Below are 57,671 nucleotides of genomic sequence, written 5' to 3'. Positions count from 1 at the left end.
TTTTTTAGGGACATGATGGGTCAAAAAGTCTGCTCCCATCACCTCAAAGACCCAGTCCAAGTACTTGCTATTATTGACATGTCCGTTCATATCCAAGTCGTAAAAACGAACCCGATATTCCTGTTCCACGCCCCCTTCTAATTCTTTAAAACGGGGACCACGGAGCATGGTTTTTGAAAACTCTGAGTCAAAGGCATCCGTAATCTCAGACATGACAGGATGAACCTTGCGTGTATCACGATCCATCAAGACAAAGGTCGCGACCATCTCAATGATGGTATTTCCCGCTTCGTCCTTGATATTAAAGGCCCGGTAGCAGAACAGACGATTATGACTCATGGCATAGGTTTCGATAGTGATCTTCTCATCAAAAACTGGGAGACGATCGATCTTCATATTGTAATCCGTGATAATCCAGACCAGATTGTAATTCTCTAGAATGTACATATCACTCATGCCCAGCTCAATCGATTGCATGCCTGATACCTGCAAAGACAGCAAGATCAATTGGGGAATTTTTATAAATCCATTGACATCGCTCATATCAAAAGGAATTTTCATGCTGTATTCAAATGTTTTTGCCATCTTCTACTCCAAAATAAACTTCTCTGCTACAGTGTCTCCTAAAAAGAGACCTTTCTTGGTCATGCGAACAATATCCTTGTCAGGCACCAAGAGTCCCTGCTGGGTCAATTCCTCAACCACTGGTCCATATTGTTGGTCAAAATTCACACCAAACTTTTCTTCGAAACGCTTCTTAGAAACACCTGTTTTCTTACGGAGACCTAGAAACATCTCTTCTTCCATCATTTCAGTCTGACTCAGATGTTCTTCTTGGACACGCGCATTTCCCTCTTCGACCGCCTGCATATAGTGACGAATAGGGCCATGATTCTTGTAGCGAACACCATTGACATAGCCGGATGCACCAGCTCCTAAGCCATAATACTCCGCATTATCCCAATACATGAGGTTGTGGCGACTTTCAAAACCAGGCTTGGAGAAATTGGAAATTTCGTAATGCTCAAAGCCCGCACGCTCCAACTCCTGAATGATGTATTCAAACATCTCCGCTTCCAACTCCTCCTTTGGTAGAGGAAGCTTGCCCCGTCGCATGCGATTCATAAAGACGGTGTGATTCTCCAGAATCAAGCTATAGAGGCTCATATGGGGAATTTCGAGGGCAAGAGCCTTAGCGACATTTTCCTGGACCTGTTCCATAGTTTGCGTCGGAAGCGCATAGATGAGGTCGATCGAAATATTATCAAAACCTGCCAGCTTCAGACGATCGATATTGTCATAGATATCCTGCTCCTGATGGCTCCGACCAATCTTTTTGAGCAAGCGATTATCAAAGGTCTGTACGCCCAAAGAAACCCGATTGACCGGTGAATTCTTCAAGACAGCAATCTTATCAGGATCCAAATCACCAGGATTGGCCTCGATGGTTAACTCCTCCATCTGAGAGAGATCAAGCGACTTGGTCAGCTCCTTGAGCAGATACTCTAGCTGATCCGCAGTTAAGGATGTCGGTGTCCCACCCCCGATATAGAGAGTCCGTAAGTTTGTAATTTCTTCCCGACGAAATTCTTGGATCAAATGATCCAAATAAGCATCGACCGGTTGGTTCTTAATAAAGACCTTCGAAAAATCACAATAAAAACAAATCTGGGTACAAAATGGGATGTGGACATAAGCGGACGTTGGTTTTGTATGCATACCTTTAATTATACCATAAAATCCCCCTAAGTCCGAGAAGAAAAGGGTAGATGAAGCAAGGATTTCCTTGACAAGAAGGAATGAAAAGAATAGAATAAAGCTGATCACATTCGGAGGTAAGGAGATATGAACAACTAAGTTTCGTTAAATAAGATACTTTATTTAGTGGACTGCTTGTTCTATCTCTTTTTGTGTGCCCTCTCGCCTATTCTCCAACTTTTTGTTGGCTTAATAAGGTCTTTTTCTGTTTGGGTCCACTTGAATACAGCTCTACTAAATAGGTAGAGCTGTTTTTTTGTCCCAGTAGAAAGGAATCTTATGCTAAAACTATCCCACCTCACCATCCGCCATACAAAAGATTTACGCGATCTGGTTCGTGATCTGTCCCTAACCATTCATGAAGGAGAAAAAGTTGCCATTATTGGCGAAGAAGGAAATGGAAAGTCTTCTTTGCTTCATGTCCTCATGTCCCCAAAATCACTACCAGATTATCTGACAATAGAAGGCGAAATCACCACTTCCTTTCACTCCTATGCCTATATTCCCCAGTCTTTGCCGGAAGCATTGAAGGGAAAAACATTGGAAGAATATTTTTTTGGAGAAGACGAGCTAGACTATGCCATCCTCTACAGACTGGCTGATCAATTGCAATTTGATAGCGACCGCTTTTCAAGCGACCAAATTATTGGAAGTCTATCTGGAGGAGAAGCCCTCAAAGTCCAACTGCTTCACGAACTTTGCCGTCCTCATGAATTACTATTTTTAGATGAACCTTCAAACGATCTGGATTTAGAAACCCTGGACTGGCTCCAGCAGATGATCCAAACTAGCCCCCAAACCATTTTATTTATTTCCCATCATGAGGATTTTTTGACTCAGACGGCGGATACGATCATCCATCTAAGACAGATCAAACACCGCAAGGAGGCTGAAACCATTGTAGAGCACATAGGCTATCAGGACTACAGTAGCCAAAGGGAGCAACAATTCAAGCAGCAGTCCCAACAAGCTGCCAACGATCAACGAACCTACAAGAAAACAATGGAGAAGCATCGCCGCGTCCGTCAGCAAGTTGAAACATCCTTACGAAACACTAAGGATAGCACTGCTGGACGTCTCCTGGCAAAGAAAATGAAGTCCCTCCTCTCACAAGAAAAGCGCTACGAGCGAGAATTCCAATCCATGACTCCCCAACCCTATGATGAGGAAGTCATCAATCTGCATTTCCCTCCCCTCACTCCCTTGTCTCCTCAAAAACGAGTCCTTCTATTAGATCAGGAAGAACTCGCAATTGGTGACCGGGTCCTGGTCAAGGATCTCTCCCTTACTCTTCAAGGGCAGGACAAGATAGGAATTATCGGTTCCAACGGTGTGGGGAAATCCACTTTCCTAAAAATGATATGGAAAAGTCTACAGAAGAATGAAAGTATCCGCACTGCCTATATGCCTCAAGATTACACTGAACACCTCCCTCTGACTCAGACACCAGTTCAATTCTTACAGCATTCAGGCGATCGTGAAGAAATCAACACCATTCAATTGCATTTAGCCTCCCTCAACTTTACCTATTCTGAAATGCACCATCCGATCTATGAACTTTCTGGTGGCCAGCAAGGAAAACTCTATCTCCTTCAACTAGTGCTCACAAGTCCCCAATTTCTACTCTTGGACGAGCCTACTCGCAATTTTTCCCCCACTTCCCAACCAGAAATTCGACGCCTATTCGCAGACTACCCAGGCGGACTAGTCACGGTCTCTCACGACCGGACCTTCCTCAAAGAAGTCTGCCAAAAAATCTATCGCCTGACCGAAAATGGTTTGGTAGAGATAGAGGCTCTCTAACGTAAAAAAGATTGGCGAAAACCAATCTTTTTTTCTATTCCTTCGCTGCCTCTTGTGCCATTTCTTGGGTGCGTTTGTAGGCTGCTTCCACTCCTGCAATGATGTCGCCCCGTAGGCCGACTTGTTCTAAGCGGTTGACACCTGCGATGGTAGAGCCACCCGGGCTACAAACTGCATCTCGCAAGCGGGCTGGGTGCTCACCTGTCTCTAGGACCATTTGACTAGCGCCTTGGAAGGTCTGTGCAGCCATCTGCAAGGCTTGCTCTCGTTTAAGTCCTAATCCTACTCCTGCATCTGCCATGGCTTCAATCATCTGATAGACAAAGGCTGGACCACAGCCTGCGACAGCCGTTGCAGGATCCATCAATTTTTCTTCAATTTCATAGAGAGCCCCTGCTCCTGCTAAGAGCTGGTTTACTTTAGCTACTTGCTGGTCTGTCACTGCTTGAGAGCGGGCTAGACTGATAACACCTTGACCAATGGCCACAGGCGTATTGGGCATGATGCGAATGAGCCCTAGCTGGTCGTTCTGGATCACGTCAGCCATCTTTTCTAGTTCCAAGCCTGCAGCCATGGAAACCAGTAAGAGATTGGAGCGTTGGGCTAAGATGCCCTGATACTCCTCTAGGAGAGGGCAAATCTGATAGGGTTTGACCCCTAAAAAAATCACTTCAGCCTCTTGAAAGACTTGTTCAAGATCAGACGCCGTTCCCCCATACTGGCTGATAAACTCTTGCACCTTTTGAGGAGAACGATTGACCAAGAGCAGGTCTTGCGCATCCACTTCTTTTGCGACTGCTTTGGCTAAACTAGCTCCCATGTTTCCTAGTCCAATAAATGCTACTTTCATTTTTTACCTCACTTGACCATTTCCACTGACGATATACTTGTAACTGGTCATTTCCCGGAGTCCCATTGGTCCACGCGCATGGAGTTTTTGGGTCGAGATCCCCATTTCACAACCTAGACCAAATTGACCTCCATCTGTAAAGCGTGTAGAAGCATTGACATAAACCGCTGCTGAATCTACTTGCTTGGTGAAATAAGCGGCTGTCTCAGGATTTTCAGTCACAATAGCATCCGAATGATGGGTGCTATGAGCTTCAATATGGTCCGTCGCTTCCTCAACTCCATCAACGACCTTGACTGCTAAAATATAATCTAAAAATTCGGTATCAAAATCCTGTTCCTGTGCGGCTGTTCCAGAAATAATAGCCTGTGCTTGCTCATCTAGGCGCAACTCAACGGATCTTTCCCGATCATCCACTAAACGCGATTGACCAAAGGCAAGAAGTCAGACGCGATCGCTCGATCCACCAACAAGACCTCCAGGGCATTGCAGACGGATGGGCGGCTTGTCTTGGCATTTTCAATAATGGCGAGGGCTTTCTGGAAGTCAGCCTCCTTATCCACATAGACATGGACGATCCCAGTTCCTGTCTCGATAACGGGGACAATGGCATTTTCAACCACCGCTTGGATCAATCCAGCACCACCACGTGGAATGAGCAAGTCCAGATAGCCCTTAGCCTTCATCATAGCAAGGCTAGAAGCTCGACTCGTATCTTGGATCAGTTGAAGAAGATCTGGATTCAGTCCGGCTTCTTCCAATCCAGCCTTGAGGGCTGTCACGATCGCTTGGGCAGAATGAAAGGCATCCTTTCCAGTACGAAGAACCACTGCATTTCCACTCTTGATGGCAAGCGCTGCAGCATCCGATGTCACATTTGGCCGGCTTTCATAAATGATGCCAATAACACCCATGGCAACGCGAACTTTCTGGATTTCAAGACCATTTTCCAAGACTTCCGTATCCAGCACTTCCCCAATTGGATCTGACAAGTCTATTAAAGCACGAATTCCTTGTGCCATACCGGCAATCCGCTCTTGATCAAGAAAGAGGCGATCCAGCATGACTTCAGAAATCTTGCCGCGTGCTGCTTCCATATCGATTTGATTGGCTACTAAAATGGCTTCAGTCGCTTTCAAAAGCTGGCTAGCCATGGCCTCCAAAGCCTGATTTTTAAGAGCTGTACTGGCTGTATTGATGCTTTTCTTAGCTGATCTCGCTATGGCTAATTGTTCTTGTGTTGTTCCCATACGTTTTCCTCTAGAATTCTGTAAAGAGTAGGTCAATCTCAGGAGTTACCGAGATCCAATCATCCCGGTGGATAAGGATTCCCTTAGCTTTTTTAGATTGGAGTAGATCGCGCACAGCTGATTGGCCGAGACGGACCTTGCCTTTTCCTAGTAATTGACCAGTCTCTTGATGATAGACGCTGACGATGTCGTGATAAGAGAAATCCCCTTCTGCCTTGGTCACACCAGAAATCAATAGACTCTTTCCATGATCCAACAGAGCTTGCGCTGCTCCAGCATCCACCCAAACGGCACCTTTGCTTTCTGCATAAAAGGCTAGCCATTGCTTCTGGGTTTTTAAACCCTTATCCTCTGCAAGGAAGTAACTGCCATTTGCTTGCTCTTCTGCTGCTTCGATCAAGGCATCCGGCTTGAGAGACGAGCAAATATAGACAGGTACCCCTGACTCGGTCGCAAGGGTCGCTGCCTTGAGTTTGGTCAGCATGCCGCCAGTTCCGTTGCTACTGCCAGCACCACCAGCCATCTCGATCATCTCACGGGAAATGTGTTCGATTCGATCCAAGCGCTTAGCGGTTGGATCCTGAGAAGGATTGGCTGTATAGAGGCCATCTACATCTGTTAAAAGCACCAAAAGATCCGCTTGAACCATGGCTGCAACCTGCGCACTCAAGGTATCATTGTCACCAACTTTTAACTCGGCAATCGAGACCGTATCGTTTTCATTGATGATTGGAATGGCCCCACGATTGAGCAGAACAGAAAGGGCCTGGTGGGCATTCTTATAACGGCGCTGATCCGCAAAGTCATCCTGGGTCAACAAAATCTGCGCAGAAACAATGTTGCGTAAGAGCAGGTTGGCTGTATATTCTTCCATCAGTAAGCCTTGCCCAACTGCCGCAGAAGCTTGCTTGTCTGCCACCTTGGTCGGCCGTTTCTTAAAACCAAGGGCACCAAATCCAGCAGCAACCGCCCCTGATGAGACCAAGATCAACTCATGGCCCGATTCGTGTAAGAGAGCCAACTGCTGGGTAATGATCTTGACCTTCTGTCTAGAGAGACTCCCATCGGGATTGGTCAAAGACGAGGTCCCTACTTTAAAGACGATTCGTTTTGCTTTCATCGCTATGATTCTTTCTAATACTATTTATTTCGTATGTAATGAAAGTGACTGAATCTCCATTCAGCCATCTTCACTATCCTTTTCGAAGGTCTTCCAGCGTTTTCTCAAAGATCGCTGGCACTTCTGCTGTAAATTCCAAGGTCTCGCCTGTACGGGGGTGGGTAAAACCTAGTGTCCGCGCATGAAGAAACTGTCCTTGTCCTTTAAGTGTCTTCTTAGGACCATAAGCAGGATCTCCAGCCACTGGATGGCCAATATAGGCCATGTGAACCCGAATTTGGTGGGTTCGACCAGTCTCCAGTTGCAACTCTACCAAGGTGTAATTTCCAAAGCGTTCCAAGACTTGAAAACGGGTCACTGCAGGTTTTCCTTTAGCTGTCACCGCCTGTTTTTTTCGGTCCTTTTCACTGCGACCAATGGGTGCTTCAATCATCCCTCGATCATTAGGAAGATTGCCATGAACAATGGCCCAATACTTCCGTAGAGATTTTTTGTCTTTTAGTTCCTCTGCTAAGGCGACGTGGGCTTGGTCATTTTTTGCGACCATCAGGAGGCCTGACGTGTCTTTATCGATCCGATGAACGATCCCTGGACGCAATTCTCCATTGATTCCTGAAAGGTCCTTGACATGGTATAAGAGCGCATTGACCAAGGTCCCACTGGTATGACCCGCACTAGGGTGAACGACCATGCCCTGTGGCTTATTGACCACTACAACATCCTGGTCCTCAAAGACGATGTCTAAGGGTAGATCTTCTGCTTCATAGCTGACCTCTTCCACTTCTGGGACTTCATACTGGATGATGTCCCCTTCTTTAACCGTGTACTTGGCTTTTTTCACAGCCCCATTGACCAGAACTTTTCCTTCTTTGATCTGCTCATTAGCCACAGCTCGTGACAAGGGGGTCAAATCCGCCAAAGCTTTATCCAGTCGCGCGCCGGCTACTTCGATTTTAATTTCCATGCGTTTCCTCTTTCAACATCAGGATCAGGAGCAAGAAAACTCCAACTGTCAAATAACTATCTGCTACATTAAAAATGGCAAAATTCATAAAGTCCAAGTGGAACATATCGACCACAAAGCCCTGACGCAGGCGATCGATAAAATTCCCCAAGCCGCCTGCAATAACCAAGGTCAAACCGGTCACCATCCAAAGCGACCCCTTGAGATGCTTATAGAGATAGTAAAAGGCCCCTACCATCACGACTAGAGTGATGAGGGTAAAGAACCATTGCTGATTTTCAAGAAGCGAAAAAGCTGCACCTGTGTTTTGAAGATAGGTCAGGCTGACCACATGGGGAATAAAAGACTTGACGACACCCAGTGGAATGTTCTTCACCACATACCATTTGACCAGCTGATCCAGTAGGACCAAAAGGACAATCGCTACCGGGACCATTGTTTTTCTCTTCATTTCTTACCTCTTTTGATCAAAATATTCTACCATGACCTCGACAAACTTCTCTGCTACAGGAGAGAGATCCATCTCTTCGCGTTTGACATAGACCATTTTATTGTCTAAATTATCTTCTAAAGGAATCACGGTAATGCCATTCACGGACTGGCTATCCAAAAAGCCTGATCCTGTCGCATAAGCATCTGTCCGCTCCAAGATCCCATTCAAGGTGGCCCGGTCGGTTACATTGAACATTTGGGAGCTCGAACTGGTATCGACAAAATTCTCTGAATAATAGAGGTACTCATCTTTTTCTTGGGTAAAGCGAACAGTTGGCAATTGAGCTAGATCTTCCATGACCAGTTTTTTCTTCTTAGCCAGAGGGTGTCCCTTGCGAAGGTAAATATGAGTCTGAAAAGGAATCAAATCCACCACTTCAAGTCCTAATTTATCAACCCGTTGCATAATTCCCTTGGTATTTTGACGGTTGAGATAAATAATCCCCAACTCACTATGCCCTTGAGCCACTTCATCCAAAATTTGGACCGTCGTTGACTCAAAGATGCGGAAATTTTTATTTTCCGGATAGCGGATTGAGAATTCCGTCATCAAAGGTGGTAAGAAGTCATAGTGTTGACTAGAAATAGAGAATTCTTTCTTCTCTTCTTCGGGACTGGCATATTGATTTTGAAAAACATCAAACCCTTTGACCACATCTTGCGCTTTTTCATAAAATTCCATTCCCCGACGGGTCAAAAAAGTCCCAGAACTGGTCCGACGAAAAATCTTAAAACCCAGTTCTTTTTCTAAATCTCTGACAAAGATAGACAAGCTGGGCTGACTCACATACATTTTTTCAGCAGCCTCACGAAAAGTACCACTATTGGCAATCGCCACTACATATCGTAATTGTTGTATATTCATTCTATTTTCCTTATTACAGTATCAATCTATTATACCATAAATTAGGGGCTGAAAGAAGAGATGCGTTTAAGAGACCCTCTTCTAGTAAAATAAAAAAGAGAGTGGGACAGAATGAACTGCACCCTAAAAGTTAGACAGAAAAATCTAATTTTTGGGGTGCTTTTATTATGAAATTAACTTTTGAAGATAAAGTTCAAATATATGAATCAAGAAAGCAAGGAGAGAGTTTTAGGCGACTTTCAAATCAATTTGGGATAAAGATTTCTAATCTTCAGTACATGATTAAATTGATTGATCGTTATGGAATAGAAATCGTAAAAAAAGGAAAGAATTGTTACTATTCTCCTGAACTAAAACGAGAAATCATTGATAAAGTCTTACTTGAAGGTCGTTCACAAAGAAGTGTAAGCCTTGATTATGCTCTCCCAAACCAAGGAATGCTTCCAAATTGGCTGGCACAATACAAGAAAAATGGGTATACTATTGTTGAGAAAACAAGAGGAAGGATACCTAAAATGGGACGTAAGCCAAAGAAGAAACCTGAAGAGATGACTGAGTTAGAGCGTCTTCAAGCAGAAAATGAATACCTGAGAGCGGAGAATGCTGTTCTAAAAAAGTTGAGAGAACTCCGATTGAAGGAGGAAAAAGAGAAAGAAGAAAGACAGAAATTGTTCAAGAATTAATCACTGAGTTTTCGTTAGATATTCTTCTAAAGGCCATTAAACTCGCTCGTTCGACCTACTATTATCATTTGAAACAGCTAGACAAACCAGATAAGGATCAAGGGCTTAAAGCTGAAATCCAATCTATTTTTACTGAACACAAGGGAAATTATGGTTATCGTCGGATACATTTAGAATTAAGAAATCGTGGCTTTTTGGTCAATCATAAGAGGGTTCAGCGGTTGATGAATGTCCTCAATTTACAAGCTAGAATCCGGCAGAAGCGAAAGTATTCTTCTCACAAAGGAGATATTGGTAAGAAAGCCGACAACCTTATTCAACGCCAGTTTGAAGCTTCAAAACCAATGGAAAAGTGCTACACAGATGTGACAGAATTTGCCATTCCAGCAAGCACTCAAAAACTCTACTTATCACCAGTATTAGATGGTTTTAACAGTGAAATCGTCGCTTATAATCTTTCGACGTCGCCAAATTTAGAACAAGTGAAAGCTATGTTAGACCAGGCCTTTACTGAGAATCATTACACAAATACAATTCTCCATAGTGATCAAGGATGGCAGTATCAACACCAGTATTATCATCGTTTTTTAGAGGATAAAGGAATTCAACCGTCCATGTCACGTAAGGGTAACAGCCCAGACAACGGCATGATGGAATCCTTCTTTGGCATTCTTAAGTCCGAAATGTTTTATGGGTATGAGAAGACGTTTCAGTCACTTGAGCAATTAGAACAAGCTATTGTAGACTACATTGATTATTACAACAATAAACGAATTAAGGTCAAACTAAAAGGACTCAGTCCTGTGCAATACAGAACTAAATCCTTTGTGTAAATTCATTGTCTAACTTTTTGGGGTCAGTACAGAAATCGGTAATTCGTTAGAATTCGATTTCGTCGTCCCACCTCCGCACAGTTGAGTAGGGCTGTAAAAGCTGATGAAATCAGCGTAGTAGAGACCACTCAACCATTGCGTCTTGCTCGACAATCCAAAAATAATTGAGAGGCTAGGACTTTTGTCCCAGCCTCTTATACTTATTCAATCACTTGACTTTCGGCTACTTTCTTGTACCAATGAGCCGATTTCTTAGGATAGCGCTCTTGGGTTTCAAAGTCCACATAAAAGAGACCATAGCGTTTTTCGTAACCATTTGACCAAGAGAAGACGTCCATGAGAGACCAGATGAAGTATCCTTTGACGTTTGCACCATCTGCAATCGCATCAGACAAGACCTCCAAGTGTTGCTTCACATAATCAATCCGGCCATCATCATAAACTGTATTGTCCACAAATTCATCTTTGTATCCCAGTCCGTTTTCGGTGATATAGATCTTCTTGTAGTTTGGATATTCTTTTTTGACGCGCATGATTTGATCATACAACCCCTGCGGATAGATGATCCAATCCCAGTCAGTACGAGGTACATAGTCAGGAGCTACACGACGTCCAACACCTTTGATTTGGTATTTAGAGCTTCCTTTTTCCCCTTTACCGTTATGTATGATTTCTGTTTCGCCGTCAAAAGCTTCCATCCAGTCACTCATGTAGTAGTTGATTCCAAGGAAGTCGTTCAAATCTTTTGCAGCTTCAAGTGCCGCAAAGTCTTCGTCCCGAAGATCCAGACTACCACCATTGACAGATAAGATATGATTGACCCCTTCCATGGTTTCATCGGAATAGTGACCAAGGTAGGTTGCATCTAAAATAAACTTGTTATGAATAATATCTTCCAACTCAGCCGCCCGAACGTCTGCTGGATTTTCTGGATCCAAAGGATACTTAGTAGGAAGGGCATGGACCACTCCGATTTCACCTGCATAACCTTTATCTTTGTACAATTTCACAGCACGTGCATGAGAAACCATCATATTGTGGTGTGATTGGAAGACTTTGGCAAGGTCATACTGAATTCCTGGTGGGAATTTTCCGACTAAGTATTGACCATCTCCGATTGGGCCTATTTCATTGAAGGTTGTCCAGTAGTTGACTTCTGGGAATTCTTCAAAACAGAAGGCCGCATAATCTACAAAATGTTCGATGTTTTCACGGTTCAAGAAGTCTCCATTTGAGTGAAGAGCTTCAGGTGTATCAAAGTGGTGAAGAGTTACGAATGGTTCTACATGACGTTTATGACATTCTGCAAATAAGTTATGGTAGAACTCCACCCCTTTTGGATTGACTTCACCATAGCCAGTTGGGAAAATACGTGACCAAGCAATGGAAATCCGTATACCATTGACACCGTATTCTTCAGCTAATTGAAGGTCTACTGGGTATTTGTGGTAGAAATCACTAGCAGGTTCTGCTGTATACCAATAGTTATCAGCTAAGTATTTGTCCCATGCAACAGGGCCTTTCCCATCTGTATGAGTAGCCCCTTCTGCTTGATAGGCGGCTGTAGCGCCACCAAAAATAAAATCTTTAGGAAGTGTTTTTGTCATTTTTTCACCTTTTTCTTGATTGGATCAAAGGAAAAGTGAGAGGAGAGGAGTTAGTGAGCCATCCATCTCCATCTCACTTATTCGTTCTTATTCTTCAAACTGCGCTTGAACAAATGCAAGGGCACCTTGTCCATCGCGGGTCAATTTTATGTATTGAGCTCCTTCTGTCTTAGCCAATTTGATTCCAAGTTTATCTGTTTCAGCCTTCATATCTTCATAGTTTGAAGCTACTTGAGGAGCAAGGATAACAAGGTCAAATTCTGGCAACATTTCACGGTGAGCACCGTAACCACCAGCAGCGGCCTTTACAGGAACATTGTATTCTTTAGCAGCTTTATTCAAAGCATTTGCAAGAAGACCACTTGTACCACCACCTGCACAAAGAACCAATACGTTTGTTTCTTTTGTGATATTGTTTTGAGCTGGTTCATTTTCAACACCAGCTTTTTCAAGAACAGCATCAGCTTTCGCTGTATTGAAGTTTGCAGCTACTTTTTCTTTCAATTCATCATTAGATTTACCAGAACGTTCTTCTTCAAGAATTTGTTCATCATAAACTTTAAGGAATGGGTAGTAAATAACTACGTCCACTACGATAAGTAATGCGGCAAGAACAAATGATAGAAATTGGAAGTTAGTACCAAGAACTAGACCAAGTGGGGCTGGAGTTGTCCATGGTAGGTTAGCAGTAAATGAGTTCATTCCAAGTGTATCGATAAAGAATTTGAAAATCCAAACGTTTGCAATTGGAGCAAAGATAAATGGAATGAAGAAGATTGGGTTCAATACCAATGGAGCACCGAACAAGATTGGTTCGTTAACACCAAAGAATGTTGGGACTACAGATGCACGTCCAATTGCACGGTTACGTTTTGATTTCGTTAACCACATGAACATAAATGGAACAACAAGAGTCGCACCAGTACCACCCAAAGTAACAATAAACATTTGAGTACCTGAAGTAAGAATCTTATCTGCGTGCATTCCTTGTTGAATCAATTTCAAGTTTACTTCAGCATTTGCATAAGTAATCGCTGCGATAGCTGGCTCAACAATTGAAGGACCATGGATACCTACAAACCAGAAGAAGGCATAAGCACCAAAGATAATTGTAATTCCAAGGTAACCGTCAGCAGCTGAGAATAGTGGAGCAAGAAGGGTACCGATTGATTCAGCAACCGTTACATGAAGGCTTGCTTTAACAACTAATTCAAGTGCGTACAAGAGTACAACTGATAATGTAAATGGAATCAAGTCTTTAAATACTTGTGAAATATTTGGTGGAACCTCGTCCGGCATGCGGATGGTCACATTGTTTTTCACACAGACTTTGTAAACATTAACAGTAATGAATGCAGCAATGAAGGCTGTCAACAGACCTTTTGTACCCATGAAGGCTGTTAAGAATCCACCTTCTTTAGCAGGTTCGGCAGCCATGAGCAAGAAGCCAACCATAGAAGCCAACATTGTAGAAATGAAGTTGATTTGGTTAGTTGCTGGAAGGTCGCGGTTCATTGAATCAGTCAAAGCCTTAGCCGTTGTACCACCAACGAAGAAGGCCAAGATGCCCATAGAATAGCTATATGGAGTCATCAAGAAAGTTTCAATATCTTTAGACCAATGGAATCCCCAAGCGTTTGGTACATACGCAATTAGGATGAAGATAGATGAGAAAAGGATAACAGGCATCCCTGCAATAAAGCCATCCCGAATCGCTCGCAAATATTTGTTTCGAGAAATCTTTTCAAAGAAAGGTTTCCCTTTTTCAATCAGTTCAATCAGTTTATTCATTATTTCGCTCCTCTTTTATATAGTTCAATCAGATGGTGAATCACGTCTTTTAATAGGATCGTTGTCATGAGATGGTCTTGACCATGCATCATGGTAATGCTATAGGGGATTTCTTCTCCTGCTGCTTCATGCGCTAGCATGGTCGTTTGAGATTTGTGAGCCTCAGCGATACAAGACCCCGCTTCTTCTACTAAGGATTCTGCTTTAGCAAAATCACCATTTTCAGCAGCTTTTAAGGCTTCCACTAATTTTGATCGAGCGTCACCGGCATAAGCGACAATTTCAAAGCCAAGTAATTGGACTTCTTCTTTATTCATGTTGGTTCCTCCTTATGATACCTTTTGAAAATTTTTATAATAGACGTTGAATATGAAGGGCTAAATAGACTTTTTCATTAGGAGATATCTTGGCTCCTGTCTGTTCAGCGATGGTTTGGTAGATTTGATGACTAATCTCATAAGCCTTTGGATAACTTAGCTGAATCAGTTGTTCCATCTCGCTCAAACCTTCTGGATCTTCTCTTCCCTTATCTAGCGAATCTAGGAAATAATTGAGATGGATCATAAAGCGATCATAGAAATGACTGTTTTCTTCTTTCCGTTTCAATCCATTTTGAGCTAGTTTTTCTTCTACAGCTTTCAAAATAACTTGTCGGTCCTGAACATCTGGATCTTGCTCATGAATCATTTCCCCTTGTGCATTAATGAAATGATAAGCGATGCGATTCACTTCATCGTCAGGAAATTGATCCAAGAGCCGCTTTCGAAAGATCTCAATCGCTTCTTTTGCGATTTTATAGGGAATCGGATGCATAGCAGACACATCAGGAAGGTCACTGTATTTATATCTTCCCTGTTGAACTGCCTGGTAAGAACAAAAGATGTGATCTGTTAATGTCACATAGATATATTCTTGAACAGGATAGGCATATTTCTTAGACAAGGTATCAATCACTTCATAAGTGGTTGTAATGAAATCAAGAGGAACATTCTTTAGAAGGGCCATAAAGTTTTCTCTTGACTCATCCGTGTTTAAACGAAATACTTTTTCGACCTTATCATCAGCTACTAGATCATTTTTCTTTTTCCCAAAAGCAATCCCACTCCCAATAACAATCAACTCTTGTTGTAGTTCATTTTGAACCAAAGCAACATTATTGTTCATTGGATGGATAATACGATACATGAGGCTCTCCTTTGTAAAATTTGTTAAAAGCAAATAAAAATGACCACGAAGCAACCGAAAAAACTAGCCTACACTAATTGTTCAGTCTACTTGTGGTCACGCCTAATCTAACTTAGTAACGCTCACTGCTATTCAACTTATAAACTTATTTTATCATAAACTTTTTGTTTTGTAAACCCTTACAGCGAAAATTTTTAAACATTTTTTTATAAAAAATAAACAAGACCTTGAAATAATGAAGAGGCTGGGACAAAAGTCCTAGCCTCTCAATCATCTTTGGATTGTCGAGCAAGACGCAGTGGTTGAGTGGGCTCTACTACGCTGATTTCATCAGCTTTTACAGCCCTACTCAACTGTGCGGAGGTGGGACAACGAAATCGAATTCTAACGAATGACCGATTTCTGTCCCACTCTCTAACTGTTGCTTTAGGAGGCAATCTTCATTTGAATCTTATACGCGTTCTGTCCAAGGTGTTGCTACTTTATCCAAGACTGCGTTCAATTCTTCAATATTTTGACGCCCTTCTGTACGAAGCCATTCACGAGCAGCTGCTTCTCCATCTTTGATGTAAGCTTCTACTGAACCTGCCCATGTCGCACGTCCACAAAGAACGCCGTTGAAGTTTGCACCAGATGCATGAGCAAATTCCAAGGTTTCTTGGAAGAGTTTTGCAGATACACCTGCACTGAGGTAGATGTATGGAAGGTTGGTTGCTTCTTCTTGTTCTTTGAAGAAAGCAGCTGCTTCTTCACGACTATAGACAACTTCTCCTTCTCCAAATCCTTCCACGAAGTTCACATTAACTGGAACTTCCACTTTCAAGACATCGATATTGAAACGAGGATCTGAAAAGACTTTCATAGCCTCAATCACCTTACGAGGTTTCACTTTCGCATATTCAGCAGAGGTTGCATCTGCAATTCCTTCATCATAAGCCAAGATTTCAAGGAAGAATGGAATATCTTCAGCAGCGCATTCAGAACCGATGCGTTCGATATAAGCTTGTTTTTCTTGGTTGAGTTCATCTGCACTGTCTACATCATAGTAGAGCAAGAATTTCACAGCATCTGCGCCTTGTTCTTTGATGCGTTTTGCTGACCAAAGGTTCAAGCAGTCTGGCAAGCGCTTGGTGCTTGATGTATCGTAACCTGTTTTTTCATAGGCAAGTAAGAGACCAGCATCTTTGTCCAAGGCTTTTGTAGCAGGTAGACCATATTCTGGGTCCAATAACATAGATGAAGCATATTTTGTCAATTCATCAGCTACAAGGACTTTTAATTCTTCCATTTGTGCTACAGTTGGCTCAGTGTCTTGGTATTTGGCCATCAAGCGTTTCAAAGCCCCACGTTGGTCGAAGGCCAAAGCTGAAATAACACCGTCTTTTGTACTAAGACGTTCCAAATAGTTGCGTTTTTGTTCTGTTAATACCATTTTATACCTCTTTTACGATTAATTGTTGATACAAGGCATCATAGTGCCCCATGTTGACATGTCCTGTTTGTGCTTCTTGCGCATTTAACATTCCAAGAACATTTGCTTTCTTGAGCAAGTCTGCGTCACTCTCATGATGATAGAGACCAGATGCAATCCCTGCAACAGTCGAATCACCAGATCCGACTGGATTGACGACATCAATCTTAGGAATATCTACCTTATAGAAAACATCGCCGTGCTTCGCAAAAGCACCATTTGCTCCAAGGGAGACAATCACCCATTCGATGCCATCAAAGAGAGAATCCTGAAGAACTTCTTTTAAATCTTCCACATTCTTACTCACTTCTTTTCCTAACAACTGTGATAATTCTTCATTGTTTGGTTTAATGACCGTAGGCTTGACAGCTGCTTGAATGGCAGCTTCTAAAGAAGCTCCCGAGCAATCGAGTACGACTGGTTTCCCAGCTTCGCTTGCAATCTTGACAAGGCTAGCATAGTAGTCCACTGGTAAACCAGCAGGAAGACTTCCAGAGATGGCAACAACCTCTACTTGGTCAACCAAGTGACGATAATGGTCGAGAAAGTCTTTCCCTTCTTTCTCAGAAATGGTTGGACCTTTTTCTAAGATTTCTGTTTGCTTGCCTTCGTGAAGGATGGCGATACAATTACGTGTATCTCCAGCAATTTCAAAGAAACGTTCCTCTATTCCTTCTCCTAAATGATCGAGAATGAATTGACCTGTTCGACCACCAAGTAGGCCGGTCGCTGCCACTGGATCCTTGATCTCAGAAAGTACACGGGTAACATTGAGACCTTTCCCACCGGCTGTCTTACTCACCTCAGCCACTCGATTGACTGTATCCAACTGGAGCACATCCAAAGGATAAGAGATATCAATCGAAGGGTTCATCGTGACCGTTAATATCATACGTCACCTCTTAGTCGTGGTATTCACCACGGTCCCATTTTTCAAGGAATTCTGTAAAGAAATCAGCATCCGCTTGATGGGCATTATGGGTTTCCACATGTTGGATCTTAGCAATCAATTTTTTATTTTCTTCAGTTGGTTTGTATTCAGCGTGGATGAATGCTTCAATGATATCGCACATGAGCAATTCACCAGTGATTTTACCACCAAACCCGATCACATTCGCGTTCAATTCTTCTTTAGCATAAAGAGCAGTTGTCATGTCCCGTACTAAAGCAGAACGGATACCAGGTACTTTGTTAACAGCATTGTTGATCCCAACACCTGTACCACAGATACAAACACCAAGATCTGCTTGGCCACTTGCTACGGCTTCACCGACTTTTTTACCAAAGATTGGATAGTGGGTACGTGTATGGTCATAAGTCCCAAAGTCGAGCACTTCATATCCTTTTGATTTCAAAAAATCAGAAACAGCCATTTTTTCATTTGTCACAATGTGATCACAACCAATTGCAATTCTCATTTGAATTCTCCTCTCATTAGCACATCTTATTCAACATATCGACACGGATTTGGTGACGACCACCGTCGTATTTACCATTGACGAAGCCTTTGGCAATGTTCTTGGCCAATTCATCCCCAACAATTTCAGCACCCATGGTAATCATTCGAGAATTGTTGTGTCCACGTGTCATATAAGCAGAACGTTCATCTGAAACTTCTGCTGCCACCATTCCTTTGATTTTAGTTGCAACCATAAATGGACCAGCTCCGTAAGCATCAATTACGATTCCAAGATTTTGATCGTTTTTGTTTACTTCTCTCGCAACTGCAAGTGTCACATCTACAAAATCTTGACCTTCAGCAGTTACATCCACAACATCGAAGTTTTCTTTTACAAGAAACTCTTTCACGAGATCTTTTAATCTTAATCCTGCAGCATCTGCACCAATTACAATAGACATGTCCTGTCCTCCTTTTGTTCGTTTCAGCAAATATCCCTGTTGTTAAATTTTCACAAAGAAACATTTTCTTACTTTTGATATTATATTACACCTATTTTGAACGAAAGTCAACATTTAATTGTTTATTTTCGAACATTTTTTAAAGTAAAAACACCATATCCACAACAGATATGGTGTCAGTTTTCAAACTACATATGACGATTATTTTGCATTTGCAGCATATTCTTCGTTACGTTTGATCATTTGTTTTCTGTACCAAGCGAAGATTCCGATATAGAATGCCAAGAAGACAACTACACCAAGGATAGCTTTGATATCTCCAGTTGTTGCGTTACCGATTGTCCAACCGAGCAATTTTTCAACTGGTCCTTCAAGAGTTGAGTGAGAGATCAATTGAGTAGAAGCCACCCCTTTAGGGAAGGCATCAACACTCTTAGCCAATTGAGTTGCAAATGGTGCAATCAATGTTCCTGAAAGAAGGAAGAGTGGCAAGAGAAGGCTTCCGAAGATGATCATACGGATTAATTTACCGCGTGTTACAACCAACAAGGCTGGAGTCACACCCATAGCGATGATACCTGCAAGTGGCAAGATACCATTTCCGACTTTAGAAAGAAGCACAGCTTCAATCAACATGATTGGTGCAAGTACGTTCGCACAAGCCCAGATTTCAGCACGACCAGCGATAAATGGCCAGTCCAAACCGATGTTGAATTTACGTCCTTGAAGACGTTTAGTAGCAACATTTGTAATACCTTGTGACAATGGTTCTACCGCTGCGATGAACCAAGAACCGATCAATGAGAACAATTCCAAGCAGACACCGGCAGTAAAACCAAGGCTCAACCAACCTTTAATAACCAATTCCCATTTGTCAGCATCTTGCACGCCAGCAACTGGATGTGGAGTACCCATGATACCGATGACGATACCAAGAAGGAAACCGATAAAGAATTTAGATCCCCAGAAACCGATCTTCTTGTTCAATTTAGCAGCGTCGAAGTCGTATTTATCAAGACCTGGGAAGAATTTGTCAAAGATTTTATCCAAGACCATGATGATTGGGTTCATCATGTAGTTCATGTGAGTTGAAGTCATAGGTGATGAACTTGGTGCATTCAAAAGATCATCAAATGTTGGTTTCATCAAGTCTGAGTTGATGATCTTCATAATCCCTACTAGGACTACTGCTACAGTTGCAACGAAGAGAGAAACTCCTGCGCTAACTCCATTTTTATCAGCATACCATTTGATCAAAAGACCAGTGATAGACAAGTGCCAAATATCGAAGATATCGACGTCAAGTGTATCTGTTTTCTTGATAGCAAGCATGATAACGTTGACGATCAACATAATCAACAAGAAGTAAAGTGTCCAGGCAGACCCCCAAGTGATGGTCGCAAGAGGTGCCCAACCAACGTCAGTGATATTCAATTGAATACCAGTATTCTCAACGAATTTTGCAAGAGACGCTGAGAAAGCTCCATTCAACATACCGATGATGGCACCGATACCAGTAAGGGCGATGGCAAGTTTAATACCACCTTCAAGGGCTTTAGAGAATTTCACTCCAAACAAGAGAGCCAATAAAGTCAAGACGATCAACATGATGATCGGAGCACCCATGTCTAGGATGGGTTTGAAAAATTTATTGGCAAAATCGATAATGCCATTCATAATAAATCCTCCCGATTTATATTTTTTTTGTAATTTACGGCATAAAGTGTTTCCAATTTTATCATTGGATAACGCTTACAAACTGTTTTAAAAAAATATTAACTTAATCCATGTTCTTTAATGGCAGCTTCGATGTTATCAAAGACTGGCGCACTCATCGCTGGAATACGGAATAAAATTGGTCCTGCTTCTACCACTGGAATACCAGGATCGAATCCCAAATCAGTTGCAGCAATTGGAGTAAAGATATCATAACCTGAAATCAAGTCTTCATTGACATCTTTGACCATGACAGCGTCACAACGCACATCATAACCACGGTTTGACAACTCTTCTTCTACCGCACTCTTAATTTGGTGGCTAGAGTTAACGCCTGCACCACAGGCAGCTAAAATTTTAATCATTTGGATGTCCTCCATTATAAATATATACGAATGTTTTAGGAAATAGTTTCCGTAATGTATTGATAAAGCTTATCTTCACTATCTAATTTTGATAGAGCTTCGAGATTTCCATTGGATGTAAAGAAATCCATCAGCTGGGCCAAAATATTGGTTTGGCTAGAGCTTGAATTGTTGATAATGAAGAATAAAAGTGAAACTTGAACTTCCTTATCTGGAGCAATCATATTATGGAAGGTTACCGGTTGATCCAAACGAACCACGACCACATTCTCAGTGAGATTGTGGACAATGTCTGTGTGCGGGATCGCCACATTTGGTAAGTCCTTACCAAGAAATTCCATGTCTAATCCAGTCGGGAAAGACTTTTCACGCTCAATCAAAGCGGAACGATAGGTTGGTGTCACAATCTGTCGCTCTTCCAATAAGCTTGCTACCTGCTCAAAGAGATCTGTTTGATCATTGGCATGTAGGCAAAATACAAGATCTTTGTTAAAGAGTTGATTTAATCCCATTGTTGCCACCTCCTTATCTAACTATTTATTTTATGGTTAGAGTATATCACTATATTGATTGAATGTCAATCATTTTTTGTCGTATTTTGTTTATTTTTGTTTATATTCCTCTTTAAAGCGCTCCCTAACCGTCATTTTCTAACATTATTAAAAAAGTAAAAAGTGGTCTCTTTTTTGAGACCACTTGATCTTAAATGATTTTCGTATACAAGGCGTATTTGTCTTTGATCTTTTTTGGAATACTATCATCGGTAATAATGGCATTTAGATCTTCCACGCGATAGAAACTGTAGAAGGAATAACTATCAAACTTGCTGTTATCAGCTACAACATATTTCTCTATCGCATTGTTCAGAATAATGGCATTGCCGTTTCCTTCTTCTTCATTAGCTGTGGAGACACTATGGCCATCGATTCCATTGACCCCGATAAAGGCCTTAGAAACCTTGATTTCTTTCAAGAGTTTATTGGCAAATTGACCGACAAAGGTTTGTGTCTTTACCCGGTAGCGACCACCAACTAAGATCAAGTCATAATTTGGGAAATCCTTGAGCTTCTCAAAAATAGGTAGGGAATTAGTGACGATGCTAATTTCTTTCCCTTCCAAATAATCTCCGATAAAGTCTGTTGTTGTACCAGAGCCAATAAAGACGGTATCCCCATTTTCGATCAAGTCTGCACATTTTTTGGCAATGGATCGTTTCTCATCAATATTGATCAGATTTTTCTCACTGTGAGAAGCTTCTAATAAACTATCTTTGACTTTTTTGTGGGCCCCACCATGTACACGAACTAAAAGACCTTGTTTTTCAAGATCGATCAGATCGCGACGAATGGTCATGTCTGTCACCCCAAAGAGTTCCTTGAGCTCTTTGACCGATACCACACTTTTCCGATCCAGTTCCTGAAGAATTTCAACATGTCTGCTATCTTTCATGGTACTACTTCCGTTCCTACTATATTTGTCTCTATTATACTACTTTTTTCAAAAAACACAAATTCAAACATTATATTAACAAGAGTAAACATGATATTTTTATGATAGATAAAAGAAAAAAGCCTTCCGTCAATCCGGAAAGCTTTGATTTATGCTATTTCTAGCTTCCTCACCTTTGGATCAAGGCTCGGGATAAAAAGGTTAAGGAAACCTTATTATTTTGCGATTGGGTAAACAGAAACTTGTTTTTTATCGCGACCTTTACGTTCGAAGCGTACTACGCCTTCAACTTTTGCGAACAAAGTATCGTCTCCACCACGTCCAACGTTCACACCTGGGTAGATGTGAGTACCGCGTTGACGGTAAAGGATAGATCCACCTGTTACAGTTTGTCCATCAGCTGCTTTAGCTCCAAGACGTTTTGCTTGTGAATCACGTCCGTTTGATGTAGAACCTCCACCTTTTTTGTGGGCGAAAAGTTGCAAGTTAGCAAGATTCAATTTCAACATAATTGTTTTCCTCCATGTTAGTTTTCTGTGATAACTCTTGTTTGGACGAACTCCGATGAGTTCTCCGATAAGTTTGCCATCCCTAAGAAAAATGATTCAAAGAATAGTTGGGTCATTTCTCTTTGATGTGGTGGAATATCTGTCGGGATCGTCACCCGAAGGAAGCCACCTTCTTCTTCGTTTAATTCTAGATCCGGTTCGTAGCCTGCAAATTTCTCAACAGAGTTGACAAAGTTAATGGCTAGAGTCGAAACCGATGCACACACGACATCAAAGCCGTATTCACCGCTTCCAGCGTGCCCAGTGATTTCTGCACTCCTCAGCTCGCCATCTTCGGCTCGTTCAAAGACTGCTTGTATCATGTGTTCTCCTAAAAATTAAGCGTTGATAGCGTTGATGACAACTTTAGTGTAAGGTTGACGGTGACCTTGTTTACGGTGGCTACCTTTTTTAGGTTTGTACTTGTAAGTAACAACTTTCTTTTGTTTTCCTTGTTTTTCAACAGTTCCAACAACAGTAGCTCCTGAAACAAGTGGAGTTCCGACAACAGTGTTTTCACCACCAACAAGAACAACTTCGTTAAATGTAACTTCTTGACCAGCTTCAACGTTCAATTTTTCAACGTAGATAGCTTGACCAACTTCAACTTTAACTTGTTTTCCGCCAGTTTTAATGATTGCGTATGTGCTCATTATGCACCTCCTATGTATTTTTGGGTTTCCCCGTATTTTTGTGAAGACTCGCCTAGCATCGTGGGACGAACCACTTACTCTCATGAAAATGAGCGACGATGTTCGAGCGGTTGCACAGGCATGTGCATAGTCAACTCTCTTAGTATATCACTTCTATCAGACAAAGACAAGTATTTTTGCGCTTTGAAAACGAATTTCTTTTATAAAATGGATGATTTTGTATCTTTTATTTTAAGATCGCTTGTAAGACCGACTTCTTCTTCTACTTATCTTTAAATTTGAAGTCTTTGAAACTCATTTTAGCTTTAGATGAATCGTTCATGCTCTTCATTTTTTCTTCTTGTTCCTTGGTGATTTTGATAGGCATGGCTGCAACCGTATTCGGTTTCAATACACCAGATTCGTTGATTTCATAGTCAACTGTGACATCTTTGAAAAGTGGCTCTCCATCATATTCCAAATTCAGGACAAAGGATCCATCACGATCGATGGTTGTGGTAGTACGATTCACAATAAAGAACAAGGCGAAGCGGTTTTCCTCATCTCCAAAGGTAAAGCCTGGGAAAAAGACAAATAATTTTCCTGGTTCTCCAAGCGTTGGATGTTCCTTGATAAATTTCTCAGATGCTTCCAAGACTTCGTTGTCTTGGTCTTTATACTGGTCAGCTCTGACAAATGTGAGGGGTTCTTTTTTACTGCTGGTTGACTGGCTGGTCTTCTCTTCTTTTTTCGGACCAGTAAATGATACTTTGACGCAGCCTGTCAACAAAAGCAAACTTGTCATTAAAACGATAACTTTTTTCATTTTATCTCCTTTAAGTTGGTTAGAAAAAGAGGCTGGATACTCCCAGTCTCTCCTATAGCAAATCCTCGATCAGGTCATCGACCTCATCTTTTTCTGCTTTTGGTGTGATCTCGGTTACGATGATGCCTGCTACCGCACGCTCAACCAAAGCTTCCACATCCAACCGTTGCTCATACTGCTCCGCATTTTTGAGTTTCGGATTCGTCTTTGGACGATCCGGTGCAAAGATGGTACAACAATCTTCGAATGGCTGGATAGAGATTTCAAAGGTATCAATGGCTTGGGCAATATCGATGATTTCCAATTTGTCCATGGTCACCACCGGACGGATAACCGGCGTATTGGTCACTGCATTGATAGCCTGCATACTCTCTAAGGTTTGGCTAGCCACTTGTCCCAAGCTTTCACCATTGATAATCACCAAACCACCACGAACCTCGCGAATGCGGTCTGTAATGCGCATCATAAAGCGACGGGTCAAAGTCATCAGGTAAGCTTCTGGTGCCTTGGCCTTGATCTCCTCTTGGATCTCTGTAAAGGGTACTTCGATAAATTGGATATTGCCCCCAAACTTGGTCAACTTCCGAGTTAAATCATGGGCTTTTTTAAGAGCTCCTGGGCTGGTATATGGTGGGCTAGCAAAGTGTACTGCCTCGATATCCACTCCACGCTTCAAGGCTAGGTAACCAGCCACGGGAGAATCAATCCCACCAGAAAGCATGAGCATGCCCTTGCCGGACGTACCAACAGGAAGGCCGCCTGCTCCTTTAATGGTTTCATAAGAAATATAAGCTGCTTCTTCTCGAATTTCGACTTGCAAGTTGATATCTGGTTTTTTCATCTGAGCTTGGATAGTTGGGATCGCTTCAAAGACAGCACCTCCCAAGGTTTGATTAAGCTCGCGACTATCGAGTTCAAAGGTATGGTCACTGCGTTTACTTGAGATTTTAAAGGTCAAGCCTTCCTTGTAAATCTCCTTCATAATCTCTTGCACAGCCGCTTTTAAGGCCGGAACAGATTTTTCAATCTTGTAAACGGGTGAAAAATTTTGGATTCCAAAAACCTGTTTGAGGGATTCGGCTACTGGCTCATAATCCGTCCCATGCAGATAAGCATGCGCCCGATCGCGGTCCGCTGTCACTTTGACAGCTGGATAAATAGATAAAACATCTTGGATATTATTGCGAAGTTTATTGATGAAACGCATGCGGTTCTTTCCTTTAGTAGAAAGCTCTCCATAGCGAATCATAATTTCTGAATAGGTTAAGGTCATGTTGATTTCCTTCTAAAATTAACGTACTTTTCGTGTTTGCTCGTAAATCAGTTTGAACTTGGTCAAGAATTGCTCGACTTGGCTCATGTCATTTTCAAGATCGAGACTCAAGCGAACAGCTGTCTGTGCGATACTCTTGTCTACTCCCATAGCAATCAAGGTTCCAGCTGGCTTACCAGCTTTGGACGAGCAGGCACTGGTTGTCGAGATGTAAATATCAAACTCTTCAAAGGCATGGACCACTACTTCTCCACGAACTCCCTTGATCCCGAAAGTCAAGATATGAGGCGCAAAATGATTCTCACCAGAAAAGATAGTGACATCTGGATAGTTGGCCAATTCTTTGCGGATGACTTCTTTCATCTGCTGGGTCTTGCTGGCAAAAGCTTCTTGGTTTTCCATGGCTAAGCGTAGGGCTTTTGCTGTTGCTGCAATGCCTGCCACATTCTCAGTTGTCGAGCGCATTTCTTTTTCTTGGCCACCTCCGGTTAAGAGAGGGGTGATCTTTTTGCCTTCTTTGATGTAGACAAAGCCGACTCCGCGAAGCCCATGGAATTTGTGACTAGAGAAGGTCGCAAAGTCCACGCGCTCTGGTAGATAAACTTCTGTTGCTACCTTTGCCAAGGCTTGAACCGCATCGACATGGAAACTAACCGTTGGCCGATCTTCTAGGAGAGTCGCGATGTCATGGATGGGCTGGATAGCGCCAATCTCATTGTTGACGGCCATGACAGAGACCAAGGTCGTATCCGGACGGAGAAGACTAGCCAAGGCATCCACCTTGACAAAGCCACGCGCATCCACTGGAGCATAGTCCACTTCGAATCCCTGTGTTTTGAGCCAAGCAGCTGACTCCTTGATAGCGGGATGTTCGATGTCAGAGACAATGATATGCTTGCCATAAGGAGCTTTCTCAAAGGCGACACCCTTGAGGATCCAGTTGTCCCCTTCTGTACCACCAGACGTGAAGTAAATTTCATCAGCTTTCTTGCCAATTAGCTCCGCAATTTGTTTCCGAGAAGCTTCTAAAATACGAGTCGCTTGACTACCTAGATTGTGCAAACTAGAAGGGTTGCCCCAGATTCGAGTCGCTACTTCTGTATAAGTTGCAAGGGCTTCTGGATAGGGTTTAGTCGTTGCTGAATTGTCAAAATAGATCATGTCCTACGCATCCATCACTTTCTTTTTACGTAACTTCTATTTTATCATTTCTGACCGCTTGGGACAAGGATTTGATAAAGAGAGATGTGGCAAAATCACTCTATAAAATTCAGTTCTTTTTAGACATTTTTCAGAAAATGACTTATAATAGGAAAGTGTTAAAAAACAATTTTTGATAGAAAGAGAATGAACATGTCACAATATTCAAGAAGTAACAAAAACCAAAAACCTGAGGAAAAAGCAGATACAAGACCATCTCGCGGTGAGAAAGTCAAACAAGGTTTATCCGTATTTCAAACCGTTGTAGCTACGATTGCCAGTCTCTTAGGGATTATCGTCACTTCCTTTACCATTATGAGCCTGCTCAATAAAGACAATCAAAAAACAGAAGACAAACCATCTAGTAGCACCAGCGTCGTCGTTGTCCACGATAAGGGATCTGACTCAAGCGCTACCAATACAGATACTAACACCAATACGCAAACCGATTCAAGTAATACAGATGCTAGTTCACAAAAAGAAACCGATAGCTCATCTGCTAATGAATCTAGCTCGTCTGCCGCACAAGACCAAGGCTCCACAGCAACAGACAGTGGCGCAGATACAGCATCATCTGGAACCAACTAAAAAATCAGTAAGGGCAACCTTACTGATTTTTTTATCTTTCGATTCCAGCTTTTTCTGATTTTTATAGAAAGCATCTATCTCGTTATCATACTCCCATTTGAGCTTTGAACGTTCTTCCTGGATTTGATCCAATCATTCATATGAAAAGATTTTGAGACTATCACGATAAGCTGATTCTGCTAATGAAGCATATAGATTATCAAAACTTTTTAAATTCCAATTACTCAAATAATTTCCCCCCTACTCTAATGTAGGATCCTAGATACATCTCATCTAGATTCAATGTATTGTCATCATTAATTGGGATATCTACTCTCCAACTCGATTCTTCAATATTATTTATACCTCCATAAACATTCATATAATATTCGGGAGTTGTCAGTCCACCATCACTCCATTGTGTATGATCCCAATCAATCTGAACGGATTCAACTTTTGAATTTTGAGCCTTCACAAAATCGACGATTTCTTGCTCGTGTTCCTTGAGATAACCGAGCTGTTTTTGTTTAATGGCTTCTTTGTCTCCTTTGGTGGAGGAAGAGATTGCACTTTGCGCTTGTCTCGTTTGCTCTTTTGATTTTATAGTGCATCCTTCGGTACTAAATAAAGCAACTACTGATGTTACTGTCAGCAAAATAATTTTAGTATGTTTCTTCATAATTTATCTTTATATTTCAACATAGATCAAAAAAATACTACTCCAATATTTCTTCTCCTATGGTTATATCGTTGAATATGGAAATTTTTTTCAAATCGATTGAATCATCATCATTAATCGGCATAGAGGCACTCCATCCTGAATCTTCAATATGATTCACTGTTCCATAAACTTCAATAGAATAATCAGGAAACAAGAATCCTCCATCACTCCATCTCACATCACTCCAATCAATCTGAACTGACTCAATTTTTGGATTTTGAGACTTCACATAATCAACGATTTCCTGCTCGTGTTCTTTGAGATATGCTACTTGTTCTTTTTTTATTTCTTCTTCTGATTTCTGTACGACTTTCTTTGAAGATGAGGCCGTTATCTTCTGTTCGGGCCTTTTGGTTAGGTGCATGATTTTTCCTCCAAGAAAAACCAGTCCTAGGATCGGTAACAAAATGATCAAAAATAGTTCTACACGTCTCTTCATCTCTTCTTCTCCAATCATTTCTTTCGTACTGAATGAGCCAGTCTCTTTCCTTACTATTATAGCATCTTTCATTTGAATCTCAATCTAACTCACTAGTTAGAGCTTTTATAAGGTAATCAAAAAGGAACCCGAAGGTTCCTTTTGTATTATTTTCGATACATCTTGACCTGAAGGTAAAGATCGTTATAGACTCCAAGCAACTTCTTGCCTAATTGTTGATAGACTTCCAAATGGTCCAGTGTTTCATCGCTTGGATAGAAGGATTGGTCATCTTGGATTTCTTTTGGCAACATGGCTTTGGCTTTTTTATTTGGCGTAGAGTAGCCGACATAAAGAGCATTTTTCAAAGCATTTTTAGGACGAAGCATGAAGTTAATAAAGGCATATGCTGCTTCTTTATTTTTCACGGTTTTTGGAATGACAATGTTATCAAACCAAAGGTTGCTGGCTTCAGTTGGAACGACATAGCGAAGATCCTTATTGGCATCCAGCATTTGGCTGGCTTCTCCTGAGAAGGTAACCCCAATAGCCGCATTGTTTTGGATCATATAGCCCTTCATCTCATCGGCCACCAAAGCTTTGATGTTTGGCGTCAAGGTGTAGAGTTTATCTACTGCCTCTTGCAATTTCTTTGGATCCTTTTCATTGAGGCTATAGCCCAAGGTATTGAGACCAATTCCCATGACCTCACGCGCACCATCGTACATCATGATGTCATTTCTGTACTCTTCACGCCAGAGATCTGACCAATGTTCAGGAGCATTTTTGACCATCTTGGTATTGTAGACGATCCCCAAGGTCCCCCAGAAATAAGGGACGGAATATTGGTTACCCGGATCAAACGATTGGTTCAAGAGTTTTGGATCAATATTTTCCATCCCTTTGATCTTGGATTGGTCCAACTTTTCAACCAGATGCTCATCCATCATCTTAGCAATCATGTATTCACTAGGAATCGCAATATCGTAGGTAGTTCCCCCTTGCTTGATCTTAGTGTACATGGCTTCGTTGGAATCAAAGGTATCATATTGCACCTGAATCCCTGTCTCTTTTGTGAATTCCTTGAGCAATTCTGGATCGATATAATCTCCCCAGTTGTAGATGACCAACTTGTCGCTATTCTTGGTATTCATGCTCGCTTCGATCTGGTGGCTAATTCCCCAGAGGACCAGAATGACAAGGATAATCCCAGTTAGGAATGAATAAAGTTTTTTCATGCTGCTTCCTCCTTTTCACGGGTGATAAAGTAATAACCGATGACCAAGAGCACACTAAAGAGAAAGACAAGGGCGGACAAGGCATTGATACTAAGGGAAATCCCTTGACGCGCACGTGAGTAGATCTCTACTGACAAGGTTGTAAAGCCATTTCCGGTTACAAAGAAAGTCACGGCAAAGTCATCTAGAGAATAGGTAAAGGCCATAAAGTAGCCCGCGATAACGGCTGGTGTCAGATACGGCAACATGATCTCTTTGAGCATTTGCACTTGGGTAGCTCCCAAGTCATAGGCCGCATTGACCATATCCCGGTTCATTTCCTTAAGGCGTGGCAAGACCATCAAGACCACAATAGGAATCGAGAAGGCGACGTGGCTAGCCAGAACAGATAGGAAACCTAGCTGGTACTTGACCGTCGTAAAGAGAATCAAGAAACTGGCCCCAATCATAACGTCTGGCGCTACCATGAGAATGTTGTTGATGGAGAGCAATGGTCCTTCTAACTTCTTCTTTGATTGATAAATATAAATGGCTCCAAAGGTTCCGATCACTGTCGCAATCAAGGCTGACAAGAAGGCCAAGAGGAAAGTCTCTGATAAGATCAGCATTAGGCGACTATCTGCGAACAATTCATTGAAATGCTCAAGCGTGAAGCCCGTGAAGGCATTCATATCTCCCCCTTTATTGAAAGCATAAAAGATCAAATAGAAGATAGGGAGATAGAGAATCAGAAAGACGAAACCTAGATAGAAATGAGATACTTTTTTCATCGTTCTCTCCTTTCTCTCGTTGCCCACATGGTTAAGAGCATAGCAAGGATCAGAACAACTCCGATGGTAGAACCCATTCCCCAGTTTTGTGTTGTCAGGAAGTGCTGTTCAATCGCAGTCCCTAAGGTAATGACGCGATTTCCACCGATCATCCGTGTCAACATGAAGAGACTCAGACTAGGAATAAAGACAGATTGCACACCTGAGCGGACACCATTCATGGACAAGGGGAAGACCACATGACGGAAGGTATCCCAACGATTGGCTCCTAAATCATAGCTGGCATTAATCAAGTTTGGATCTAAGTCATCTAAGACATTAAAGATCGGTAAAATCATAAATGGCAACTCGATGTAGCTGGCTACAAAGATAAAGGAGAAATCGGTAAAGAGGATCTGCTGGGGAGCGAATCCGAGAAAGCTTAAAAAGCTATTGATGGAGCCGTTTTGACCAAAAATTCCGATAAAGGCATAGGCCTTGAGCAAGAGATTGACCCAGGTTGGCAAGACAATCAACATCAACCACAACTGCCGGTGTTTGAGCAGCGTCAAAAAGTAAGCAGTCGGGTAGGAGATCAAGAGCGTCACCAGGGTGACGATTCCGGCATAAATGACCGAATTAAAGCTCATCTTTAAATAGGTCAAATTTTGCGAAGTAAAGAACTCTTTGTAGTTTTCAAGTGAAAACTGCCCTTCAACTTTAAAAAACGATTGAAAGATGATCATGACTACAGGAGCCAAGACAAAGAGAAAAATCCACAAGAAATAAGGGAGGATAAATAGATTAGAGGTTGTTTTCTTCATCTCTTTCCTCCTCAATGGCATTAATCAAACCAGCTTCTTGCTCTTCCACTTCAACGTACTCTTCGATCCGCGCATCGAATTCTTCTTCGGTTTCGTTGAGACGCATAACGTGGATATCTTCAGGTTCAAAGTCTAACCCGATGACTTCTCCCACGATGGCCTTCCGAGTGGAGTGAATCATCCACTCATTTCCCAAATCATCATAAGCGATGATCTCATAATGAACACCACGGAAGAGCTGGGTGTCCACCTTCACTTGGAGCTTGCCTTCTTCAGGAAGAGTGATTTGCAAGTCTTCAGGACGAATGACGACTTCAACTGGTTCATTTGGACGCATTCCCCCATCGACGGCTTCAAAGCGTTTTCCATTGAACTCAACCAAGTAGTCCTCGATCATGCGACCATCTAGAATGTTAGACTCCCCGATAAAAGTCGCTACAAAGTGGTTGATCGGTTCATCATAGATATCCACGGGAGTACCAGATTGGACGATCTCTCCTTCATTCATGACAAAGATCCAGTCACTCATGGCAAGGGCTTCTTCTTGGTCGTGGGTAACAAAGACAAAGGTAATCCCCAAGCGTTGTTGCAATTCCCGCAACTCATACTGCATGTCTGTCCGAAGTTTCAAGTCAAGGGCAGACAAGGGCTCATCTAAAAGGACCACTCGTGGTTCATTGATAATAGCCCGTGCAATAGCTACCCGCTGACGTTGACCACCAGATAATTTTTGGATCGAGCGTTTTTCAAATCCCGCTAACTGGACCATTTTCAAGACTTCTGAAACCCGACGTTCGATCTCAGCCTTGTCCACCTTTTTCAAACGAAGGGGAAAAGCCACATTTTCAAAGACTGTCATATGTGGAAACAGGGCATAGGACTGAAAGACGGTGTGGACATCCCGTTTGTTGGTAGGAACATCATTGATCCGTTCCCCATCAAGGTAGACATCTCCAGTCGTCGCATCCAAAAGACCGGCAATGATATTCAGGATGGTCGATTTTCCCGATCCAGATGCACCGAGCAGGGTATAGAACTTCCCTTCTTCCAACTCAAAATTAATATCCTTTAGGACAAGAGTTCCGCTATCTTCAAAGACCTTTGAAACATTTTTAAACTCAATAATTGGTTTTTTCAATTCACATAAATTCCTTCTTTACTACGATTACCAAACTGCTTTTCAAACGAAAACGCAGCGGCTGACAGGAAGACCTGTCAGACCACCAATACCTCTCGGGGACTTACTAGACTGCCCCACCTATTTACGGTATCGATAGGCACTCACCCCCTTTCCGACTGATGCTATCGATGTTTAATCTATCAATTGTTCTTCACATTAAAGTTCTTAGGCTTGACCAATAATGCGAACTTCTGGTTCTAAACGGACGCCTGAGTGAGCTTCTACTGCCTCAATGACATGGGCGATCAGATCTTCATAGTCCTTAGCTGTTCCATTGTCGACATTGACCATAAAGCCTGCATGCTTTTCAGAGACTTCCACACCACCGATTCGATAGCCTTTTAGACCTGCTTCACTGATCAATTGACCAGCAAAATGGCCAACAGGACGCTTAAAAACAGATCCACATGAAGGGTATTCAAGGGGTTGTTTCAACTGACGAAGATGGGTCAACCGATCCATCTCCTGTTTGATTTGCTCGTGATTACCTGGTGACAAAGCAAATTTGGCAGAGATGACAACAGCACCTGTCTCTTGAATCTTAGATTGCCGGTAGCCAAAAGCGAGTTCACTCGCTGACAGAGTTTCGATCTCCCCATCTTTGGTCAAGACCTTACAGGATACAAGGACATGAGCGATCTCTCCCCCATAAGCTCCCGCATTCATAAAGACAGCGCCACCGACACTGCCTGGAATGCCACTGGCAAACTCGAAGCCTTTCAAACTATGATGCAAGGCCACATGAGTGGTGTCGATGAGTTTAGCTCCTGCCTCTGCTTCGATCACATAACCATCCACACTGATGTCACGCAAGCGATCAAACATAATGACAAATCCCGGAATGCCCCCATCGCGGACAATGATATTGGACGCATTGCCAAGGACCATCCATGGAATTTGCTCTTGGTTGGCAAATTGAACGATGCGTTTTAATTCGTATTGGTTGCGAGGAAAGGCTAAAAATTCAGCATTTCCACCTACCTTTGTGAAGGTATAATATTTTAAAGGTTCTTGAAAACGGATATCAATCCCTTCAAGAATTTGATTAATTTTTTCAATCATCATTCTGTCTATTCTCTCTCTATAAAATACAAACCATTATACCAAATTTTTGACTATTTTTCGACCCTAAAAAAACAAAAGAAGGCCTATAATATTCAGGCCTTCCTTTTATGCTATATTATGCAATTTTACGCGCAATGGCACGATTCTTTTGTCCATCCAGAGCTGATTTGACTGAAATCCAAGCACCACCAAGAGTGAAGACAGCCAGCAATCCTAGATTCAAATAAAATTTATCTGGGACGTCCCCTGAGAATGTCGCTTCATTGACAATCGTCCAGGACAAATCAAATGGAAGATCGAGCTTACTCATGAGCGCCAAAGTATAATCTAATTGGTTGACCAAAAAGACCGTCAAGACCATCAAAATAGCTGAAACTACCACACCTTTTTTAGTCAATTTCTTACCAAGGATCTCATAACCTTTGATAGTACAATAACCGAGGGCAGCCCCTGCTAAAACAGATACATAGCCAAGACGCGCTACCAAGAGGGCAACTGCTCCACCGATGATTACACCGATCACAGCCCCTAGAATCCCTAAAAGGAAGTTTTCTTCCCGCGCTTCATAAGCCTCAACTGTATCTTGCACTTCGGCTTGGTAGGCTCTAAAGGTTGCATCGTCGATTAAAAAGATCGCATCTCCAATTTGATACAGACCGATTGGTCCTTCCTCACCCGTTTCCGCATTCACTTGCACAAATTGGTGGTTGAGTAAGAAATCAACAATATCTTGGATAGCTGTCCATAAGGTTTCAACAGCCTTCCCTTTAGTCATTCCGCCTTTGACAACGATAGAAGTCAAGTAACCATCAAAAGAGATGGCATTAATGGCTTTTGATTGTTCTTTTAATTCATTCCAAAGAATTTCACTATCTTCGATCAAGTCTCCTTCGGAACCTTGTTTCACACTGAGTGAAATGGTAAATACATTCTTGGTTTGAGCGCCTTCGATGACTAACAAGAAGCCTTCACGCTCTCCATACATCACACGGGCTTCGCCATCAAATTGCAGCCCAAGATCGGTAGCAATACTATATAAATATTCTGGTTTCATGTTTCCCCCTAAACTTTCGGGAAAGCTTGAGCTTTTCCCCATACAATTCTTATTCTACCATAGGAGAAGCAAAAAGGACATATACATTCGTATACATCCTTCTTTCATTTGTGTTACATTGAGGTTTATTTCTCAACACGAACGCCAAATGTGTCAATTTTAAGTTGGAAAATCTGACCATCTAGCCCGAGCTTTTCGAGAGCTACGACAAAGGCGGCTGTATGCTCTGGGGCTAAGAGGTTCATGATTGTTGGGCCTGCTCCTGACAGATAGGTGGCGTAAGCCCCATGCGCGTGTGCTACTTCTTTGACCTGAGGGAACTCTTTGACAAGAGATTGACGGTAGCGTTCGTGGAAATGATCTGACTCGATGGAGCGACCAGCCGTCAGCAAATCTCCCTTGAGGAGAGCTGCGATAGCGACATTGGCTACGCTACTAGCTGCGACAGCTTCCTTATAAGACCATTCTTTCGGTAGGACATTGCGACTATCACTGGTTTTCAATTGGTAGCTCGGTACAAAGGCCACAAGGTCACAGCTTGGGAAGTCAGCCGTGACATATTGGACATCTTCACCGATGTAGCTCGCAATGACCATATTCCCAAAGATAGCTGGAGCTACATTATCCGGATGACCTTCGATCTCGGTCGCGATGCGTAATTTTTCAGCGTCTGATAGCTGGAGGTTGGCTAATTGGTTGGCCAATTCAATCCCTGCGACAATGACCGAGCTAGAAGATCCAAGACCACGCGCCAAAGGCACTTGACTGGTCATCTTGATCCGATGAGGCTGCATATCAGTTGAGATAGAAAGAGCTGTTGAGAGCAAGAGGTTTTTCTCATCCGTCGGAATCCCTGCTCCAAGATCATGCTCAATGAACCAAGCATCAGCTGGTTCAAGGACTTCAATGGTCAAATAGCGAGTCACGGCAATCCCAACAGAATCAAATCCTGGCCCTACATTGGCACTGGTTGCTGGAACAATAATTTTCATGCTTATTCTCCCAAGACTTTAAAGGTATTCAAGAGTTCGAAATTCGCCTCTGAATCCAATTTTTCAACCAAGTTCTTGAATTGTGTTTGGTTGACTTGGTGGGTAATGATGACGACACTTGCAAATTGACCATCTGAGTCTTCTTGAAGGATTTGCTTGAAGGAAGCTCCTTCTGCATTAAAGATTTCCGCAAGACGCAAGATTTGACCAGTCGCATCTGGTGCCTTAATTGAGAAATAATAATTGTTCTTCACGTCTTCTGGCTTAGCCAATTGAAGAGGGCGGCTGTATTCATTGAAGGCTTTACCGATCGTTCCTTCTTTTAGACGACGGACAATGCGGACAAGGTCGGCTACGACACTTGTCGCAGTTGGTTTTTGACCAGCACCTGGTCCGTAGTACATAGACTCACCAATACCGATGGATTCCACATAGACCGCATTCATGACATCATTCACTCCTGCGAGTGGATGTTGTTTTGGAAGGAAGGTTGGTGTCACTTCTGCTGCGATCCCTGACTCTGTTTCAACAATGGAGCCGACCAGCTTGATGACATATCCAAGGCTTTGAGCAACTGAGACATCTTGAGGAGTGATTTGGCTGATTCCTTTGTGACCTACTTGGTCAAATTGGATATTCATTCCAAAAGCGAACTGGCTCAAGATCACCATCTTGTAGGCAGCATCGATTCCTTCAACGTCGTTGGTTGGATCACTTTCAGCGTAACCAAGACGTTGCGCTTCTGCTAAAGCATCCTCATAAGTCCAGCCTTCTTCGACCATTTTGGTCATCATGAAGTTAGAGGTTCCATTGACCACACCGAGCACTTTGGTCACCTTGTCAGAAGCAAGGGAATTGACCAAGGTCCGAAGGATTGGGATCCCACCAGCTACGGCAGCTTCGTAATAAAGTGCCACTTTGTGTTTTTGAGCAATCTCTAGCAACTCGCTTCCATGAACGGCAAGAAGGTCTTTGTTAGCAGAAACTACATGCTTGCCTGCTTCCAGCGCACGGGTGATAAAGGTCTTAGCTGGCTCGATACGACCCATCAATTCGACCACGATGGCAATGTCCTTGTCTTCAATGATCTCATCAACATTGGTTACAAAGTTGTAGTCGTGACCCGCCGCTTGCAAGCTTTTCATCTCCGCATCATCTCGAACCAAGACCTTAGCGATCTCGATTTCATCTTGAGCTGCCTGGGTGATTTTTTCATGGTTTTCTTTTAATAAAAATGGTACGCCACTAGCAACAGTACCAAATCCTAGTAAGGCAATCTTAACAGACATCCTATTGACTCCTTGAATTTTCTATAGTAGCTCCATTATAACAAAAACTTGAGCGTTTGACAGCCAATTGCCTTAAAAATTCTGAATTTTCATGACAGGATCTGCCTGTAGCAAGTTCTGGAAAAGAACATAGAATTTGTGGTACAATAGAGAAAATGATGAAAACGGTGACACTATGAGTAAACGAAGAGTACCTAAAAAAATCAAAGTCCTACTTGGAATCAATGCCCTCCTCCTGGTCTGTATCTTTATTTGTAGCTTTCTTCTGATCAAAAGGATCACTCAGCTGAGTGACGGAAATACCAGTGGTACTGCCGTGACGCGCTCGCTAGATGAACACAGTTCCTCTATCGAGTGGACCCGAGTGAAAAAGCCGGTTAAACTGCCCATCCTCATGTACCACTCCGTGCACAATATGGCCGAGTCTGAAGCTGCCAATGCCAATCTGATTGTCGATCCAGAAACCTTTGAAAGCCAACTAAAGGCCCTGAAAAAAGCGGGTTACTACACCCTGACGCCTGAGGAAGCCTATCGCATCCTCGCAAAAAATGAAGTGCCAAAAGGAAAGAAATATGTCTGGTTGACCTTTGATGATGGCGTCGAGGATTTCTATACCATCGTCTATCCGCTTCTTAAGAAGTACAAGATGACCGCCACCAACAATATCATCACGGACTTTACACAAAAAGAAAAAGAAAATGTCCTGACCTTTGACCAAATCAAAGAGATGAAAAAAGCTGGCTTGACCTTTGAAAGCCATACGGTCAATCATCCAGACCTAGCCAATTCCAGTCTTGAAACCCAAAAGAATGAGCTGGTCGCTTCTAAACGCCTGCTGGATAAGGTGCTGGATCAAAATACTAGCGTTATCGTCTACCCATCTGGTCGCTACAGCCAGGTTACAATCGACCAAGCCAAGAAAGCTGACTACAAACTAGGCCTCACCACTAAAAATGGACTCGCCAGTTCCGCTGATGGCCTCTATGCCCTCAAACGAGTCCGGATCCTTCCAACCACTACAGGAGAGGACCTCCTAGCCATGATCCAAGAATAAAGAAAGAGGCTGGGACAGAAATCGGTAATTCGTTAGAATTCGATTTCGTCGTCCCACCTCCGCACAGTTGAGTAGGGCTTTAAAAGCTGATGAAATCAGCGTAGTAGAGCCCACTCAACCACTGCGTCTTGCTCAACAATCCAAAAATAATTGAGAGGCTAGGACTTTTGTCCCAGCCTCTTTTGTTAGAGTTCCTTCTCTAGTTCTTTTAGAAAGGTGATTAAAAATTGATGGCGACTTTTTGCCATTTGTTTGGCAGTCTCCGTGTTCATTTCATCTTTTAATAGAAGCAACTTGTCATGGAAATGTTGGACAGTATCAGTGAGGGACCTCCCTTTGTGGCCACCATAGGAAAAAGTTCGCGCAATTCCTACAGCTCCTATCGCGTCCAGGCGGTCTGCATCCTGGACAATTTTGCCTTCTAAGGTTTCTGGATGCTTACCGCGATTTTTGCTGAAAGAAACAGCATTGATAACCCGACAAATCTGGTCGATTTGGTCTTGAGGAATACCGATCTCTTCTAGAAACATGCGAGCATTCGCATTATTCTCTGTTTGAAACAATTTATCATCATCAGCATCGTGAAGAAGAGCTGACAAGCCCACTATCTCCAGATCACATGGACCTTCTACTTGTGCGATTCTCATAGCATTGGTATAGACGCGGAGGGTATGCTCCATATCATGGCCATCCGCTCGATCAGCAAATAAGGTTTTAACATACTGCTTAGCAGCTTGGATTCGTTCTTCGATCATCGTTCTTGTCCTTTGTACAATCTGTGCTCAGTTTAATCTATTCATATGAGCTCGTTATGGAGAAGAGCAGTTTACTTTAAAACCACCTCTCGGTGGTGATTACTTCTTCTTTTGTGGAAAGAGGGGCAGGCCTAGGGTCGCGATCTTCTCGGCGGGGATCTTCATGCCATCCTTAATCCATTTGGAGATGACAGAGACAATGGCTGAGCTCCAGAAGGAATTGAGGTAGCTGCCAGCGCCATTCGAGGAGCTGCCATTTCGTTTTTCTAAAAAATCATAGACTGCCTTGGTCAAGAGCCGCTCGAAATTATAATCAATGGCTAGACTGATGATCTTGGCTTCTTTCTTGACTTCCTTAAAGAGATAGACCCAGACTTGATAGAGGTCTGTCTTGAGGTTGTAGCCATCTAAAGACTTGGTAATCTTTGCGATACTAGATTGAAAGATGGACTCTAGAATCTCTTCCTTGGAGTCATAATTACGGTAAAAAGCTGCTCGAGAGACACCTGCACGCTGAACCAGCTCAGAGATAGTGATCTTTTTCAGATCTTTTTTCTCCAACAATTGCAGGAGAGAGATTTCGATGGATTCTCGTGTAATCGCATTGTTTTCTTGGTTAAATCGTTTGAGATTTTCCAAGGATTTCTCGGATATTTTTCTTTCTGCCATAACATTTACTTTCTATCTGTCTCACCTGATGATATCTGCTTGGATAGCATTGTACTTCATGATATAATTGTAAAAGAAGACATACTACTTGTCAATGTACATTTTTATACAATTATGAGGTATGAACTGATGAAATGGAAAATTATTGCGGATTCAGGCTGTGACTACCGCTCTTTGGACAATCTGGCACCGGTTACGGAGTTTGTCAGTGTCCCATTGACCATCCAAGTGGGAGAGACTATCTACACAGATGATGCCCAGCTCAATATTGATCACATGATGGAGGAGATGTATGCGACCACGACAGCTTCTAAGTCTGCCTGTCCGAGTCCCGATGACTACATGAAATCTTTTGAAGGGGCTGAAAATATTGTCGTTGTCACCATTACAGGAACCCTTTCTGGTAGCTACAATAGTGCAGAGGTGGCGAAGAAGATTTATCTGGAAGAGCATCCGAATACCAATATCCACGTCATCAATAGCTTATCAGCTGGGGGTGAGGTGGACCTAATCGTTCGCAAGCTTAATCAGTTGGTCGCTGAAGGCCTCGATTTTGATCAAGTGGTCGATGTGATCACGACCTACCAGTCTAAGACGAAGTTGCTCTTTGTTTTGGCCAAGGTTGATAATCTGGTCAAAAATGGGCGTCTCAGCAAATTGATCGGGACTGTTGTCGGGCTCCTCAATATCCGTATGGTCGGCGAAGCTAGTAAGACCGGTACCCTTGAGTTGCTTCAAAAAGCACGGGGTCAAAAGAAAGCGATCAAGGCTGCTTTTGATGAACTGATCAAGGCGGGGTATGCTGGCGGTCATATCACCATCGCCCACCGCAACAATGAAAAATTTATCGAGCAATTCTCTGCATTGGTTCGAGAAAAGTTTGCCCATGCAATGATTGAAGTCCTTCCTACTTCTGGACTTTGTAGTTTCTACGCTGAAGAAGGCGGCCTCCTCATGGGCTATGAAATTTAATCACCACTAAAAAGAGGCTAGGACAAAAGTCCTAGCCTCTCAATTGTTTTTGGATTGTCGAGCAAGACGCAGTGGTTGAGTGGGCTCTACTACGCTGATTTCATCAGCTTTACAGCCCTACTCAACTGTGCGGAGGTGGGACGACGAAATCGAATTCTAACGAATTACCGATTTCTGTCCCACTCTCTCTTTTTATTCTCCAATCTCTTGGTAGAGGGTACGGATTTTTTTGCGGTAGATGGTATAGCTGATTCCTGCTCCGATTAGCAACAGGACACTATAAAGGATCGCAGCCAGCAGGGTGCTGACGGAATGATAGGTCCAAATGAAGCTGACAATGATCAAGAGAAACATCACAAAAAGAAAGACAATCAAGAGAATAGACTGAAGAACTGCATTCCCACGATGACGGGTCATCAACTCCGTGATATTGGTCCAATTGGTGCTAAAGTTCTGAAAATCTTTGACATAGTCTCGAATGCAGATCGGAATGGTTGTTACCACCCAGATCAATAACATAGCTAGGATAGCCAAGGGATGGACGCCAAAATAGAGACAAACGCCAACTAGAAGAATGACAGGAAGGATGGATTGCACCAGATAGAGCAACCAAAACTTCATGAAGAGATAGCGTTTGAAATCAATAGGGAGGGATCTCAAGTACTCAAAGTTTTCGCGCTCTAGCGAAATACCGATACTAGTCAAGCCTCCAAAACTATTGAAAACACCAATCAAGATGGCAACAAGGGTCAGTGGCACCAGATACTGGGGCGTCAAGTAAGAACTGAGTCCTCCTATATTTTTAGACGCTCCTGCTGCTCCACTGAGGAGGAAAATATAAGGCAGAATACTCATCATCAAGAGGACTTGCACCATAAGGGTTCCATCGCTCAAGAGTCTGCGATGATACTGAATGACAAATCGTCTAAAGGAGTCTTTCTGACCAACATGGAGCACTTTCACGCGCTCTTTAACAGTTTGGTTGGTCGCAACTGCAAGGGCTGCATCATAGAACTGCGGGATCACAATTTTTCGAACCAGGCCGATCAAGACCAGAAGGACCAGGATCCAGCCCAGAAGGCCAAGGATCGCTTCTCCATCAAAAGGATGGAGGATGAACTGATGAAAGGCCGTAAAAGGTGGAAATAGAATGGGAATATCTGCGCCCCCTGTCACTTCTAACCGATGGGTCTGGACTAGATTCAGATATAGATAAGCTCCTAGACTCAGAAGAGAACCAATTCCGACCATGATGTTGGAGACCAGGGTCGTGTGTTTTTTGAAAAAGAGGGTCTTAGTGATCAGATGGGATAGGATGATCGTCGCTAAAAAGAGAACGCCTAAGAGAATTAAGGCACAAAAGAGGCCTAACAGGATCCCTAACGGATTGAAGCCGCCTGCTTGGACAGGCAGGATCAGAAAATAGCTGACCAAGGGAAGGATAGCCATGAGAAGGGTCAGGATGACCGAGATACTCTTTCCAGCAATGACTTCCGCATCTGAGAAGGCATAGGGCCGGTAAAACTGGAGGTCCTTGCTTTCATAAAAGACATTGTAAAAGCTCATAAATCCTTGGGAAATGGTCATCAAGGAAAAGAGGGCCACCATATTGACAAAGAAGGCTGGTTGGTTCACAAAATCATAGATACTAAAGAGCAAGCCAAATATGACGAAATAGACCAATCCTAAAAAGAGGTAGTTGAGCACCGATTTGCGGGCGACATTGAGTTTGACGTCCGGTTTTTTGGCCTGTTTGGCACGTAATTTTGCGATCTGAGCAGGCTGACTGGCATAGATGATATTAACATTGACCAGTTGCCGGATGATCTTAAGACGCATGATCGCCACCTTCTTCCTTCCGACCCGCTAGACTGAGATAGATACTTTCCAAACTTTGTTCGGGATGTTGGCCCTTCAATTCCTCGATCGTCCCATAGAAAATAAGGTTTCCCTTTTTGAGAATGGCGATTTTATCACAGAGTTGTTCGGCCACTTCTAAGACGTGGGTAGAGAAAATAACCGTCTTGCCACGATCCGCATGCTGGCGCATCATTTGTTTTAAATCGTAAGAAGCCTGTGGGTCCAAACCGGTCATTGGTTCGTCCAAGACCCAGATATCTGGATCTGACAAGAGGGCTGCAATAACGAAGACCTTCTGGCGCATCCCGTGTGAAAAGGATTCAATCACTTCATAGCGGTGGCTCTGAAAATCAAAGATCCTAAGAAGCTCCTCTAATCGTTGATCGCAGTCTTTCTGACTCATATCATAAGAGGTCGCAACCAACTCCCAGAATTCATTGGCTGTGAGACGCAAGAAAAGATCTGGCGAATCTGCCACATAACCGATCTTCTTTTTGATTGCCAGTCGATGGTTATAGAGGTCCTGACCATCCACTTCAATGGATCCAGTGGTTGGGGTGATGACACTGACCAGGCTCTTAATCGTCGTTGACTTTCCAGCTCCGTTATGGCCAATCAAGCCGACAATTTGCCCGTCTTCGATGGTCAGATCCAAGTGGTTAAGGGCAATATGCCCATCGTAATCTTTGGTAACTCCGTGAAATGTAATCATGCTAACTCCCTAATGGGTCCTCATTGGGACCGTTTTTTCTTATTCTGTTGATAAGCGATCATCGAAATGGTAGAGCAATTCTAGTAGATAGTTTGGAATAGTCTCCAAGAAGTCTTCTTTGTAGACCCGCTCTCCTCGCTTATGCAATTCTTTACCCCAAGGGCCTAGATTGACCGCTGGAACATGAATTTGGGCAATTTTTTCCAGATCCAGATCATAGACCTGGGCTGGTGTGGCTAGGCTATCCAAGACGACTTGATAAGAGGCCACATCCTTTTCCAAGGCACAATAACTGGTGTCGTTAATCCCCATAAAGTATTCTTCCACTTTCAAGAGGTAACCTCTTGTGTCCAGGTACTCGCGGTAGTCAGTAATTAAGGACACGATATTGAGATCGGTATTGTCTAAAAAGCGGCAATTCATGGACGGATAATATGGGGGCGCAAAACCGATGACCACCATAGGATCCTTATCTCCGAGAAACTCAAGGAGCCGCTGGATTTGCTGAATCGCAAGGCTCTGGTAGCTGGTCCCATTACGAAAATCTTGCTCCGCTTTTTTATTAGAAGCTTCTCTAAAGGCTTGGTAGCCCTCTATGGCTTGGCAACGTTCCTCTAGTTCTTGATAGGTGATGACTCTTGGCCTTGCAATAATATGATCTTGGCCAGCCTGATCCTGCAAGTGCTCATACTTCTTGTAAAAGGCGTCCAAGGCCTCTTGACTAAGCTCATAGATTCGTTGCATGAGCTCTTGGGGTGTTTTCTTCAAATGCAACACACTGAAATAACCAGCTGCATAAAGCACGGTCGATACATCGTATTGCTCCTTCAAATCTCTGAGATAGGACCAAGAAGGAAGGGGAGACGTTTCTCCCAAGGCCTGATCTGCCAGATCGGGATGAAGATCTAGCTGGCTTGCGATGGCTACTAGGAGCGACAAGGCATTGATCCCTTTAAGAGGCTCCTTCATATGGGACAAGACACCTTGTGCCACAACGACTGGCATGAGTTTTCCGACTGTGCCAATGTGAAGGACCTTTTCTTTTCCTACCTCTGATTCAAAGGGCTCTGAATCCACTGCTAATACATAATTCAGATCAAACTTTTCCTGCAAATCTGTAAGGAGACCCAAGGCTCCACGCATCCCACTTGAATAGGATTCCTCGTCTCCAACAGAGAGATAGAGCAGATTGACCTGACCTTCTGTGAGGTCTGCAGCATAGGCTTCCAGAACCCCCAATTGAAGGGCTAGAGCTGCTTTCATATCGCAAGATCCTCTGCCAAATTTCCACTCCCCAGAAGCTAAGTCTTCCTGCATATCTGGTCGTCTGTCTAGTGTTTTCAAGGCTTCTGCTACTTGATCAGAATCGAGTGCGATTTCTGCTAAATTTCCATAGTCTTCTAAATCGACTGTATCATGGTGGTGGAAAAGGATAACTGTTTTTTTCTTGCCCTTATCAACTAAGGCCCAATTGACCGACCGATGCAAGTGGTCCTGTGGCACCATATAGCGCCCAAACTGGTTCGGATGTTCCTTGAAATAGGGGATCTGGGCAAGCCGTTGATCCAGGTAGGCTTCGATTCCTTGCTCGGTATCAGTATTGGTGAAGCTTGGAATCGCCAAGGCTTCTGCAAAAATCGTTTCGATGCTCTCTCTATTGGTGGTTTTCACTTTCAAACCAATCCTCCTTTGATATGGTCAAAATAAATTAATGTATACAAATTTATATCAGACTGATATTTCTACGTATACAAAATGCTACATTGACTCTATTATGTTATATTTTCACGTCATTTCTTTCATGTATACGATTTCTTTTCCAGAAAGGGCTTGCTTCCAGCGCAAACGTTTGTCGCATCCAACTATTTTTGGTAAAATAGGGACATTCACATGAAAGAAGAAATAACGATGGAAAATCAAACCTTAATGCAATATTTTGAGTGGTATTTGCCCGCTAATGGGAACCACTGGACGCGTCTTGCTGAAGATGCGCAACACTTAGCAGACTTGGGTATTCGTAAAGTTTGGATGCCACCTGCCTTTAAAGCTACTTCTAACAATGACGTTGGGTACGGAGTCTATGACCTCTTTGATTTGGGCGAGTTCGATCAAAAAGGAACGGTTCGTACCAAATACGGTTTCAAAGACGATTATCTTCAAGCCATTCAAGCCCTCAAAGATGCAGGGATTCAACCAATGGCCGATGTCGTTCTCAACCATAAAGCTGCTGCCGATGGCTTAGAGGAATTCGAGGTCGTTGAGGTCGATCCGATGGATCGAAACAAGGTTCTCACTGAACCCTTCACCATTCAAGGATGGACCAAATTCACCTTTGATGGCCGAAATGGCGCCTATAATGACTTCCACTGGCATTGGTACCACTTCACCGGTACGGACTACGATGCTTCACGTAATAAGAATGGGATCTACCAAATCCAAGGGGACAACAAAGGTTGGGCCCATGGAGATCTGGTTGACAAGGAAAACGGAAACTACGATTACCTCATGTATGCCGATATCGATTTCAAACATCCCGAAGTTGTTGAAAATCTCGACCAATGGGCTGAATGGTTTATCGAAACGACAGGGGTTGAGGGCTTCCGTCTGGATGCCGTCAAGCACATAGACTCCTTCTTTATGAAGAATTTCATCCATAATATCACCAAAAAATATGGAGAAGATTTCTACGTTTTTGGTGAATTTTGGAATGGCGACACAGAAACCAACGATGAGTACTTGGAAAGTATTGACTACTTATACGACTTGATCGATGTGGCCCTCCACCAAAATCTCTTCCGAGCTAGTCAAGAAGGTGAAAATTTCGACCTTCGAACTATTTTTGACGGAACACTAGCGCTCAATCATCCTGAAGAGGCCGTAACCTTTGTGGACAACCATGATACCCAACGAGGGCAAGCCTTGGAATCTACAATCCAAGAATGGTTCAAGCCTGCAGCCTATGCCTTGATCTTACTTCGTGAAGCTGGTTTGCCTTGTGTCTTCTATGGAGACTACTACGGTATCGAGGGCCAATTTGCGCAAGAAAGTTTCCAAGAGGTCCTCGATCGCCTCTTATGGGTTCGTAAAGATCTGGCCTATGGGGAACAAACAGACTACTTCGATGATCCTAATTGCATCGGTTGGACACGCTCAGGTACAGAAGAATCAGCACCAATCGCCTGCTTGGTTTCGAATAACCAAGCTGCTACAAAAGTCATGGAGATCGGCTCATCCTACTCAGGCCTCACCTACTATGATGTCCTAGAAAATTGTAGCGAAACTGTCCAAGTTCAAGAAGACGGTACTGCTGAATTCCCAGTGGCAGAACGCTCCGTCAGTGTCTGGGTAGCCCAAGATACAGAGGGCCAATAACCTTTATATGTAATTTTCTCCTAGGATCGACATCTTCCTAGGAGATTTTTTTTCCTGTAAAAATTTTATAGGAAATACAGTTTCATTTTAGCACTATAAGAAAGCGCTGTCAATGGGTGTCGCGTCTATTTAAAAGAAATAAAGAGCATCAAAAAACTCGTTTTCCATATTGGAAAACGAGTTTTCATTTTAGCTCAATTCTGCAATGATTTCTTTCAATTGGGCTTTCGTATGAACTCCAGCCACTTGTTTGACAACTTGTCCATCTTTTTTAAAGAGAAGCGTTGGGATCGACATGATACCGAATTGACGTGCTGTATTTGGATTTTCATCTACATCCATCTTACAGATTTTCAAATCATCTTCATGTACCTCTTCTGCCAACTGATCCAAGATTGGAGCTTGCATGCGGCATGGACCACACCAAGTTGCCCAAAAGTCAATCAGGACAAGACCTTGGCTAGTTTCTTGTTCAAAAGTTGCATCTGTGATTATGTGTGCCATATTTCCTCCTTTTTCAGTAGTGACTACTGATTCTGCATTTCTACTTTTATTTTACACTAAAAGATACCATTTTAGAAATATTTGCTACGGGGACTCCTTAGGCATCTTCTCTCTTTTTGCGCCAAAAGATGAGACTAGAAGCTGTTAGGCTGATCACCCCTAAGAGACCCAGAGCATGGTCTTTGCTGCCTGTTTGTGGAAGCATATGGTCTGCTTGTTCTCCTTCTACTGCAGGAGTCGCAACCTTACGAGCTTCTACCAATCCTGGTGAAACAAATCGAGACCCATAGGATACAGCTAGGGCAAGATGAGGGTTCTCTTGTCTTGCTGATCCTGTTTGCATCTGTTCATCTTTTTCAGGAAGAGTTTGGCTTGGTTGGACAAGGTGTTCTGGGGTTGGAAGCCTATATTCTTCCTTGTAATGCACTTCTGGAGCGACTAGAGCAGCACCTTCCATTTCTGGCAATTTCGCATAGTCAGCATCTGTTTCACTTGGTACATAAGCTGCCTTTTGGGCGCGGGTCTTTTCGACAATTGGAATCGCCGCCTGGATAGAATCTGTCTTGAAGGTCACTTCATATGGATGCTCCACCGTTAAATCAGATGGGTCATAGGTGTTAAAGACTAGGGCTAACTTGTGACCTTTCTTAACTGTATAGAGATTTGGTTGGAGATAAACCGTGTAATCGTGGTATTCTCCCACCTTTGGCTCGATACTATTTCTTGAGCTGGCTGAATCGTAGCCAGACTCAGGGTTCGCAAGATTGATCCAGCCTTTCGCAATCACCTTGTACTTGGTCTTGATGGTTTCGTATTCGGCAACAGATAGGTTGCTTAAATTGCTTCCCATCCAGAAACCGTCTGCTGTTTTATCTTGCTTGACGCTACCATTTCCCACCACGTCAAAGTCCTCATCTGCCACATCTACCAAAAGGGCGTTGATTTGGAAATTCTTTCCTTGACCTTTGGCAAGAGCTGCTTTGAAATGAACGGGGATGTGGCCCTTGATCGTAGTGTCCTCAGTAACATCAGAAACGAAGGTTAGATTAGCCTTAGAGGAGGCTTTGCTGACTGTTTCATTACGGTTAGCAATCTCGACACCTGCAGCTGCATAATCACTAGAAATGGTTTCTTCTAGACGTTTCGAGCTTGCATTCAAGAAGAGACGTTGACTGCTCTTCCAGTTATCATAGCTAGTCCACTTGCTTGGATCATAGTTGTTTTGAGCTAGAACCGCTGGCAAGCTTTCGACGTGATTGTCCACTCCGTAGAGGTAATGGGTCAGCCAGGTATTGAGCAGGTCATAAAAATCCTGACCATTGGCGGTGATGCCGTATCCCCGCGACATAGCCGCTGGGTAGACGTGATCTCCTTGGTGGAGATAGAGCTTGACATCTTGTCCTGCTTTCTTGAGAGCATCGTACATGAGTTCAAAGTGTTTGGTCTTGACATTGTCATCATTCAAGCCATGGACGATCAGGGCGCTGGTCTTGAGATTTTCCGGATGAAGGGTATAATCCCGCTCCTTCCAGACATCACTGTAGTTACGATCATGGGCGTACTGGTCCTTGTTCAATTGATTGATGTAGTTGGAATAGTTTTGCCAAATCCCTGCCCAGTCGTCTTGGTCCAACATCCGTGTGCTAACGTAGAGGGAGAGCCATGAAAGGTCACTATAAGGTGCATTGCCAAATTGGGTTCCTTGGCTATTGAAATAATCATACCAAGAGGCAATTCCTGCTGCCGGAACGATGGTCTTCAATCCTTCTACGCCTGTCGCTGCCACACCAAAGGTCGTTGTTCCAGCCCAGGACAGACCCGTCATGGCAACATTTCCTGTTGCCCAGTCTGCCTTGATTTCAACATTGCTAGTCTTATCGGTGTAGGCCTTGCGTTTGCCATTGACCCATTCGATGATATTCTTGAAGGCATTGATTTCGAGATCAGACCCCGTCGTGTTAAATCCTTCTGATCCCTTGGTACCAAGTCCAGCGCTAGAGATAAAGGCATAGCCTCTGACCAAGAAATAGTCGTACCAGTTCAGATCTTCGTAGTCATAGATATACTCGTAGGGACTGTAGTAATACCAATCCGATGCCTTGGCTTTTTTCGCTGCTTCTACTGTTGTTTCACTGCTTACTGGCTGTCTCTTTGCAGGTTGGCTGTGCAGTTTCTTCATATCGTAGCTACCGTCTGTTGGAAGCCCCAAACTTTCAAGGGTCACGTAGTTTTCGTCTAGTGTCCCCGCTACGTAAGGGCGCGCTTCGAGAATAGTGGCTGCCTTAAAATCGCCTTGCGCGACTGCTTTTGGTAATTGAACAATGGCTTTGACCAAGTCTGGCTTGCCATCTGCATCGGTGTCATAGTCCGTTTCGACATAGACTGGGAAACGTACAATTTGGCTGTCTTCATATTTGTAGTCTTGGTCTTCTTTTTTTCCCGTCGTATAAGGAAAAATAGGCTGGGCACGACCATTTAAAAAGAGCGGACTTTTCTTTTCAGCCCGGTAGGCATCGTAGAGTTTCTTAGCTGTTTCATACATCTTGGCCAATTCTGGCTGACTGACCTTACGGGTCAGATCTTCTGATTTTTCAATCAAGCCTAAACTCTTGGCAAAGCGTTCGCGATCTGCTTGGCTTTGGCCCAATTGGCTAGGATCTGTTGCTGCCCATTGAAGCAAGCCATTAACAGCATCTTGGACCGTCAACTCATTAGAGGACTGATCCGCTGCAAGGGTGGTACCTGTGACCTTTGCCAAATCCTGAGATGTTACCGGAGCTTCTGAAGTAGGAGCAGATTGAGGTACAGCTTCCCTGTTTGTTGCTGCTGGAGTTACTACTGGGACAGTCGGCTCACTTTGTCTTGTGTGTTCTTCTGTAGCAGGGGCTGCTTGATTTGCACCTGCCGTCCGATCCAGTGATGCCTCATTTGAACTTGCAGCTTCTTCACTAGTGGCAGTACTTGTGTCACTTGTTGTCGGTCTTGCTTCGGTAGCTGGAGCATGGACCACTTCTGTCGATGGGGCTAACTCTTCCGTTTGCTCATCTGCTGCTACTACTTGATGCAAGACCATCGGCGCGATCAGTAAACTCGATGCGACAATGGAAACCATTGTTTTCTTTTTCATGTCAGTCTCCTTACTTTTTTGTAATCAACACTTCTATTATACTTTGTAAGCGTTTTTATATCAAGTAGATATTCAAATGATCCCACAAAAAACCGAGGCATCAGCCTCGGTTATCGATCCTTATTTGACGTGTTTCTTAAGATCTTCTTGTGCTTTTTTGTTTGACTCTGCTTGTTCTTTTTGCCATTTTTCAAGGGCTTTGTTGTAGTCAGCAGTTGTCACAGCTTTATCTTGGAGTTTCATTCCTTTGTAGATCACGTGGTCTTTTCCTTTACCACCAGTCCATGCAAATGGAGCTGAGAATGGTTCGATACGTGTCAAGAATGGACGTCCAGTTGATGAAGAAGTTGGGATAACAAGGGCACTATCTGTCAACCAAGCTTGCGCTGCCGCATATTTTTCGTAGCGTTTGTTGACGTCTTGTGATTCTGCACCAGCATCTTTGATCATCTTTTCAAAATCGTAAAGACCAACTTTTTTAGCTGCTTCATTGTTTTCACTTGGGTCAAATCCAAGGAAAGTCTTAGTATTTTCACCAGATGAAGCTTTCAAGATATCCATGTAAGTTGATGGATCTTGGTAGTCAGGGTTCCAACCAACATTATCAGAGAGATCCCAATCTTCGCCAGCCGCATTTGGCGCAAAGAGGGTCACATTTTGAAGGTCTTCTTTCGAAAGCATTTGGATATCGATGACGATATTTTCTTTACCAAGTGCTTCTTCAACTGATTGTTTGAAGGATTGTACCCGTTGAACTCTTGATGGTGTGGTTTGGTCTACAGGCATATCGATGTGAATTGGGAATTTCACACCTTCTGCTTCCAAGGCAGTCTTCGCTTTTGCAAACTCTTCCTTCGCTTTCTTAGCATCGAAGAGACCATTTTGACCATCGTCTAGTTTAGTAGATTTCCACTCATCTCCGTAGGTATCCAATTGTGTTTTCACCATTTCACCAAAGGTCTTGCCATCAGCTTGGACAAATGTTGGTGGAATGTAGAGGTTACGGATGATCTTGCTTGCTCCGTCTTTTCCGTTCAATTGAGCAGCATACGCTTCACGGTTGAAGGCAAAGCTGATCGCTTGACGGAAGTCCTTGTTCAAGAGAGCTTTCTTAGTAGATTGTTTTTCTTCATCGGTCTTCTTAGCAGTGTGTTTGTAAGATTGACGGTCGATGTTGGTACCAATAACATAAGAAGCGGCGTCTTGAGGAGTGTAGGTGATTTCATCTTTGAATTCTTTAGCTTGCTCTGAGTAACCAGATCCAGTTGGGAAGAGTTTTGCCAAGCTAAGAGTATTTTCTCCGAATGATTTGGCCAATTTACTTTGGTCTTGTCCATCGTAGAATTCCAATTTCACATCTGAGATGTAGACCTTGTCTTTATCCCAGTAGTTTTCATTCTTGGTCATTTCGATAGAAGATTTTGAAGTAAAGCTCTTCAAGATGTAAGGACCATTGTAAAGAAGGGAGCTAGTATCACTTGCTTGAGCGAATTTATCCCCTTTTGATTTCACGAATTTTTCGTTGACAGGGAAAGTGATCCCAAGAGTCAATTTAGAGTTCCAGTAAGATTCTGGTTGGTTCAAAGTGATTTGAAGGGTATGATCATCAACTGCTTTTACTCCTACAGCTGAGAAATCTTTATTTTTACCACTGACGTAGTCATTCAAGCCTTTGATAGAATCTTGGATGATGTAGAGCATTTCTGATTTGTTATCAGCCGCATATTTGATCCCTGTGACGAAATCTTTAGCTGTTACATCCGCATACTCTTCGCCTTCTGAATCATACCATTTAGCATCATCACGAAGTTTATAAGTATAAGTCAAGCCATCTTGCGAAACTGTCCAATCTTTTGCAAGAGATGGAATCAAGTTCCCGTATTTATCATTTTCAAACAAACCATCAATCAAGTTTCCTGTGATATCGTGGGTTGCTGCTTTACCAGATGTGATATAGTTTAGGTTTTCTGGCTCAGTCTCATAGACATATGAGAATTTTTGACCGTTGCTTGAGCTAGATGATTTAGAACCACCTGAACAAGCTGCTAGGATACCTGCTGAAAGGAGGGCAACTCCCGCAAGTGCAATGACATTTCTTTTTTTCATGTAAAACTCCTTAAGAAATTTTAAGTTTATTTTAAGATTATACCACAAAGATTTTCAGAAGAAAAGGAATTTTCAGAAAATTTTAGTTTTAGTTTAAGAAAAAACTACTCCGGAGAGTAGTTCCAAATTTTAATCTACCAAGTCGCTCTTGAGGTAGGCATCGACCATGCGCTCTGTTGCGACTACAGAATCCAAGTGAGTCCGCTCATATGAGTGGCTAGATTCGATCCCTGCTCCGAGAAGGGCATGTTTGACTTCTGCTCCTGCGCTCATGGCTGCAGAGGCATCTGATCCATAGAAAGGATAGATATCCAACTTATAAGGGATTTCTTGGGCTTTTGCCAAGGCTACCAAATGCTGACGGAATTCGTAGTGGTATGGTCCTGAAGCGTCTTTGACACAGATGGATACCGTGTATTCATCCGTTGCTTGGTCATCTCCCATAGCTCCCATGTCCACTGCCAAGTATTCGACCACTTCAGCTGGAATACTAGAATTAGCCCCATGCCCCACTTCTTCAAAGACTGAAAAGGCAAAGGTGGTCGTTACTGGCAATTGGATCTGTTCTTCCTTGTACACGCGCAGAAGATTCAAGAGAATCGCCGCACTCACCTTGTCATCTAAGTGGCGAGATTTGATAAAGCCAGTATCTGTCACAATGGTCCGGGGATCAAAGCTGACAAAGTCACCCACTTCAATACCAAGGGCACGGGTTTCTTTTTCGTTGGTTACTTTTTCATCCAGACGGACTTCCATATTGTCCTGGGTCCGCTCGACAGTTCCCGCATCCTTGTAGACATGGCAAGAAGTCTGATGGACCAAAATCGTACCCGAATGAGTCTTTCCTGTATTGGCTACATGGACCGTACAATTTTCCCCTTCAATCATATTCCAAGGGAAACCGCCGATACGGTCTAGCTTGAGGCGGCCATCAGCTTTCACCGCGCGGACAATAGCTCCCAAGGTATCCACATGGGCTGTGACGTAGCGTTGTTTGTCTGTGATCACACCAGGCACGGTCACATTCACCCCACCCTTAGCAGTCCGAGTTACTTCGTACCCAAAGCCTTCAATGGTGTTGACTAAGTAATCTGCAATCTCACGTGTATAACCGGTCGGTGAAGGAATGGCTGTCAATTCCTGCAAATAAGTCACTGTCTGATTCATAATGCCTCCAAATGTGTTTTTCTTTATTCTAGCATGAAATAGGTGGAATAGCTAGAGGAGAGGTTACAGGTTGGAGTTTTTCAACTCTTCCCGTACTTGCATTAGGAGAAAGCCAGAGTTCTATTTATATTTTCAACACATTTTGGGAGAGATTCATCTAGTGCACCTAAAATAAAAAAAGAAACTTGTCCACAACTAACGGTGTCTAAACAAGTTCCACGCAGGCTATTTCAATGGTGATACATAATTATCAGGATAAAATATGATGTAATTTTTGACAATATCTGTTAGACTATCTTCAGTTATGTTTCTCCACTTATGGAGATAGAAGGTTTCAGACTTGAGAACAGAGTGAAACCATTCGATACAGCCATTATCTGCTATTTCGCCTCTTTTCTGAGAATTCTTACACTCCTGTTTCCAGCGATAAAGGTGGAGCGTTTGACGCCGAAACATTCTAAAATAATCGATACAGGGCACGTTTTCTTATACTCTTCTACTAGCTTGATAAGACTTACTTTGTCGATTCTCTTATCAAGTTCTGATACTTTTTTAGTAATTCTACCTGCAAACGTAACTGTTCCACTTCAGATAACTGTTTCATCCCATTACCATAAGTATATTGTTTCCCCACGGGTTGTTGGAAACGGTACAATTCATCATTCTGATACCATCGCTACCAGGTCTTGGCCTGACTAGCATTTTTGATGCTGAGGGTATCCATGATAACTTTATTTGATTTGCCTGCCTTCTTCATTTCGATACAGGCTAGTTTAGTTTCTACTGAATATGCTTTTTGACCATAACAAAACACCCCTGTTTCTAGTTTACCAGAATTCAACAGGAGTGTTTTCTTGTGTCTCATTTTATGGGTGCAGTGCCGACCCTAGGGATTCTTTCGTTCTCATATATACGTCATTAGTATAGGCTAATTTGATTTAAATTCCAAGAGAAATAACATTTTACATAAAAATCAGTGGGTATTTTACAATTTTTGCATATAATAGAGCTAAAAAACAATTGGTTTTAAGAATTCTTATCTGAAACATTCGGAAATTCCCCTTAACCGTAGCGGAAAGTTGTTTTCTTCTCCTATTTATAATAGACTATCACTAACATTAGATGAAAAGGTGACTCTATGACTATAAATCAACTGCTTCAAAAGCTGGAGCCTACTAGCCCTATCCTTCAAGCTAACTTTGGAATTGAACGCGAAAGTCTTCGTGTCGATAGACAGGGAAAATTAGCACATACGCCTCACCCTTCATGGCTAGGAGCTCGAAGTTTCCACCCTTATATTCAAACAGATTTTTGTGAGTTTCAGATGGAACTCATCACACCAGTTGCTAAATCTACCACTGAGGCTCGTCGATTTCTTGGAGCCATTACCGATGTAGCTGGACGTTCCATCAGTAAAGATGAACTTCTCTGGCCCTTGTCCATGCCTCCTCGTATCAACGCCCAAGAAATCCAAGTTGCCCAACTGGAAAATGAATTTGAACGCCATTATCGTAACTACCTGGCCGAAAAATACGGAACTAAACTACAAGCTATCTCAGGTATCCACTATAATATGGAACTAGGGAAAGATTTGGTTGAAGCCCTATTCCAAGAAAGTGACCAGATTGATATAATTGCTTTCAAAAACGCCCTCTATCTTAAGCTGGCTCAAAACTACTTGCGCTACCGTTGGGTGATTACCTATCTTTTTGGGGCTGCACCTATTGCTGAGCAAGGATTCTTCGACCAAGAAGTTCCAGAACCTGTGCGTTCCTTCCGTAACAGTGACCACGGCTATGTCAATAAGGAAGAAATACAAGTATCTTTTGCAAGCCTAGAAGACTATGTCTCTGCCATCGAAAACTATATCGAACAAGGTGATTTGATTGCGGAAAAGGAATTTTACTCGGCTGTTCGTTTCCGTGGACAAAAGGTTAATCGCTCCTTCCTTGACAAGGGAATCACCTACCTAGAATTCCGTAACTTCGACCTCAACCCCTTTGAGCGTATCGGTATTAGCCAAACTACCATGGATACCGTACACCTACTCCTTCTAGCCTTCCTCTGGCTGGATGCCCCTGAAAATGTTGATCAGGCTCTGGCTCAAGGTCACGCGCTGAATGAAAAAATTGCCCTCTCTCATCCTTTAGAACCTCTACCTTCTGAAGCTGAAACTCAGAACATTACGACAGCTCTAGACCAACTGGTGCAACATTTTGGGCTTGGTGACTATCATCAAGGGCTGGTCAAACAAGTTAAAGATGCCTTTGCAGATTCCAGTCAGACACTAGCTGCTCAACTTCTTCCTCATATCAAAGACAAGTCCCTTTCTGACTTTGCCCTTGACAAGGCGCTTGCCTATCATGATTACGACTGGACTGCCCACTATGCCCTTAAGGGTTATGAGGAGATGGAACTTTCTACCCAGATGCTGCTCTTTGATGCCATTCAAAAAGGGCTTCATTTTGAAATCCTAGATGAGCAGGATCAATTCCTTAAACTCTGGCATAAAGATCATGTTGAGTACGTCAAAAATGGTAACATGACCTCAAAAGACAACTATGTAGTTCCTCTTGCCATGGCTAATAAAACCGTGACCAAAAAAATCCTGGCTGATGCTGGCTTCCCTGTCCCTGCCGGCGACGAATTTACCAGTCTAGAACAAGGTCTAGCCTACTATCCTCTTATCAAGGGCAAGCAAATTGTGGTTAAACCAAAATCAACCAACTTCGGTCTGGGCATTTCCATTTTCCAAGAGCCTGCCAGCCTTGATAACTATAAGAAAGCTCTCGAGATTGCCTTTGAAGAAGATACAGCTGTTCTTGTTGAAGAATTTATCCCAGGAACCGAATACCGTTTCTTCATTCTGGACGGGCGTTGTGAGTCTGTCCTCCTTCGTGTCGCTGCTAATGTTGTCGGTGATGGCAAACACACCATTCGTGAATTAGTCGCTCAGAAAAATGCCAATCCATTGCGAGGCCGTGACCACCGCTCACCTCTGGAAATCATTAAGCTAGGAGACATCGAACAATTGATGTTGACTCAGCAAGGTTATGCACCTGATGATATTCTCCCAGAAGGGAAAAAGGTCAATCTCCGCCGTAACTCCAACATTTCTACGGGTGGTGACTCTATTGATGTCACTGAGACAATAGATTCCTCTTACCAAGAATTGGCAGCAGCTATGGCAACTAGCATGGGGGCCTGGGCTTGCGGGGTTGACCTCATCATTCCAGATAAAACTCAGCCTGCTAGCAAGGAAAAACCTCATTTCACTTGTATCGAGCTCAACTTCAATCCCGCTATGTATATTCACACCTATTGTGCTGAAGGTCCTGGACAAGCTATCACTCCAAAAATTCTAGACAAGCTTTTTCCAGAAGTTGCCACAAGTCAAACCTAAAACCTAATTCTTAGGAACAAACAAATCACCTTTATCTCGATGATATGATACCTCTTAAGTAGACAAGGTAAATACCTAAAATCTACGGCTTTTTGTCAACTTTAGTGGGTTGAAGAAAAGCTAAGCTCGAGAAAGGACAAATTTCGTCCTTTCTTTTTTGATATTCAGAGCGATGAAAATTCGCTTCTTGAAGTTTTCAAAGTTCCGAAAACCAAAGGCATTGCGTTTGATAAGTTTGATGAGATTATTAGTCGCTTCCAATTTTGCGTTGGAATAGGATAACTGAAGGTCATTGATGATTTTCCCTTTGTCCTTTAGAAATGTTTTAAAGACAGTCTGAAAAAGAGAATGAACCTTCTTTATATTGTCTTCAATGAGTCCAAAAAATTTCTCTGGTTCCTTATTCTGAAGGTGAAAAAGCAAGAGCTGATAGAGATTATAGTGGTATTTCAAGTCTTCTGAATAGCTCAAAAGCTTGTCTAGGATTTCTTTATTGCCTAAATTGTCAAATTAAGTTAGACTTTTCAAGTAACTCAGAAAAACTTGGTAGGGTGATTGAAATAGTTCTAATGGTAATTCATAGACTACCCTCTGTTCAGCTATTCCTCCTTCATCAGTAACAAAAAAATATTTCTCATGATGTCGCCAAATATGTTGTCCATAACCTTTTATTTCCTCAAACTTACTAACTTCTTCCCAGCCTAGTTTACTATATTTCATGTATGTTCTCCTCTTTGGGTACTAATATCTTTCATGATGCCTTCTGGCATATTTCCTGGGAAGGTTTGTCCTCCTGGTTTCCAAAAATCTTCAAAAGCAGATGCTTCATTTCCGCTTGGAATTCTTGTATGAGATTGATGAAATGCTTCTAATTTTAAAATTTGATGCATTTACTATGATTCCAAGTTTTCTATTTGATTTAAAAGCTCCCATAATCTATTATTGTAGGCTTCAATTTCTTCATTAATTTTTAGTCGTTCCAAATAATCATTCTTCCAAACAAAAAAGTCTGATAGACCTCCTCTTGGAGGATAAAGGATATCTTTAATTTCTCTTATTGTAGGGAGTGAGTCACCATTTTCCAATGCACATTCTAATCCTTGTAAAAATGAAATTTGTACATGAATTGTCCCATCATTGTATTGATTTAATAGTGGTAATATTAATTTGATATTATCTAATAATTCTTTTCGTTTCATTTCTTTCCTCACTAATTTAATGGTTTTGAGCTAATAACCTCTACACCTTCTATTTTCCACGGAGTTTCAATAAAAATTTGTTCATATTCCAAACCACCTTGATAGATGCCTCCTTGACTCGCAACAGGTCCTC

55 protein-coding genes, 3 pseudogenes and 1 other annotated feature (2 of these 59 only partly in view) are annotated in these 57,671 nt (G+C 42.7%); of the genes and pseudogenes, 7 read left to right on the top strand and 51 right to left on the bottom strand.

Annotated elements, in window-relative coordinates:
• Both SM121_RS06095 and hemW read right to left on the bottom strand, forming a co-directional pair.
• Positions 1-585: the 5' portion of an acyl-ACP thioesterase domain-containing protein gene (locus SM121_RS06095; RefSeq protein WP_003001707.1), read on the bottom strand. The gene continues 171 nt to the left of window position 1, outside the view; only the first 585 of its 756 coding nucleotides appear in the window; it begins with the start codon at positions 583-585; its stop codon lies beyond the left edge, outside the window.
• Between the two features lie 3 nt (positions 586-588).
• Entirely contained in the window at positions 589-1,719 is a 1,131-nt protein-coding gene (gene hemW, locus SM121_RS06090; protein ID WP_320910633.1) for a radical SAM family heme chaperone HemW, read from the bottom strand.
• Positions 1,720-2,037: 318 nt separating this feature from the next.
• On the opposite strand from hemW, the gene SM121_RS06085 reads away from it, so the two are divergent.
• Entirely contained in the window at positions 2,038-3,561 is a 1,524-nt protein-coding gene (locus SM121_RS06085) for an ATP-binding cassette domain-containing protein (RefSeq protein WP_320910632.1), read from the top strand.
• Positions 3,562-3,595: 34 nt separating this feature from the next.
• Here the strand turns inward: SM121_RS06085 and proC are convergent, their stop codons facing one another.
• The 6 genes and pseudogenes from proC to SM121_RS06055 form a co-directional block, all read right to left on the bottom strand.
• A complete protein-coding gene (gene proC, locus SM121_RS06080) occupies positions 3,596-4,411 on the bottom strand; it encodes a pyrroline-5-carboxylate reductase (protein WP_320910631.1) in 816 nt (271 codons plus the stop codon).
• A gap of 3 nt (positions 4,412-4,414) precedes the next feature.
• Positions 4,415-5,661: pseudogene (locus SM121_RS06075) on the bottom strand (glutamate-5-semialdehyde dehydrogenase).
• A gap of 10 nt (positions 5,662-5,671) precedes the next feature.
• Complete coding sequence (gene proB / locus SM121_RS06070) at positions 5,672-6,781, bottom strand: glutamate 5-kinase (RefSeq protein WP_320910630.1); 1,110 nt, start codon at positions 6,779-6,781, stop codon at positions 5,672-5,674.
• A gap of 73 nt (positions 6,782-6,854) precedes the next feature.
• The gene (locus SM121_RS06065; RefSeq protein ID WP_320910629.1) at positions 6,855-7,745 is read right to left on the bottom strand and encodes an RluA family pseudouridine synthase; all 891 of its coding nucleotides are present in this window, start codon (positions 7,743-7,745) and stop codon (positions 6,855-6,857) included.
• Positions 7,735-8,196 carry a signal peptidase II gene (gene lspA / locus SM121_RS06060; RefSeq protein WP_003001852.1) on the bottom strand — a complete coding sequence of 154 codons (462 nt, stop codon included), beginning with the start codon at positions 8,194-8,196 and terminating at the stop codon, positions 7,735-7,737. Before lspA ends, SM121_RS06065 begins: the two co-directional genes overlap by 11 nt.
• Positions 8,197-8,199: 3 nt before the next feature.
• Positions 8,200-9,102, bottom strand: coding sequence for a LysR family transcriptional regulator (locus SM121_RS06055; RefSeq protein ID WP_320910628.1), 903 nt, complete (start codon positions 9,100-9,102; stop codon positions 8,200-8,202).
• 167 nt (positions 9,103-9,269) lie between these two features.
• Here SM121_RS06055 and SM121_RS06050 point away from each other — a divergent pair.
• A protein-coding gene (locus SM121_RS06050; protein WP_320910627.1) for an IS3 family transposase occupies positions 9,270-10,618 on the top strand; the annotation gives its coding sequence in 2 pieces (ribosomal slippage) (positions 9,270-9,711 and positions 9,711-10,618; 1,350 coding nt in all).
• 200 nt (positions 10,619-10,818) lie between these two features.
• Here the strand turns inward: SM121_RS06050 and lacG are convergent.
• The 18 genes from lacG to SM121_RS05960 form a co-directional block, all read right to left on the bottom strand.
• Positions 10,819-12,225, bottom strand: a complete 1,407-nt coding sequence (gene lacG / locus SM121_RS06045) for a 6-phospho-beta-galactosidase (RefSeq protein ID WP_320910626.1) — start codon at positions 12,223-12,225, stop codon at positions 10,819-10,821.
• An 87-nt stretch (positions 12,226-12,312) separates the two neighbouring features.
• A complete protein-coding gene (locus SM121_RS06040) occupies positions 12,313-14,016 on the bottom strand; it encodes a lactose-specific PTS transporter subunit EIIC (protein ID WP_320910625.1) in 1,704 nt (567 codons plus the stop codon).
• Positions 14,016-14,333, bottom strand: a complete 318-nt coding sequence (locus SM121_RS06035; protein WP_003007713.1) for a PTS lactose/cellobiose transporter subunit IIA — start codon at positions 14,331-14,333, stop codon at positions 14,016-14,018. Before SM121_RS06035 ends, SM121_RS06040 begins: the two co-directional genes overlap by 1 nt.
• Before the next feature lie 34 nt (positions 14,334-14,367).
• Positions 14,368-15,201 carry a PRD domain-containing protein gene (locus SM121_RS06030; RefSeq protein WP_023918365.1) on the bottom strand — a complete coding sequence of 278 codons (834 nt, stop codon included), beginning with the start codon at positions 15,199-15,201 and terminating at the stop codon, positions 14,368-14,370.
• A 451-nt stretch (positions 15,202-15,652) separates the two neighbouring features.
• Positions 15,653-16,633: a tagatose-bisphosphate aldolase gene (gene lacD / locus SM121_RS06025; RefSeq protein ID WP_155124826.1), complete on the bottom strand. Its 981-nt coding sequence runs from the start codon at positions 16,631-16,633 to the stop codon at positions 15,653-15,655.
• A 1-nt stretch (position 16,634) separates the two neighbouring features.
• Positions 16,635-17,564, bottom strand: coding sequence for a tagatose-6-phosphate kinase (locus SM121_RS06020; RefSeq protein ID WP_320910624.1), 930 nt, complete (start codon positions 17,562-17,564; stop codon positions 16,635-16,637).
• A 10-nt stretch (positions 17,565-17,574) separates the two neighbouring features.
• Positions 17,575-18,090 (bottom strand): galactose-6-phosphate isomerase subunit LacB, encoded by a 516-nt coding sequence (gene lacB, locus SM121_RS06015; RefSeq protein ID WP_003002763.1) that lies wholly within the window; start codon positions 18,088-18,090, stop codon positions 17,575-17,577.
• Between the two features lie 16 nt (positions 18,091-18,106).
• The gene (lacA, locus tag SM121_RS06010; RefSeq protein WP_320910623.1) at positions 18,107-18,532 is read right to left on the bottom strand and encodes a galactose-6-phosphate isomerase subunit LacA; all 426 of its coding nucleotides are present in this window, start codon (positions 18,530-18,532) and stop codon (positions 18,107-18,109) included.
• 201 nt (positions 18,533-18,733) lie between these two features.
• Positions 18,734-20,209 carry a PTS transporter subunit IIC gene (locus tag SM121_RS06005; protein WP_320910622.1) on the bottom strand — a complete coding sequence of 492 codons (1,476 nt, stop codon included), beginning with the start codon at positions 20,207-20,209 and terminating at the stop codon, positions 18,734-18,736.
• A 98-nt stretch (positions 20,210-20,307) separates the two neighbouring features.
• Positions 20,308-20,613, bottom strand: a complete 306-nt coding sequence (locus SM121_RS06000) for a PTS sugar transporter subunit IIB (RefSeq protein ID WP_003010999.1) — start codon at positions 20,611-20,613, stop codon at positions 20,308-20,310.
• A gap of 35 nt (positions 20,614-20,648) precedes the next feature.
• The gene (locus SM121_RS05995) at positions 20,649-21,125 is read right to left on the bottom strand and encodes a PTS sugar transporter subunit IIA (RefSeq protein ID WP_320910621.1); all 477 of its coding nucleotides are present in this window, start codon (positions 21,123-21,125) and stop codon (positions 20,649-20,651) included.
• A 190-nt stretch (positions 21,126-21,315) separates the two neighbouring features.
• The gene (locus tag SM121_RS05990; RefSeq protein ID WP_003007732.1) at positions 21,316-22,062 is read right to left on the bottom strand and encodes a DeoR/GlpR family DNA-binding transcription regulator; all 747 of its coding nucleotides are present in this window, start codon (positions 22,060-22,062) and stop codon (positions 21,316-21,318) included.
• Positions 22,063-22,277: 215 nt separating this feature from the next.
• On the bottom strand, positions 22,278-22,571 hold the full coding sequence (rpmA, locus tag SM121_RS05985; protein ID WP_003002805.1) for a 50S ribosomal protein L27: 294 nt from the start codon (positions 22,569-22,571) through the stop codon (positions 22,278-22,280).
• A 17-nt stretch (positions 22,572-22,588) separates the two neighbouring features.
• A complete protein-coding gene (locus SM121_RS05980) occupies positions 22,589-22,933 on the bottom strand; it encodes a ribosomal-processing cysteine protease Prp (RefSeq protein WP_003002581.1) in 345 nt (114 codons plus the stop codon).
• A 15-nt stretch (positions 22,934-22,948) separates the two neighbouring features.
• On the bottom strand, positions 22,949-23,263 hold the full coding sequence (rplU, locus tag SM121_RS05975) for a 50S ribosomal protein L21 (protein ID WP_003002830.1): 315 nt from the start codon (positions 23,261-23,263) through the stop codon (positions 22,949-22,951).
• A 34-nt stretch (positions 23,264-23,297) separates the two neighbouring features.
• Positions 23,298-23,385, bottom strand: a sequence feature (ribosomal protein L21 leader region).
• Positions 23,386-23,525: 140 nt separating this feature from the next.
• Complete coding sequence (locus tag SM121_RS05970) at positions 23,526-24,068, bottom strand: hypothetical protein (RefSeq protein ID WP_320910620.1); 543 nt, start codon at positions 24,066-24,068, stop codon at positions 23,526-23,528.
• A 52-nt stretch (positions 24,069-24,120) separates the two neighbouring features.
• Positions 24,121-25,341, bottom strand: coding sequence for a tRNA uracil 4-sulfurtransferase ThiI (gene thiI / locus SM121_RS05965; RefSeq protein ID WP_320910619.1), 1,221 nt, complete (start codon positions 25,339-25,341; stop codon positions 24,121-24,123).
• 18 nt (positions 25,342-25,359) lie between these two features.
• A complete protein-coding gene (locus tag SM121_RS05960; RefSeq protein ID WP_320910618.1) occupies positions 25,360-26,502 on the bottom strand; it encodes a cysteine desulfurase family protein in 1,143 nt (380 codons plus the stop codon).
• A gap of 192 nt (positions 26,503-26,694) precedes the next feature.
• Between SM121_RS05960 and SM121_RS05955 the strand changes: the two genes are divergently transcribed.
• On the top strand, positions 26,695-27,129 hold the full coding sequence (locus tag SM121_RS05955; protein WP_320910617.1) for a DUF6556 family protein: 435 nt from the start codon (positions 26,695-26,697) through the stop codon (positions 27,127-27,129).
• A gap of 220 nt (positions 27,130-27,349) precedes the next feature.
• Here SM121_RS05955 and SM121_RS05950 read toward each other — a convergent pair whose 3' ends face one another.
• From SM121_RS05950 to SM121_RS05905, 10 genes are all read right to left on the bottom strand, one after another.
• Positions 27,350-27,787, bottom strand: coding sequence for a hypothetical protein (locus SM121_RS05950; RefSeq protein ID WP_320910616.1), 438 nt, complete (start codon positions 27,785-27,787; stop codon positions 27,350-27,352).
• Between the two features lie 37 nt (positions 27,788-27,824).
• A complete protein-coding gene (locus SM121_RS05945; protein ID WP_320911323.1) occupies positions 27,825-28,268 on the bottom strand; it encodes a hypothetical protein in 444 nt (147 codons plus the stop codon).
• A 146-nt stretch (positions 28,269-28,414) separates the two neighbouring features.
• Positions 28,415-29,485 (bottom strand): ABC transporter substrate-binding protein, encoded by a 1,071-nt coding sequence (locus tag SM121_RS05940; RefSeq protein WP_320910615.1) that lies wholly within the window; start codon positions 29,483-29,485, stop codon positions 28,415-28,417.
• Positions 29,482-30,255 carry an ABC transporter permease gene (locus SM121_RS05935; protein WP_320910614.1) on the bottom strand — a complete coding sequence of 258 codons (774 nt, stop codon included), beginning with the start codon at positions 30,253-30,255 and terminating at the stop codon, positions 29,482-29,484. Before SM121_RS05935 ends, SM121_RS05940 begins: the two co-directional genes overlap by 4 nt.
• Positions 30,252-31,058 carry an ABC transporter permease gene (locus SM121_RS05930; protein ID WP_320910613.1) on the bottom strand — a complete coding sequence of 269 codons (807 nt, stop codon included), beginning with the start codon at positions 31,056-31,058 and terminating at the stop codon, positions 30,252-30,254. Before SM121_RS05930 ends, SM121_RS05935 begins: the two co-directional genes overlap by 4 nt.
• Positions 31,039-32,196 (bottom strand): ABC transporter ATP-binding protein, encoded by a 1,158-nt coding sequence (locus tag SM121_RS05925; RefSeq protein WP_320910612.1) that lies wholly within the window; start codon positions 32,194-32,196, stop codon positions 31,039-31,041. The genes SM121_RS05930 and SM121_RS05925 overlap by 20 nt, the downstream gene beginning before the upstream one ends.
• A 207-nt stretch (positions 32,197-32,403) precedes the next feature.
• Positions 32,404-33,300 carry a UDP-N-acetylmuramate dehydrogenase gene (gene murB / locus SM121_RS05920; RefSeq protein ID WP_155126305.1) on the bottom strand — a complete coding sequence of 299 codons (897 nt, stop codon included), beginning with the start codon at positions 33,298-33,300 and terminating at the stop codon, positions 32,404-32,406.
• Between the two features lie 118 nt (positions 33,301-33,418).
• Positions 33,419-34,399, bottom strand: a complete 981-nt coding sequence (locus SM121_RS05915) for a hypothetical protein (RefSeq protein WP_320910611.1) — start codon at positions 34,397-34,399, stop codon at positions 33,419-33,421.
• An 83-nt stretch (positions 34,400-34,482) separates the two neighbouring features.
• Entirely contained in the window at positions 34,483-35,349 is an 867-nt protein-coding gene (thrB, locus tag SM121_RS05910) for a homoserine kinase (protein ID WP_320910610.1), read from the bottom strand.
• Positions 35,350-35,351: 2 nt separating this feature from the next.
• Positions 35,352-36,638 carry a homoserine dehydrogenase gene (locus SM121_RS05905; protein ID WP_320910609.1) on the bottom strand — a complete coding sequence of 429 codons (1,287 nt, stop codon included), beginning with the start codon at positions 36,636-36,638 and terminating at the stop codon, positions 35,352-35,354.
• Between the two features lie 175 nt (positions 36,639-36,813).
• Here SM121_RS05905 and SM121_RS05900 point away from each other — a divergent pair, with 175 nt between their 5' ends.
• Positions 36,814-37,692 (top strand): polysaccharide deacetylase family protein, encoded by an 879-nt coding sequence (locus SM121_RS05900; protein ID WP_070466692.1) that lies wholly within the window; start codon positions 36,814-36,816, stop codon positions 37,690-37,692.
• A 185-nt stretch (positions 37,693-37,877) separates the two neighbouring features.
• On the opposite strand, the gene SM121_RS05895 is transcribed toward SM121_RS05900, so the two are convergent.
• Complete coding sequence (locus tag SM121_RS05895; RefSeq protein ID WP_320910608.1) at positions 37,878-38,447, bottom strand: HD domain-containing protein; 570 nt, start codon at positions 38,445-38,447, stop codon at positions 37,878-37,880.
• Positions 38,448-38,546: 99 nt separating this feature from the next.
• Complete coding sequence (locus SM121_RS05890) at positions 38,547-39,116, bottom strand: TetR/AcrR family transcriptional regulator (protein WP_013903748.1); 570 nt, start codon at positions 39,114-39,116, stop codon at positions 38,547-38,549.
• A 129-nt stretch (positions 39,117-39,245) separates the two neighbouring features.
• Here SM121_RS05890 and SM121_RS05885 point away from each other — a divergent pair, with 129 nt between their 5' ends.
• Positions 39,246-40,088 carry a DegV family protein gene (locus tag SM121_RS05885; RefSeq protein ID WP_320910607.1) on the top strand — a complete coding sequence of 281 codons (843 nt, stop codon included), beginning with the start codon at positions 39,246-39,248 and terminating at the stop codon, positions 40,086-40,088.
• 192 nt (positions 40,089-40,280) lie between these two features.
• Here SM121_RS05885 and SM121_RS05880 read toward each other — a convergent pair whose 3' ends face one another.
• From SM121_RS05880 to SM121_RS05870, 3 genes are read right to left on the bottom strand one after another with little or no spacing between them, the layout of a single operon-like run.
• Positions 40,281-41,927 carry a hypothetical protein gene (locus SM121_RS05880; RefSeq protein ID WP_320910606.1) on the bottom strand — a complete coding sequence of 549 codons (1,647 nt, stop codon included), beginning with the start codon at positions 41,925-41,927 and terminating at the stop codon, positions 40,281-40,283.
• Positions 41,917-42,660: an ABC transporter ATP-binding protein gene (locus SM121_RS05875; RefSeq protein ID WP_320910605.1), complete on the bottom strand. Its 744-nt coding sequence runs from the start codon at positions 42,658-42,660 to the stop codon at positions 41,917-41,919. Before SM121_RS05875 ends, SM121_RS05880 begins: the two co-directional genes overlap by 11 nt.
• Positions 42,661-42,699: 39 nt before the next feature.
• Complete coding sequence (locus tag SM121_RS05870; RefSeq protein ID WP_320911322.1) at positions 42,700-44,331, bottom strand: M20/M25/M40 family metallo-hydrolase; 1,632 nt, start codon at positions 44,329-44,331, stop codon at positions 42,700-42,702.
• Between the two features lie 219 nt (positions 44,332-44,550).
• On the opposite strand from SM121_RS05870, the gene SM121_RS05865 reads away from it, so the two are divergent.
• Positions 44,551-46,032, top strand: coding sequence for an alpha-amylase (locus tag SM121_RS05865; protein WP_320910604.1), 1,482 nt, complete (start codon positions 44,551-44,553; stop codon positions 46,030-46,032).
• 189 nt (positions 46,033-46,221) lie between these two features.
• Here SM121_RS05865 and trxA read toward each other — a convergent pair whose 3' ends face one another.
• The 5 genes and pseudogenes from trxA to SM121_RS05840 form a co-directional block, all read right to left on the bottom strand.
• Positions 46,222-46,536: a thioredoxin gene (trxA, locus tag SM121_RS05860; RefSeq protein WP_049483759.1), complete on the bottom strand. Its 315-nt coding sequence runs from the start codon at positions 46,534-46,536 to the stop codon at positions 46,222-46,224.
• A 97-nt stretch (positions 46,537-46,633) separates the two neighbouring features.
• Positions 46,634-49,663, bottom strand: coding sequence for a CocE/NonD family hydrolase (locus SM121_RS05855; RefSeq protein ID WP_320910603.1), 3,030 nt, complete (start codon positions 49,661-49,663; stop codon positions 46,634-46,636).
• A gap of 120 nt (positions 49,664-49,783) precedes the next feature.
• Positions 49,784-51,769, bottom strand: a complete 1,986-nt coding sequence (locus SM121_RS05850; protein WP_320910602.1) for a peptide ABC transporter substrate-binding protein — start codon at positions 51,767-51,769, stop codon at positions 49,784-49,786.
• 129 nt (positions 51,770-51,898) lie between these two features.
• Complete coding sequence (locus tag SM121_RS05845; protein WP_320910601.1) at positions 51,899-52,936, bottom strand: M42 family metallopeptidase; 1,038 nt, start codon at positions 52,934-52,936, stop codon at positions 51,899-51,901.
• A 550-nt stretch (positions 52,937-53,486) separates the two neighbouring features.
• Positions 53,487-53,693, bottom strand: a pseudogene (locus SM121_RS05840) (IS3-like element ISBt2 family transposase); the annotation flags it as partial.
• A 381-nt stretch (positions 53,694-54,074) separates the two neighbouring features.
• Between SM121_RS05840 and gshAB the strand changes: the two are divergent.
• Positions 54,075-56,339 (top strand): bifunctional glutamate--cysteine ligase GshA/glutathione synthetase GshB, encoded by a 2,265-nt coding sequence (gshAB, locus tag SM121_RS05835; RefSeq protein WP_195487817.1) that lies wholly within the window; start codon positions 54,075-54,077, stop codon positions 56,337-56,339.
• 120 nt (positions 56,340-56,459) lie between these two features.
• Here the strand turns inward: gshAB and SM121_RS05830 are convergent.
• The 5 genes and pseudogenes from SM121_RS05830 to SM121_RS05810 all read right to left on the bottom strand — a co-directional run.
• A pseudogene (locus SM121_RS05830) lies at positions 56,460-56,843 on the bottom strand (ISL3 family transposase); the annotation flags it as partial.
• Between the two features lie 6 nt (positions 56,844-56,849).
• The gene (locus tag SM121_RS05825; RefSeq protein ID WP_031573799.1) at positions 56,850-57,059 is read right to left on the bottom strand and encodes a hypothetical protein; all 210 of its coding nucleotides are present in this window, start codon (positions 57,057-57,059) and stop codon (positions 56,850-56,852) included.
• Positions 57,056-57,229: a hypothetical protein gene (locus SM121_RS05820; protein WP_195487816.1), complete on the bottom strand. Its 174-nt coding sequence runs from the start codon at positions 57,227-57,229 to the stop codon at positions 57,056-57,058. Before SM121_RS05820 ends, SM121_RS05825 begins: the two co-directional genes overlap by 4 nt.
• 3 nt (positions 57,230-57,232) lie before the next feature.
• Positions 57,233-57,538, bottom strand: coding sequence for a hypothetical protein (locus tag SM121_RS05815; protein WP_003007809.1), 306 nt, complete (start codon positions 57,536-57,538; stop codon positions 57,233-57,235).
• Positions 57,539-57,549: 11 nt separating this feature from the next.
• Positions 57,550-57,671, bottom strand: partial view of a hypothetical protein gene (locus tag SM121_RS05810; protein ID WP_320910600.1) — the end only. Its footprint extends 658 nt past the window's final position; the window shows 122 of its 780 coding nt (coding positions 659-780); its start codon lies off the right edge, out of view; the stop codon is at positions 57,550-57,552.

The organism is Streptococcus sp. S1 (genome assembly GCF_034137685.1).
GTDB lineage: Bacteria > Bacillota > Bacilli > Lactobacillales > Streptococcaceae > Streptococcus > Streptococcus dentalis.
Note: the sequence above shows the minus strand (reverse complement) of the source record. Positions and strands in the feature narration are given on the sequence as shown.

Coding starts and splice junctions, on each gene's coding strand:
- proB (WP_320910630.1), bottom strand. CDS start 6,781: ATGAAAGCAAAACGAATCGTCTTTAAAGTAGGGACCTCGTCTTTGACC.
- SM121_RS06065 (WP_320910629.1), bottom strand. CDS start 7,745: ATGGAAATTAAAATCGAAGTAGCCGGCGCGCGACTGGATAAAGCTTTG.
- lacG (WP_320910626.1), bottom strand. CDS start 12,225: ATGACAAAAACACTTCCTAAAGATTTTATTTTTGGTGGCGCTACAGCC.
- SM121_RS05930 (WP_320910613.1), bottom strand. CDS start 31,058: ATGAAGAAAACAACCTCTAATCTATTTATCCTCCCTTATTTCTTGTGG.
- SM121_RS05885 (WP_320910607.1), top strand. CDS start 39,246: ATGAAATGGAAAATTATTGCGGATTCAGGCTGTGACTACCGCTCTTTG.
- SM121_RS05990 (WP_003007732.1), bottom strand. CDS start 22,062: ATGAAAGATAGCAGACATGTTGAAATTCTTCAGGAACTGGATCGGAAA.
- SM121_RS05960 (WP_320910618.1), bottom strand. CDS start 26,502: ATGATCTATTTTGACAATTCAGCAACGACTAAACCCTATCCAGAAGCC.
- SM121_RS05950 (WP_320910616.1), bottom strand. CDS start 27,787: ATGAAGAAACATACTAAAATTATTTTGCTGACAGTAACATCAGTAGTT.
- trxA (WP_049483759.1), bottom strand. CDS start 46,536: ATGGCACACATAATCACAGATGCAACTTTTGAACAAGAAACTAGCCAA.
- lacA (WP_320910623.1), bottom strand. CDS start 18,532: ATGTCTATTGTAATTGGTGCAGATGCTGCAGGATTAAGATTAAAAGAT.
- SM121_RS05825 (WP_031573799.1), bottom strand. CDS start 57,059: ATGAAATATAGTAAACTAGGCTGGGAAGAAGTTAGTAAGTTTGAGGAA.
- SM121_RS05875 (WP_320910605.1), bottom strand. CDS start 42,660: ATGATTACATTTCACGGAGTTACCAAAGATTACGATGGGCATATTGCC.
- thrB (WP_320910610.1), bottom strand. CDS start 35,349: ATGAAAATTATTGTTCCAGCAACCAGTGCCAATGTAGGGCCAGGATTT.
- SM121_RS05890 (WP_013903748.1), bottom strand. CDS start 39,116: ATGGCAGAAAGAAAAATATCCGAGAAATCCTTGGAAAATCTCAAACGA.
- SM121_RS05820 (WP_195487816.1), bottom strand. CDS start 57,229: ATGCATCAAATTTTAAAATTAGAAGCATTTCATCAATCTCATACAAGA.
- SM121_RS05995 (WP_320910621.1), bottom strand. CDS start 21,125: ATGGGATTAAATCAACTCTTTAACAAAGATCTTGTATTTTGCCTACAT.
- lacD (WP_155124826.1), bottom strand. CDS start 16,633: ATGGTATTAACAGAACAAAAACGCAACTATTTGGAACGTCTTAGTACA.
- SM121_RS05905 (WP_320910609.1), bottom strand. CDS start 36,638: ATGTCTGTTAAGATTGCCTTACTAGGATTTGGTACTGTTGCTAGTGGC.
- rplU (WP_003002830.1), bottom strand. CDS start 23,263: ATGAGCACATACGCAATCATTAAAACTGGCGGAAAACAAGTTAAAGTT.
- SM121_RS05935 (WP_320910614.1), bottom strand. CDS start 30,255: ATGAAAAAAGTATCTCATTTCTATCTAGGTTTCGTCTTTCTGATTCTC.
- proC (WP_320910631.1), bottom strand. CDS start 4,411: ATGAAAGTAGCATTTATTGGACTAGGAAACATGGGAGCTAGTTTAGCC.
- lspA (WP_003001852.1), bottom strand. CDS start 8,196: ATGAAGAGAAAAACAATGGTCCCGGTAGCGATTGTCCTTTTGGTCCTA.
- SM121_RS05970 (WP_320910620.1), bottom strand. CDS start 24,068: ATGAAAAAAGTTATCGTTTTAATGACAAGTTTGCTTTTGTTGACAGGC.
- SM121_RS05880 (WP_320910606.1), bottom strand. CDS start 41,927: ATGCGTCTTAAGATCATCCGGCAACTGGTCAATGTTAATATCATCTAT.
- SM121_RS06055 (WP_320910628.1), bottom strand. CDS start 9,102: ATGAATATACAACAATTACGATATGTAGTGGCGATTGCCAATAGTGGT.
- SM121_RS05945 (WP_320911323.1), bottom strand. CDS start 28,268: ATGAAGAGACGTGTAGAACTATTTTTGATCATTTTGTTACCGATCCTA.
- SM121_RS05895 (WP_320910608.1), bottom strand. CDS start 38,447: ATGATCGAAGAACGAATCCAAGCTGCTAAGCAGTATGTTAAAACCTTA.
- SM121_RS06085 (WP_320910632.1), top strand. CDS start 2,038: ATGCTAAAACTATCCCACCTCACCATCCGCCATACAAAAGATTTACGC.
- SM121_RS05865 (WP_320910604.1), top strand. CDS start 44,551: ATGAAAGAAGAAATAACGATGGAAAATCAAACCTTAATGCAATATTTT.
- SM121_RS05850 (WP_320910602.1), bottom strand. CDS start 51,769: ATGAAAAAAAGAAATGTCATTGCACTTGCGGGAGTTGCCCTCCTTTCA.
- SM121_RS06020 (WP_320910624.1), bottom strand. CDS start 17,564: ATGATATTAACGGTCACGATGAACCCTTCGATTGATATCTCTTATCCT.
- SM121_RS05815 (WP_003007809.1), bottom strand. CDS start 57,538: ATGAAACGAAAAGAATTATTAGATAATATCAAATTAATATTACCACTA.
- thiI (WP_320910619.1), bottom strand. CDS start 25,341: ATGACCTTAACCTATTCAGAAATTATGATTCGCTATGGAGAGCTTTCT.
- SM121_RS05915 (WP_320910611.1), bottom strand. CDS start 34,399: ATGGGGAAAAGCTCAAGCTTTCCCGAAAGTTTAGGGGGAAACATGAAA.
- SM121_RS06035 (WP_003007713.1), bottom strand. CDS start 14,333: ATGAATAAAGAAGAAGTCCAATTACTTGGCTTTGAAATTGTCGCTTAT.
- SM121_RS05980 (WP_003002581.1), bottom strand. CDS start 22,933: ATGATACAAGCAGTCTTTGAACGAGCCGAAGATGGCGAGCTGAGGAGT.
- murB (WP_155126305.1), bottom strand. CDS start 33,300: ATGATTGAAAAAATTAATCAAATTCTTGAAGGGATTGATATCCGTTTT.
- SM121_RS05845 (WP_320910601.1), bottom strand. CDS start 52,936: ATGAATCAGACAGTGACTTATTTGCAGGAATTGACAGCCATTCCTTCA.
- rpmA (WP_003002805.1), bottom strand. CDS start 22,571: ATGTTGAAATTGAATCTTGCTAACTTGCAACTTTTCGCCCACAAAAAA.
- SM121_RS05955 (WP_320910617.1), top strand. CDS start 26,695: ATGTCACAATATTCAAGAAGTAACAAAAACCAAAAACCTGAGGAAAAA.
- SM121_RS06005 (WP_320910622.1), bottom strand. CDS start 20,209: ATGAATGGCATTATCGATTTTGCCAATAAATTTTTCAAACCCATCCTA.
- gshAB (WP_195487817.1), top strand. CDS start 54,075: ATGACTATAAATCAACTGCTTCAAAAGCTGGAGCCTACTAGCCCTATC.
- SM121_RS05940 (WP_320910615.1), bottom strand. CDS start 29,485: ATGAAAAAACTTTATTCATTCCTAACTGGGATTATCCTTGTCATTCTG.
- SM121_RS05900 (WP_070466692.1), top strand. CDS start 36,814: ATGAGTAAACGAAGAGTACCTAAAAAAATCAAAGTCCTACTTGGAATC.
- SM121_RS06000 (WP_003010999.1), bottom strand. CDS start 20,613: ATGATTAAAATTTTAGCTGCCTGTGGTGCAGGCGTTAACTCTAGCCAC.
- lacB (WP_003002763.1), bottom strand. CDS start 18,090: ATGAGAATTGCAATTGGTTGTGATCACATTGTGACAAATGAAAAAATG.
- hemW (WP_320910633.1), bottom strand. CDS start 1,719: ATGCATACAAAACCAACGTCCGCTTATGTCCACATCCCATTTTGTACC.
- SM121_RS06040 (WP_320910625.1), bottom strand. CDS start 14,016: ATGAATAAACTGATTGAACTGATTGAAAAAGGGAAACCTTTCTTTGAA.
- SM121_RS06030 (WP_023918365.1), bottom strand. CDS start 15,201: ATGTATCGTATTATCCATCCAATGAACAATAATGTTGCTTTGGTTCAA.
- SM121_RS05855 (WP_320910603.1), bottom strand. CDS start 49,663: ATGAAAAAGAAAACAATGGTTTCCATTGTCGCATCGAGTTTACTGATC.